We start from the raw sequence: 55599 nt of genomic DNA, 5'->3' as shown, positions 1-55599 counted from the left end.
CCAATGCGATGTTCCGCATTGAGTTGGAGAACGGACACAAGGTGCTCGCCCACATCAGCGGCAAGATGCGGCAGCACTACATCCGCATCCTCCCGGAGGACCGCGTCGTGGTGGAGCTCTCGCCCTACGACCTGTCCCGCGGCCGCATCGTGTACCGCTACAAGTAACCGCACAGACATCCCACACTCAAGAAGCACAGAAGGATCGAACGAGCCGTGAAGGTGAACCCGAGCGTCAAGCCAATCTGCGACAAGTGCAGGGTGATCCGCCGGCATGGGCGGGTCATGGTGATCTGCTCCGATCCGCGCCACAAGCAGCGGCAGGGATGAGCGCTTGCGCGAAGACCAGACAGCACAGCTGAGGCCTTCCGCGCATTACACAACTGAATGAAGACCTCCCAGCACCACCGAGGGCATACGGCCCTCGTCACGTCCGGCACGGAGGCCGGACCCCGGGGCTACATCGATACGGGAACGGACTGGGATCAGACCTCCGCAGAGAACACGAGGAATGGCACACATGGCCCGACTTATGGGCGTTGACCTCCCGCGCGACAAGCGCATGGAGATCGCACTGACCTACATCTACGGCATCGGCCGCACCCGCTCCCAGGAGATCCTGGACGCGACCGGCATCAGCCGCGACCAGCGCACCAAGGACCTGACCGACGATCAGGTCAGCCAGTTGCGCGACTACATCGAGGGCAGCCTCAAGGTGGAGGGTGATCTGCGCCGCGAGGTGCAGGCCGACATCCGCCGCAAGATCGAGATCGGCTGCTACCAGGGTCTGCGGCACCGCCGTGGCCTGCCGGTGCGCGGCCAGCGGACCAAGACCAACGCGCGTACCCGCAAGGGCCCCAAGCGCACCATCGCCGGCAAGAAGAAGGCCAGGTAACCCCGGATGGCACAGGCAAAGAAGGGCGGCACCGCCGCCAAGAAGGGTCAGAAGACCCGTCGTCGGGAAAAGAAGAACGTCCCGCACGGCGCCGCTCACATCAAGAGCACCTTCAACAACACGATCGTCTCGATCACCGATCCCCAGGGCAACGTCATCGCCTGGGCGTCGTCGGGACACGTCGGGTTCAAGGGCTCGCGTAAGTCCACCCCGTTCGCCGCGCAGCTCGCCGCCGAGAACGCCGCGCGCAAGGCGCAGGAGCACGGCGTGAAGAAGGTCGACGTCTTCGTCAAGGGTCCGGGTTCGGGTCGTGAGACCGCGATCCGTTCGTTGCAGGCCGCCGGTCTCGAGGTCGGCGCCATTTCCGATGTCACCCCGCAGCCGCACAACGGTTGCCGTCCGCCCAAGCGGCGCCGGGTCTAGGGAATAGGGAGAAAAAACTCATGGCTCGTTACACCGGACCCGTCACCCGCAAGTCGCGCCGCCTCGGCGTCGACCTCGTCGGTGGAGATCAGTCGTTCGAGAAGCGCCCCTACCCGCCCGGCCAGCACGGCCGCGCGCGGATCAAGGAGAGCGAGTACCGCCTGCAGCTGCAGGAGAAGCAGAAGGCCCGCTTCAGCTACGGCGTGATGGAGAAGCAGTTCCGTCGCTACTACGAGGAAGCCAACCGTCAGCCCGGCAAGACCGGCGACAACCTGCTGCGCATCCTCGAGAGCCGGCTCGACAACGTCGTGTACCGCGCCGGACTCGCCCGCACCCGTCGCATGGCGCGTCAGTTGGTCAGCCACGGCCACTTCACCGTCAACGGCGTGAAGGTCGACATCCCCAGCTACCGCGTCTCGCAGTACGACATCATCGACATCAAGGAAAAGTCGATCAACACGCTGCCGTTCGAGCTCGCTCGGGCCAACGCGGGCGACCGGCCGATCCCGGGCTGGCTGCAGGTCGTCGGCGAGCGTCAGCGCATCCTCGTGCACCAGCTGCCCGAACGCGCCCAGATCGACATCCCGCTCACCGAGCAGCTGATCGTCGAGCTCTACTCGAAGTAAACGTTCACGGCCCAAACGGGTCGTGGATCACCTAACGGCATCAAATAGCGGTTGCCGAGAAGGAGAAGAAGAAAAACATGCTGATTTCTCAGCGCCCCACACTCAGCGAAGAGGTCATCGCCGAGAACCGATCCCAGTTCGTCATCGAACCGCTGGAGCCCGGATTCGGTTACACCCTCGGCAACTCGCTGCGTCGCACGCTGCTGTCGTCGATCCCCGGCGCGGCAGTCACCAGCATCCGCATCGACGGCGTGCTGCACGAGTTCACCACCGTCCCGGGAGTGAAGGAAGACGTCACCGACATCATCCTGAACCTCAAGGGTCTCGTCGTGTCCTCCGAGGAGGACGAGCCGGTCACCATGTACCTGCGCAAGCAGGGACCCGGTGAGGTCACCGCGGGCGACATCGTCCCGCCGGCAGGTGTCACCGTGCACAACCCCGACATGCACATCGCCACGCTGAACGACAAGGGCAAGCTCGAGGTCGAGCTGGTCGTCGAGCGCGGCCGCGGCTATGTCCCTGCCGTGCAGAACAAGGCCTCCGGTGCCGAGATCGGCCGCATCCCGGTCGACTCCATCTACTCGCCGGTGCTCAAGGTCACCTACAAGGTGGAGGCCACCCGCGTCGAGCAGCGCACCGACTTCGACAAGCTGATCCTCGACGTCGAGACCAAGAGCTCCATCGGCGCCCGTGACGCGCTCGCTTCCGCGGGCAAGACGCTCGTCGAGTTGTTCGGTCTGGCACGGGAACTCAACGTCGAGGCCGAGGGCATCGAGATCGGCCCGTCGCCTGCCGAGGCCGACCACATCGCCAGCTTCGCGCTGCCGATCGACGACCTGGACCTGACCGTCCGGTCGTACAACTGCCTCAAGCGCGAGGGTGTGCACACGGTGGGCGAGCTCGTGGCCCGCACGGAGTCCGACCTGCTGGACATCCGCAACTTCGGCCAGAAGTCCATCGACGAGGTGAAGATCAAGCTGCACCAGCTGGGTCTGTCGCTCAAGGACAGCCCGGCCAGCTTCGATCCGTCGGAGGTCGCCGGTTACGACGTCGCCACCGGCACCTGGAACAGCGATGCAGGCTACGACCTGGACGCCGACCAGGACTTCGCCGAGACCGAACAGCTCTAAGCAGGGCATATTCCCACCCCAGCTTCACCCGCCCGATCCGTCCCGGTCCTACCTGATACGGGGACCGGCCCCATTTAGGAGATAGTCGCAATGCCCAAGCCCACTAAGGGTCCTCGCCTCGGCGGGTCGTCGTCGCACCAGAAGGCGCTGCTGGCAAACCTGGCCACGTCGCTCTTCGAGCATGGCCGCATCAAGACGACCGAGCCGAAGGCCCGGGCGTTGCGTCCGTACGCGGAGAAGCTCATCACCCACGCCAAGAAGGGCACGCTGCACAACCGGCGTGAGGTGATGAAGAAGATCCGCGACAAGGACGTCGTGCACATCCTGTTCGCCGAGATCGGTCCGTTCTTCTCCGATCGTGCCGGTGGCTACACCCGGATCATCAAGGTCGAGAACCGCAAGGGCGACAACGCGCCCATGGCGGTCATCGAACTGGTGCGGGAGAAGACGGTGACGTCGGAGGCCGACCGGGCCCGCCGGAGCCGCTCCGGCGGCGACAGTGGACCCGGCGTCGCGTCGTCTTCGCAGCCGGTCGCCGCAGCGGCCGTACCGCAGGCGGCGGTCGAGCCGGAAGAGGCCCAGGGCCCGACGGCCGAGGAGGTCGAAGCCGTCGAGGAGACGCCGATTGCGGACGAGGCCGAGGTCGAGACCCCGGCTGAGGATGACACGAAGTCCTAGCGATAACGCTGTGACCATGCCCGCCATCGATTCCGGTGGCGGGCATGATTCATTATCCCGTCGCTCCGCTCGCCCGGTGATTCGTCTCCGCCTGGACATTGCCTACGACGGAACCGACTTCGCCGGGTGGGCGACCCAGGTCGGGCAGCGCACGGTGGCCGGGGTCATCGACGAGGCACTGTCGACGGTGTTCCGGGTGCCGGTGCAGGCGCGTGCGGCGGGCCGGACCGACGCCGGCGTCCATGCCACCGCGCAGGTCGCCCACGTCGACGTCCCGGTCGACGCATTGCCCCACGCCTACCCCCGCATGGTTCGTGCGCAGGACACCGAGTTCGGCCCCCTGGTGCGCCGGCTCGCCAAGCTGCTACCCGAGGACGTCCGGGTGTTCGGGATCAGCCGTGCCGCACCGGGATTCGACGCACGGTTCTCCGCGTTGCGGCGCCATTACGTCTACCGCTTGTCGACGGCCCCGTACGGCGTCGAGCCACATGAAGCACGGTTCGTGACCGCCTGGCCGCGGCAGCTGGATGTCGACGCGATGGCCGCGGCGGCACGGGAACTGCTGGGGCTGCACGACTTCGCCGCGTTCTGCCGACATCGAGACGGCGCGACGACCATCAGGGACCTGCAGCGGGTCGACTGCACACGCGACGGGCACCGGATCGAGGTGCGCGTCAGCGCGGATGCGTTCTGCTGGAACATGGTGCGGTCGCTGGTCGGGGCACTGCTCGCGGTCGGCGAGCATCGTCGCGAACCGTCATGGTGCGCGGCGCTGCTCACCGCGACGCGGCGCTCCAGCGACTTCGCCGCCGCACCGGCGCGGGGGCTGACACTGGTCGGGGTGGACTATCCGCCCGACGGCGAACTCGCCGCGCGCAACCTCGTCACCCGGGATGTGCGGACCGTCGAGGAGCTCGGCTAGAGCCTGCTCACGATGAAGTCGGCGGCCTGGTTCACCATGCCCGCGCCGATGTAGGCGGGGGCCAGATGCGCGGGCCAGTAGTCCTGCCAGTTCTCCGGCGCCGTGGGATTGCAGATCGGGTCGTCACCGTGGCACAGCTCGATGATGCGGTCGCGCAGCGCCGGGTTGGTGAAGTTGGCGATCGGGCCGACCCAGCTGCTGCCGTTGCCGAACAGCGCGACCGCCGCGATGTGCCGGTCGGCCCCGTCCGGCATCGGATTCTTGAAGCCGAACGCGGCGATAGGCACCGCGATCACCACATCGGTGACCGCGGCGCCCAGCGAGTAGCCGCCGAGCACCAGGCGGGTGTCGGGGCAGTTGGCCGTCATGTACGCGATGCGCTGGCTCATGTCATTGGCGCCGATGTCGACCTCGGTGTCGGCGGGATACTCCACCGCGTACATGTCGATGTCCTTGCCGGTCTTGTTCCGCAGGGCTCCGACGAGTGCGTTGCCGATCTGACCGGCGCCCGGGGACTCGATCCGTCCACGGGCGAAGATCAACTCCACCTGGGGACAGGGGGCGGCAGAGGCGACGGGCAGAATCGGTGCGGCGGCGTCCGGAATCGCCGCCGGAGCGACCAGCGCGAGTGCGGCGAGAACGACCGCGACCGTCAATTTGCGAATCACCCCGCCGATCATAGCCACAGCAGGCAACAGCCGTCCCACCGTTGAGCATGCAGGACGTGACGCGCGCGGATCGGTCAGATGCGACCGGCCGCGAACCCGGCGGCCTGCGCGACGAACGGCGAGGATTCGTAGTTCGTGTGTGCGAAGGGGTTTCGGCCGTCCGAGCAAATCGGGTCGCCGTCGGCGCACAGATCTATCGCCTTGCCCGCGAACGAGCCTGCGGCCGAGACCGGATTCCCGAACTTCGTTGCCGGATTGCCGAAGACCGCGACCGCAGCGACGTTCCCGCTGAGGCCGCCGGGCAGCGGTGGTGCCGAACCGATGTTGCCCACTTTGTTCCCCAGCGGTGGCACGCCCGCGAGCATGTCGACCACCGCCGCGCCCTGCGAGTAGCCGCCGAGCACGATCCGGGTACCGGGGCACTGCTGTGCCATCACCGCGATGCGATTGGTGGCATCGGCCGCACCGACGGCCGTGTTGAGGAAGTCGTAGCTGGCGGGATAGTTGACGCCGTACGTCCCGACGGTCCGGCCGCCGAGCTGCGGTATCAGTGCATTCGCGAGTGCCTGGCCGACTCGGCCGACACCCGGGGGCTCACTGGTTCCGCGGGCGAACACCACCTCCACGTCGGGGCACGGTTGCGCGGCGGCGGTCGCGGGCATCACCAGGGTGGCGGCCATCGGGACGGCTGCGACAGCGGAGGCTGCCGCCAGAATCCGGCGGCTGAGGCGATCGGAAGTCACAAGACACCTTAACGGACGGCCCATCACAGCCGTCCCGCGACGAAGGCGGCGGCCTGGTTCGTCAGGCCCGCGGATACGTAGTTGCTGTGTGCGGCGATGTCGTCGCCCGGCGAGCACACCGGGTCATTGAAGGTGCACAGATCGATGGAGCGCGAACCCCACACCGGGCTAACCGTCAGCGGCAGGCCCACCTTGGCCGAGGGATTGCCGAACACGGCGATCGCGGCGACGAAATCGGGGGTGTTGGGCGGCAGTGGGTTGGTGAATCCGACGCCGGGGACCGGCACCGCCGCGATCACGTCGATCACCGCCGCGCCCTGCGAGTACCCGCCCAGCACCAGCCTGGTGGCCGGGCAGTTGGCCATCATGTACTGGATGTGGGCGCTGGCGTCGTTGGCGCCGCCGGCCGCGGCCAGGAAGTCGAAGGTCGCCGGGTAGTTGACGGCGTAGGCGCCCACCGAGCGGTTCCCGACACGGCCCCGCAGCGAGTCGACGAAGGCCGATCCCACGCGGCCGAGGCCGGCCGATTCGTCGGTGCCGCGGGCAAACACCACCTCGATGTCGGGACAGCCCTGCGCGCGTGCGGTGGGTGCTGACACTGCCGGAGCGACGAGCAGCGCACCGACGGTGAGCACGGCCGCCGCCAGCGACACCATTCGGGCGAACCTGCGGTTCGGGCGGGCATCAAGATCGGTCTTCACCCGACGATGCTAGCTCGGCGACGGGCGCGTCCGGCCACGATGCCGCGTCGGCCGGCTGGAACTGCTCGCTGCGGTCGCCCTGGCGGGCCAGCGCGAGCCCGACGAGGACGACCGCGCCGCCGACGGCCTGCATCGCGGTGACGGCCTCGCCGAGCAGCACCCACGCCGCCAGCACCGCGAACATCACCTCGGACAGCCCGACCAGGGATGCGAACCTCGGCCGCAGCCGGGCGATCCCGACGATCCCCAGCGTGTAGGCGATCGCCGTCGGGATCAGCGCCAGCGCGACGACGGGCACCAGCCACGAGGTGGTCCAGCCCGCGATGACGGCGTCGGACGCGGTGAACGTCAGCGGCATCACGCCGGCCACGCCGAGCAGGCTCACCGTCGCCGCGCCAACGATCAGGCCGCCTGCGGCGAGCGTGATCGGGTGCAGCCCTGCCTGTCCGTCCGGACCCTGCCCGCCGACCTTGTCCGACATCAGGAAGTAGCAGGCCGCGCAGACCGCGGCCGCCAGACCCCATCCGACGCCGGCGAGGTTGATGTCGGCACCGGAGATCCCGCCCGGCCCGAGAATCCCGAGCACCAGCATGATTCCGGCCACCGCGAGCGCCACGCCGCCGAGCGTCAGGGCGGTGGGCCGCCGGCGCGTGGTCGCCCACAGCCAGCCCACGACGAGGATCGGCGCGGTGTACTCGAGCAGCAATGCGACGCCGACCGACAACTGGGAGACGGCGTTGTAGTAGAAGAGCTGAGCACCGGCGATCGGCGCGAGTCCGTACAGCACCACGGTGCGCGCATGCGTGCGCGCCTCCCGGATCCAGCCGGGGCGCACCACCGAGGCGAAAACGGCCATCGCGAGGGCGCCGCCCGCCAACCGCGCGGTGACAGCCGCGGTCGGGCTCCAACCGGCCTCCATCAGCGATTTCGCGAACGGTCCCGACGATCCGAAGGCGAACGCCGATCCGATCGCGAAGAGTAGGCCCATGCGAAAGTGGCCTGCGCCCGTGCGCTCGTTCGACGCGTGCGCGAGATTCGCGGCCATGGGCCACCTCCAACGATGTCAGCAGTGATGTAATGAGTAAAATCAACTTTGATCATGACGCTATCCGGAAAGGGGGTCATGAGTCAAATGCTTTTCAATCATGACACCGACCTCACGTTGCGGGCGGCGTGTTTGCTGATCAACAGCGACCGCGTCGACGGCGAGCAACTCCCCGACCTCGCCGCGCTCGACGCATACCTGGACGGCTTCGGCTGGACCGGCCGCCGCGACCACGACGCGGCCGAACTCGAGTCGGTCCATCAGCTGCGGGCCCGCCTCGGCAGGATCTGGGAGGCCGCCGACGACGAGGAGCGCGCCGTCGGACAGGTCAATGCGCTGCTGTCGGACACCCGAGCGGCGCCGTGGCTGACGCGGCACCCCGAGATGCCGGAGTGGCATCTGCACCTCGCCTCGGTCCACGACCCGCTGTGGCAGCGGATGGGTGCGGAGATGGCGATGGCACTGGCGGACCTGATCCGTTGGGGCGAATTGCGGCGGCTCAAGATCTGCGCCGCGCCCGACTGCCACGCCGTGTTGGTCGACCTGTCCCGCAACCGCTCGGGGAAGTTCTGCGACACCGGCAACTGCGGCAATCGCCAGCACGTCGCCGCGTACCGCGAACGCCGCTCCAACAAGTGAACTGAGCACTCCCGCACCGCCGTTACGCTGACGGAGGGGGAGAGATGCCTGGACAACCGACAACGCGTCTGCATGTCAGCGGGTACCGGTTTCTGGTGCGCCGGATGGAGCACGCGTTGCTGCGCGGCGACACCCGGATGCTCGACGATCCGCCTCGCGCGCAATCGCTTTCACTGGCGGCGGGCGCAGTACTCGCGGCCATCGCCCTCGCGATCTGTGCGGTCCTTGCCGTGGTGCGGCCGTCCGGCGAGTTGGGTGACGCGTCCATCGTCATGGTCCGCGAAACCGGTGCGTTGTACGTGAAGATCGGCGACACCCTGCATCCGGTGTTCAACCTCGCGTCGGCGCGGCTGATCGTGGGCACACCGGCGGACCCGCGCGTCGTCGGTCGGCGGGCCGTCCACCGCGCGCCCCGCGGGCCCCAGGTGGGCATCCCCGGTGCGCCGGAGGCGATCCCGACGCCACTGGGGCCGGCGGAGTCCGCGTGGACGGTGTGTGACGACGCCCGCGGGACCACCACCGTCATCGCCGGGCCGCCGGCCGACGGCGCGGTGAGACCGGGACCCGGCGTGCTGGTGACGCCGCGCGGTGCGGGCGCCGCCGCCACCTACCTGCTGTACGGCGATCGGCGTGCCCGGGTGGACCTGCGCCATCACGCCGTGGTCCGCGCGCTGCGACTCGACGGTGTCGTGCCGCGTCCGGTTTCGGCTGCGGTGCTGTCGGCGATACCCGAAGCGCCGCAGATCGTGCCACCGCACATCCCCGCAGTTGGCACACCGGGACCCCGGTCGCTAGGCGGTCACCCGGTGGGCTCCGTGGTGAAGGTGCCCCGGACGACTGCCGACTCAGGAAGTGCTGCCGACCATTTCGTGGTCCTCGCCGACGGGGTCCAGCGCATCGGCGAGGTCGCCGCAGACCTGATCCGCTACACCGACTCGCGCGTCGGTGAGCAGATCCCCACGGTGGCCCCCGCCGCCATCGGCACCCTGCCCGTTCTCGACATCCTGCCCGTCGCGACGTTCCCCGAACACGGCGGTGTGACCGACGAGCCCGTCGTCTGCGCTCGATGGCAGGCGGGACGCGCCTCCGGCAGCACTGTCCTCGTCGGTCACGCCACACCGGCGACCGGGCACCCGGTTGCGCTGGCGCAGGCCGACGCCGACGGTCCCGCGGTCGATGCCGTCTCGGTGCCCGCCGGCCGAAGCGTGTTCGTCCGCTCGGTCGGGCTCACCGGCGGCGGTCCGGGCTCGAATTCGCTTTTCCTGGTGACCGATTCGGGAACGCGCTTCGGAATCCGGGACGGCGACACCGCGGTGGCCCTCGGCCTGAACGGACCCGCCGTGCCTGCGCCGTGGCCCGTGCTGGCGGTCCTGCCGCGCGGCCCCGAACTCAGCCACCGCGACGCGTCAGTCGCCAGGGACGGCCTCGTCGCGTCGCCGTAAGCGGCCGATCGACAACGACACCACGACGATGCCCGCCGTCACCGCGAAGCACAGGACGGCGCCCTGAACCGCCGTCCGTCCGGGTGTCCGATCCGCCGCAGGCGCGGAGGTGGCCATCCGGACCGGCGCGCCCGACGCCATGCCATGACCCGCGGCGCCGGCATCGGTGACGGCCGCGAGTGCGTCGACGACACCGTGGCCGACCGCGGGATCCCATCCGGCTGCGGGATGAAGGGCGGTGTCCTCGATGCGCCGCATCACCTGCCGCGCGGTCAGTTCCGGAGATCGGGCGCGGACCAGGGCCGCGACGGCACTCACCACCGGCGCGGCGTAGCTGGTTCCCGAGATCGGCGCCGACCCCGGCGAAAACGACTGAGAGGCAGTGGTGTTCACCAGACCGTCGGCGGCCGGAGCGAGGGACACGATCGCCTCTCCCGGCGCCGCGACGTCCACCCACGGGCCGGCCAGGGTGAAATCCGACGCACCTCCGTCGGCGCTGACGGAGCCGACGGTGAGCACGTAGTCGTCGTACCATGCCGGGCTCACCACCACGGCGACGTCGTCCCAGTCCGCGGAGTCGCGGGGATTCTGGCCGGCACACTGGCCGGGACCGCCGACGTTGCCCGCCGCCGTCACCACGACGACGTTCTTGACGTCGACGGCGTAGGCCAGCGCCGCTCCCAGCGCACGGTCATCGAGATCGGCCTCGGCCGGCAGGCAGGCCACCGACGAGATGTTGATGACGGTCGCGCCCAGATCGGCAGCGGTCCGCACCGCCGACGCCATCGTCTCGACGTCGCCGAAACCCGACCCCGCGGGATCGTCGACCGCACGGAACTTGTTGCTGGACTGCCGGATCGCGAGAAGGGTGGCGTCGGGCGCGATACCGGTGAACGCGGCGGGGTCGGCCGAATCCGGGGCTGCGCCGATGATCCCGGCGACGATCGTGCCGTGGCCGTCACAGTCGGCCGCGCCGTCCTGCGTCGAGACGTAGTCACCGCCGGGGACCAGGTGCGGCAGGCGCCGATGGCGGGCCACGCCGGTGTCGATCACGGCGACCGTCTGACCCGCTCCGCGCGTCAACGCCCACACCGTGGGCAGGTCGATACCCGTCAGCTGGCCGGGAGCCGCGGAGGTTGGGGACACCGGCGGCGCCGCGACGCAGTCGTCGCGCTGGGCGGTGGGGCGCTGCGGGGTGGGCGGACCCGCCGGGGGCAGCCGGGAGTCGTCCAGCGGCGGCGGCGTCACGGCGACCGCGGTGGGGGTGGCAACCGGAGCGGCGATCAGGACCGCCACCGCCAGCAGGCGCACGGCCGCCCTCATGGCAGAGCCAGGCCCCGCACCATGCCGTAGACGCCCGTCACCCACGCCGCCAACGGCACCACCGCTGCCAGCGCGACGTACTCGGTCACCTGGACACATTGGCGGACAACGGGGTTCGGCGTGGTGGTAGCGACCCTTCGGTGCAGGGCTGCGATGGCGACCGTGACGAGGGCCGCGCACAGCCAATAGGCGTGTTCCGGCGCATTGCGCACCACTACGGTGGCGGCCACCAGCGCCGCGGTGACTCCTGCGCCGCCCAGCGCGATCCGGCGCCGCGTGTCGACATGTGTTCGTCGGCGAAGCAGCAGCAACACGGCGACGTCAGCGCAGAACAGGGCCGCGACCGCCGGCGCGTCCCGCGGATGCACGGCGACGGCGGCCACCCCGAGCACCGCCCCGCAGGACCAGCCTGCGACCAGTCCCGTCAGCACACGATGGGCGACAGCGGCGCGCCGGCTTCCGACGTCCTGCCGCGACGGCCCCAGCCCGGCCACGGCCACCGTCAACTTCGGTGCCGCGGACAGGCCGCCCAGCGACAACACCGTCAGCACGGCCCCGGCCGCGTCGAACGGCACCGCCGCGATGACGCCGATCGCACCGACCGCGGCGACCGTGCCCGTGAGCGCCGTCATCGTCGTCAGGATGGTGGTACCGCGAGACGCCGTGCGCAACAGCAGAATCGAGACCGCACACCCCGCCGACGCGGCGAGCAACACGGTCGGCGCCCACGGAGCGCCGGGCACGGCGAGGACCCCGGTCACCGACGCGAAGACCACCGCGGCCACGCTCGAGGTGACCGACAGCAGGCGGGCCGACCCGCCGACCACGATGGTCGCCGCGGCGCCCGCCGACAGGGCGGCCGCGGTCCACAGGTGCGCGGACATCCCGCTGGTACTGCCGGACCACACCAGGGCCGCGGCGCTGAGAACCGTGACGGCAAAGGCCGCGACCGCAACGCCGCCGCGCAGCGCCGCACCCTGGGCCTGCTCGACCGCGCCGGCGACGACGCCGCTCGGATCTCCGGATCTCCTGGAGGGGGGCGGCAACGGCGCCGCCGCCAGCAGAATCGTGTCGCCATCGCGAACCGCGTTCTCCCGCAACGTCAGCGAGGTATCGAGACGATCACCGCCGACACGGACCAGATACCAGCGTCGCGGATCGGTGACGGGTGGACAATCACCCAGCGCCGCGTCCACGACCGGCGGGATCAGCACGCCAACCGGACAGTCCGCGGGCAACACCACGTCCACAGCGGTCGGCTCCACCGGCCCCGCCACCTGGATGGCCAACCTGCACAACGTATCCGGCACGCAAGACAACGTAACCCCACGCGCGGCCGGACCCACGCAGAACTTCGTCGGGCTGTGGATGGAACGAGATCGGCGGTTGCCGCGTCTACTCACCAATGGATCTGCTCGGTACGCCGCTGTCTGGGCCCCCGGTCATGCCGGGCGGCCAGGTCGTCGTCGACGACCCGCCCGCGCTGCCGACGCAGGCGGCGATCAGCCCGATGGCGCGACTGATGCCCGTCGCGATGATCGCGGCGATGGCAGGGATGAGCGTGCTGTACCTGACCTCGGGCAGCGCGTCGACGCGCAATCCGATGTTCCTGTTCTTTCCCGCCATGATGCTGGTCTCGGTCGTCGGCACCCTCGCCTACGGCGCCAGGGGAACGGGGCGGGCAGCGGAGATCAACGACCAACGCGCCGGATACCTGCGCTACCTCGATACGCTCGACGGCGCGCTCGCGGACTCCGCCGCGGAACAACACGTGGCGCTGCACTGGACCCACCCGGATCCGGCGACGTTGTGGACACTGGCCGGTGGCGATCGGATGTGGGAACGCACCCCGGAGCATCCCCAGTTCTGTTCGGTGCGCGTCGGCGTCGGCGAGCAGCCGTCGGCCACCGTGGTGGTGGCACCCCACCTGACATCCGACGAAGGCGCCGACCCCGTCACCACCGGGGCGGCCCGCAGGCTGGTGGATCGCCGCTCGACCGTCGACGGGGTGCCCGTCGTGGTGGCGCTGCACACGACGGCGCGCCTGACCGTCACCGGCGATCGCGGCCCGGCCCGCGCGGTGGTGCGCGCGCTGGTGTGCCAACTCGCGACACTGCATCGGCCCGGCCTGGTGGCGGTCACCGCCGCACCGACTGCCCGCCAGGCCTGGGACTGGCTGAAATGGCTGCCGCACCACGGCGACGACGCCGGGCTTCGGGTGGTGATCGTCGACGGGGGCGCCGGGCCCGCGCCCGACGACGGAACCACCGTCGTCGAGATCTGCGCCGGCGAGCGGGGATCCCCGGTGACCCTCCACGCCGNCGGCATGGGCCCACACGGATTGTGTGTGGGCGCGACCGGTTCGGGCAAGTCGGAGTTCCTGCGCACGTTGACGCTCGGGATGATCGCCGCGCATTCACCCGAGACGCTCAATCTGGTGCTGGTCGACTTCAAGGGGGGCGCCACCTTCCTCGGCATGGACACCGCCCGGCACGTTTCTGCGGTCATCACCAACCTCGCCGACGAGGCGCCGTTGGTGGCCCGGATGCGCGAAGCCCTCGCCGGAGAGGTGCACCGCAGACAGGAAATCCTCAGGGCGGCGGGCAATCTCGTCAACATCGCCGAGTACGGACGCGCCCGCACGCACAACCCCACCCTTCCGCCGCTGCCCGCGCTGTTCATCGTCGTCGACGAGTTCTCCGAGTTGCTCAGCCAGCATCCCGACTTCGCGGAGTTGTTCGTGGCGATCGGACGGTTGGGGCGCTCCCTGGGTATGCACCTGCTGTTGGCCAGCCAGCGCCTGGACGAGGGCAGGCTGCGCGGACTGGAAACCCACCTTTCCTACCGGGTGTGCCTGAAGACGTTCTCGGCCAGCGAGTCGCGGGCGGTACTCGGCGTGGCCGACGCCTACCACCTGCCGACGCAGCCGGGAGCGGCCTACCTGAAGACCGCCTCGGGCAGGGTGACCCGGTTCCAGACCGCGTTCGTCTCGGCCGGGTACACCCCAAGACCGCGTCCTGCATCACCGGTCGGCGGGCCGGTGGTCGAGCTCTTCACGCCGGCGACCACGGCGCGCGTCGCCCGCCCGTCGCCACCGGACGCTCCGGCGAGCAGACCGCGGTCCCTGATGGACACGGTCCTGCACGCGCTGTCCGGACGCGGCCCGGCGGCGCACCGGGTCTGGTGGCCACCGCTGGGTCGACCGCCCCGTCTCGAGGAGCTGTTGCAGAACGAGCCCGCGGCCGCCCACCTACGCGTTCCGATCGGCCTGGTGGACTGCCCGTTCGAACAGCGGCACGACCGCCACATCATCGAGTTGTCCGGAGCCGCAGGCAATATCGCGGTCGTGGGCGCGACGGGGGCAGGCAAGTCGACCACGCTGCGCACCGTGATCTCCGCGCTCGCCGCCACCCACGGCGCGGAGGTGGTCCAGTTCTACTGCCTGGATCTCGGTGGCGGAGCCCTGGCGACGCTCGCCGGCCTGCCCCACGTCGGGTCGGTGGCCGGCCGCGCCGACGCCGACCTGTGCCGCCGCACGGTCGCCGTGCTGGACTCGGTGTTGCGGCACCGTGAAGCGGCGTTCCGGCGCCTCGGCGTCGCCTCGTTCGCCGAGTACCGCGCGCTGCGCGCCACCGTCCCAGAAATGGGCGACGATCCCTATGGCGACGTGTTCCTGGTGATCGACGGGTGGGCGACGGTTCGCCAGGAGTTCGACAGCCTGGAGGGGCCGATCACCGCGCTGGCCGCACAGGGGTTGTCGTACGGCATCCACGTGATGATCGCCGCGGCCCGATGGGCTGATCTGCGACCGGCGCTGAAAGACCAGATCGGCACCCGCATCGAACTGAGACTGGGCGACCCCGCCGATTCGGAGATGGATCGCAGGCGGGCCCGCGAACTGATCCACCTCCCGCCGGGGCGGGGCATCACCTGTGAGGGCCGCGAGATGGTCATCGCCTCACCTCCTGCCGAACCCGTGAAGCGGCGAGGCGGCCCAGCGGCCCCGCCGGTCGCGCTGCTCCCCGCACATGTGGAGCACCGCGCCCTGGTTGCGGCGGCACCGCCGATCCGCCGGGGCGAGGTGGTCCTGGGACTCGGTGAACGTGAATTGGCACCGGTGGCAGTCGATTTCGCCGAACACCCGCACCTGCTGGTACTCGGGGACAACGAGTGCGGCAAGTCGGCGCTGTTGCGCCTGCTGTGCACCGAGATCGTACGGACCCGCCGCCCCGGCGACGCGCAGCTGGAGATCGTCGACTTCCGCCGCGCGATGCTGGGTCTCATCGAATCCGAGCATCTCGCCGGCTACTCGGTGTCCAGCGTCGCGCTGACCTCGCGAATGGCATCGCTGACGGACCGGCTGCACGCCAGGCTGCCCGACGAACACGTCACCCAGCGGCAACTGCGGGACCGCAGCTGGTGGGAAGGGCCGGAGATTTACGTCGTCGTCGACGACTACGACCTGGTCGCGGGGGCCACCGGAAACCCGCTGACACCGCTCGCCGACTTCCTGCCGCACGCCAAGGATCTCGGGCTGCACGTTGTGGTGGCACGTCGCTCCGGTGGCGCCGCCCGGGCGATGTTCGATCCCGTTCTCGCCCGGCTCCGAGACATGGGCTGCGCGGGTCTGATGATGAGCGCCGCCCCCGACGAGGGCGTGTTGCTCGGCACCACCCGGCCGGGCCCGCTGCCCGCGGGACGTGGCACGCTGATCGTGCGTGGCAGACCCGACGAACTGCTGCAGGTCGGGTGGGTCGATCCACCGTGAACCCCGCCGTGGTCGAGGTCGGCCCGCAGACCGTCCGAGGGCCCAACAGCGGCCCGCGGGATTGGATCTCGGCCGCCATCGAATGCATCGACGATCGGCTCGCGCTGCTCGACGAACGGCCGGTCGAGGTGCGGCGGCTGTGGAGCGACCTCCTCGACGTGGTCGCCGCAGCGCGCGGCGAGACGCTGGTCCTCGTCGTTCCCACGTGGTGGTCGACGGCGCGCGTCGAGCTGGTCACCGACTCGGCCCGCGGTGTGGCCGCTGAAGTCGTTGTGCTGCAACGAGCCTCGATGCTGGGCGCCGTGAACAGCGCAGCCACGGTGGTGGAGTTCTCCGAGGAGTTCGCGGTCGTCGCATCACCCGCCTCCGAGATCGAGGTACTGCCCCGCGGTGACCGCGACCTCGCGGCCCACCTGGGCGCCGCGGCCGAGGTGCTCGTCGATGTGCCCGCAGGTGTTGCCAGGCCGGCACCGGCGCTGTTCGCTCGGCTTCGCGCCGCAGGCATCCCCGTGACGCACGCCGACCGCCGCCGAGTGGTGCACGCCGTGACCGGTGTGTTGCCGCAATCCGCACCGGCCGGGGCCGCGGATGAGCGCTCGCGGCGTCGGGCGACCGCAGTGCTCACCGGCGTCCTGCTGTCGGTGGCGGCACTCGGCGGGGGATGGGCAGCGCAGGGGCTGTCAGGCCAGAACCGGGCCGATTCGCCCACGGCAGTACTGGTCGAGGGCCGCGTCGAAATCCTGGTACCCGCGCAGTGGACGGTGGAGCGCGTCACTTCGGGGCCCGGATCGGCCCGGCTGCGGGTGTCGGCGCCCTCGGGCGACCGGACCGCTCTTCACATCACGCAGTCTGTCGGCGCGGCGCCGGCGACGATGGCCGATGTCGCCGAATCGCTGCGGCGCGCATTCGAATCCGAACCCGCCGGGGTGTTCGCCGACTTCGATCCCGGCGGCAGCGTCGGCGGCAGGCCCGCGGTGACCTACCGCGAGGTTCGGAGGGACAGTGAGACCGACTGGGCCGTGGTGATCGACGGTGAGGTCCGCATCGCCATCGGCTGTCAGAGCGCAGCTGCCCACCGCGCCACGATCGACGATGTGTGTGCGCGCGCCGTCCGGTCGGCGCACGTGGTGGGCTGAAATCGCATGGAACCGAACTGCTTACCGCCGCGTCCTACCTACATACCGCTTGTGCAGACACGAAAGGATCGCGATGACGACCCCGTCCGGGCCCTCGGGCCCAGCGCTCACCACCGACCTCGACCTGATGATCTCGGTCGCGGGCAAGACCGACGCCCGCAACGACGAGATCCGGGCGCTGCTGCAGTCGTTCATCGGCAGGATGAGCAGTGTCCCGCTCTCGGTGTGGGGCGGCGTGGCCGCTGCGCGCTTTCGCGACGTCGTGGAGCGGTGGAACGCCGAGTCGCTGAAGTTGAACGCCGCGCTGCAACGCATCTCGGAGACCATCCGGGACAACGAGCGCATCCTGCGGGAGGCCACCGACAGCCACTCGCAGCGCATCGGTTCCGTCGCCACCAACCTCTGAGGAGCATCTGATGGACCCCACGCTTTCCTACGACTTCGCCGAGATCGAATACACCGTCCGCCAGGACATCCACTCCACGTCAACGCGGCTGAACGCGGTGCTGGACGACCTCCGGGCACAGATCACCCCGTTGCAGTCGACCTGGACGCGCGAGGCGGCCGAGGCCTACCGCGTCGAGCAGACCCGCTGGGAGCAGGCCGTCGGGGCGCTCAACCACATCCTGTTCAGCCTGGGCAACGCGGTACGCGACGGCGCCGACGACGTCGCCGCCACCGACCGCAGCGCAGCCAGCGCCTGGGGCCTGTAGAGACACGGCCCCACCACAGTCTGTGCGGCCCCCGGACGGAGGGGAGCCGAACGGGGGCCGCACAGTCACTGTCTTCGCCCGGTTTGGGCTATGGTGGCGCCAGGTGTGATGGCCGGCACAGTCCACGGTCAGGAGCGTGAACGCAACGGTGGCAAGTCCGAAGGAACGACAGGGCGCCAGCCCGTCGCCCTCGCGGTTGCGTGCGGTCCACGAACTGTTCGTCGCCGGTGAGGTCGACGCCACCTACCTGAACTCGAACGCGGTGCGCCCGGTCGTCGCGCAGAGTTGGCAGCGCAGCCTGGCCGGCGGTGTCGATCCCGACCTGGACGGTGCCCGCGCCGCGGCCGCCCTCACCGCGGTCGAGCGGCTGCGGGAGACGCATCCGCTGGCGCCCGCGCTGCCCGTCATCCGTCGCCTCCTCGTCGACGACGCGGCCCACTCCGGCGTCGTCGTCGCGGTCAGCGCCGCCGACGGCACGCTGCTGTGGGTCGAGGGTGACCCGACGGCATGCCGCAAGGCCGAGGCGATGAACTTCGTTCCCGGAGCCGACTGGAGCGAACGCGGCGCCGGGACCAACGCGCCTGGCACCGCGCTGGCGCTGGACCGCGAGCTGCAGATCCACGGGTCGGAACACTTCTCGCGCGTGGTCCAGCCGTGGAGTTGCACCGCGGCACCCGTGCACGACCCGACCACCGGCGCGTTGCTCGGCGCGATCGACCTGACGGGCGGCACGCAGGTGGCGACCTCGCAGACACTGGCGCTGGTGCGCGCGACCGCGGTGGCCGTCGAGAACCACCTCGCGTTGCTGCGGGTGGCGGGCGTCGCCGCCGAACCCGCAACCCGCAAGCCGCATCTGGTCGTGCTCGGCGGCGACCGCCCCCGCTGGGTGACCACCGACAGCTACGGCCATCTGCGGGCGGCCCACCTGACCGGTCGCCACGCCGACATCCTGGTGTTGCTGAGCAGGCATCCGGAGGGACTGTCGGCAGACCACCTGGCCGTGCTGCTGGACGACAAGGACCTCGACGTGGTCACGGTGCGCGCCGAGATGTCCCGGCTGCGCAAGGTCGTCGGCGCCGAGAACCTGGGGTCGCGTCCCTACCGGTTGCTGGTGCCGATCACCAGCGACATCGGCGAGGTCTTCGACGCACTCGACGCCGGCGACGTCGAGTCCGCGCTCGCCCGCTATCCGGGCCCGCTGCTGACGCAGTCGGTGTCACCGGCGATCGCGCGGTTGCGCACCCAGCTGTCGGCGACGCTGCGCGGCGCGGTCCTCGCCGAGAGCAGGCAGGGGCGGCCGGGACTGCTGCGGCGCTGGCTCGAGTTGCCCGAGGGCCGCGACGACCGGGACGGCTGGCGGGAGCTGCGGGACAGCGCCGGACTCAACGCGGTGGCGCGGGCGCAGGCGGGCGGGCACCTCGCGGGCCTGGACTTCGAACTCGGCTGAGAACCTGAGCAGCATGCCGCGCCACGGCCCTGACCCGGGCAGACGGTGGTGTCGAACGCGAGTTGTCAAGGTAATGCGGGGATCCACGATGGACCCATGGACTTTCGCGATTACTCGGCTTTCGTCCCCGCCGCCTACACCGCCGACATGACGGCGCCGAGCAGCACGTGGTGGCAGTGGCGGGGGCGGCGGGTCCACATCGCCAGGGCCGCCGTACCCGAAGCCGCGGTGCGTGTCATGGTGATCCACGGCGGCGGCGGCTACAGCGGCGCACTCTGGCCCGCGGCCGCCGTCGCGGCCGGTGAGGGCGTCGACGTGCTCGCCCCCGACCTGCCGCTCTATGGCGACACCGAGGAGCCCCACCCATCGACCGTCCGCTACGACGACTGGGTCGAGTTGCTGTGCGACCTCGCCCGCGCGGAGCGCGCCGCCGACCCGCGCCCGCTGATCCTGTTCGGCGCCAGCATGGGCGGCATGCTGGCCTATGAGGTCGCCGCGCGGACCGAACTCGTCGCCGCCGTGGTGGCGACCTGCCTGCTCGACATGTCCGACCCTGCGGCCCGCGCCGCTGCCACCCGGTTCGCGTGGATGGGCCGCCCCGCTCCGGCACTGCTGCGCGCGATCGACCCCGTCGTCGGGCGCCTCCGGCTACCCATCCGCTGGCTGGCCGACATGACCCAGATGAGCACCGACCCGCGGTTGTCGCGATTGTGCGCATCCGACCCGCGCGGCGGCGGCGTCAGCGTCCCGCTGGGGTTCGTGGCCGGCTGGATGAACTACAGCCACACCGCGCCCGAGTCCTTCGCTGCCGCGCCTGTCACGCTTGTCGCGCCCGACACATGGACCCCGCCGGAGTTGAGTATTCGCTTCCTGCAACGTATTTCGGGACCGACGAAACTCGTCATGCTGGAGAACTGCGGTCACTATCCGATCGAGGAGCCGGGCCTGACCCAGCTGCGGACGACGATGCGGGAGACGGTCAGGACGGTGGCGGTGCAAGCGCATCGACCGTGACCATCAGCGAGTCGACGTCGAACTCGTGGCGGGCCATCACGCGCGACCACCGCCTCGAGCAGCGTGCGCATCGTCGCGTGGGAGCGCTGCTGGCGGGGGGTGCGGCGTGGTTCGGCGATACCGGGATTCTCTCCGGCGACAACCCGACGATGCAACTGTGGTGCAACGGTTGCAAGCGTAGGTTGAGTGACACACGACACACGTGTGTGTCGACCGATCCGTCGACGAAGACCAGGAGATCCACCATGACTGTGTACGCCCGCCCCGGGGCCGAAGGCTCGCTGATGTCGTTCAAGCCCCGCTACGACAACTTCATCGGCGGCCAGTGGGTGCCGCCGACCGCTGGCCGCTACTTCGAGAACCCGACGCCGATCACCGGCCAGACGTTCTGTGAGGTCGCCCGGTCCGACGAGTCCGACATCGACAAGGCCCTCGACGCCGCGCACGCCGCCGCTCCCGCCTGGGGCAAGACGCCGGCCGCCGAGCGCGCGGTGGTCCTCAACAAGATCGCCGACCGCATCGAGGAGAACCTCGAGTCGATCGCGCTGGCCGAGGCGTGGGACAACGGCAAGCCGATCCGCGAGACGCTCAACGCCGACATCCCGTTGGCCGTGGACCACTTCCGGTATTTCGCCGGATGCATTCGCGCGCAGGAGGGTTCGCTGAGCGAGGTCGACGACGACACCGTCGCCTACCACTTCCACGAGCCGCTCGGCGTGGTCGGGCAGATCATCCCGTGGAACTTCCCGATCCTGATGGCCGTCTGGAAACTGGCACCGGCGCTGGCCGCGGGCAACGCGATCGTGCTCAAACCCGCCGAGCAGACACCGGCCTCGATCCTGTACCTGTTCGAGATCATCGGTGACCTGCTGCCCGCGGGCGTGGTCAACGTGGTCAACGGTTTCGGTGTCGAGGCGGGCAAGCCACTGGCATCGAGCAACCGGATCGCCAAGATCGCGTTCACCGGTGAGACGACCACCGGCCGGCTGATCATGCAGTACGCGTCGCAGAACCTGATCCCGGTCACGCTGGAGCTCGGCGGCAAGAGCCCCAACATCTTCTTCAACGATGTGCTGGCGGCCAACGACAACTACCAGGACAAGGCGCTCGAGGGCTTCACGATGTTCGCCCTCAACCAGGGCGAGGTGTGCACCTGCCCGTCGCGCTCGCTGATCCAGGCCGACATCTACGACGAGTTTTTGGCGATGGCCGCGATCCGCACCAAGGCGGTGCGTCAGGGCGATCCGCTCGACACCGAGACGATGATCGGCGCGCAGGCGTCCAACGATCAGCTCGAGAAGATCCTGTCCTACATCGAGATCGGCAAGAGCGAGGGCGCCAAGGTGGTCACCGGCGGTGAGCGCGCGGAGCTCGGCGGCGATCTCAACGGCGGCTATTACGTCGCGCCAACGATATTCACCGGCAACAACAAGATGCGGGTGTTCCAGGAGGAGATCTTCGGGCCGGTCGTCGCCGTGACGTCGTTCACCGACTACGACGACGCGATCAGCATCGCCAACGACACCCTCTACGGACTGGGTGCCGGCGTGTGGAGCCGTGACGGCAACACCGCCTACCGCGCCGGACGTGACATCAAGGCCGGCCGGGTGTGGACGAACTGCTACCACCAGTACCCGGCGCACGCCGCGTTCGGCGGGTACAAGCAGTCGGGCATCGGCAGGGAGAACCACAAGATGATGCTCGATCACTACCAGCAGACCAAGAACCTGTTGGTGAGCTACAGCGACAAGGCCCAGGGGTTCTTCTAGACCGCAGGGCCCAGGTGGCCCCCGGCCCGCAGGGCCGGGGAACGCGAACTCGCACGGATCCCCCTCGATCCGTGCGAGTTCGTGTCTGTTCGCGGCTCGGTTGACGCGTTTTGACCTGCGCGGATATCCACAGGTAAGCTCGCTCGTTGGCGTGCGCTGGCCTTCCGGCCGTCGGTCGCCTCGGGTCCCTGCCGGTCGCCGAGGCAGTCCTCAGCCCACGCCTGACCGGCACTCCGGGTCACCGGGGATCCAACCCTAGAGAAGAAGGTATGCGCTGTGCCTACGTACACGCCGAAGGCGGGTGACACCACACGCTCGTGGTACGTCATCGACGCCACGGATGTGGTGCTCGGCCGGCTCGCCGTTGAAGCAGCGAAGCTGCTGCGCGGCAAGCACAAGCCGACGTTCACGCCGAATGTCGACGGTGGCGATTTCGTCATCGTCATCAACGCCGAGAAGGTCGCCATCAGCGGCGACAAGCTCCAGAAGAAGATGGCCTACCGCCACTCGGGTTACCCCGGCGGGCTGCGCAAGCGCGCGCTCGGTGACGAGATGGAGAAGCACGCCGACCGCGTCGTCGAGCGGGCGATCCTCGGCATGCTCCCGCACACCAAGCTCGGGCGCCAGATCCAGAAGAAGCTGAAGGTCTACGTCGGTGCACAGCACCCGCATACCGCTCAGCAGCCGATTCCGTTCGAGATCAAGCAGGTGGCCCAGTGACCGAGTCTCCCGAGATGTCTCCAGAAACCCCTGACATCGCCGAAGCCACCGAGGCCGCCCCCGCCGAGGTCGCCCACACCGAGGTCGCCGAGGCCGAGGCCCCCGCGCGCGAGCCCGTCATCATGGATCGTCCGATCCAGACCGTCGGCCGCCGCAAGGAGGCCGTGGTCCGGGTGCGCCTGGTGCCCGGCACCGGCCAGTTCAACCTCGACGGCCGCACGTTGGAGAACTACTTCCCCAACAAGGTGCACCAGCAGCTCATCAAGGCGCCGCTGGTGACCGTCGACCGGGTCGACAGCTTCGACGTCTTCGCCCACCTGGACGGCGGCGGTCCGTCCGGCCAGGCCGGCGCGCTGCGACTGGCGATCGCCCGTGCCCTCATCATCGTGCAGCCGGAGGACCGGCCCGCGCTGAAGAAGGCCGGGTTCCTCACCCGCGACCCGCGTGCCATCGAGCGCAAGAAGTACGGCCTGAAGAAGGCGCGCAAGGCGCCTCAGTACAGCAAGCGCTGATCGAACCACGGCATGGCGCCCGGTCTGCTCGCATCGCGAGTGGCCGGGCGTCTGTCGTTCCCGGGGTATGCGGCCCTGGCGGGGGCGGGACTTGAGTTCCGTCTCCCCGGTACGCAACCTCGGGTCAGGAGCTCGGGCGCCCCTGTGGCGTCGGCAGGCCGTTTCTGCCGGCCTGGTCAACCTCGCGGCCCGGTTAACGGGCTGTTCACCCGCGGCGAGTTACGTTCCGCCGCCCCGGTGGGTACCCGGTCCCTGACCGAAGGGAGACATGCATGATCGAGCTCAAGAATGCCGCAGCGGGTGCCGTCCTCGGTGGGTCGCTGCTGTTCACAGCCGGTTTGACGATGGCGAACGCGCAGCCGGAAGAACCCCCTGCCCCAGAGTCGGACGGCCTGGTGACGGTGCTCGTCGGTGGCTCGACCACACAGGACAGCGTCCCGGTCGAGGAGGCTGCCGCCGCAGCCGCCGGGGCCTGTGGCAGCGATCCGGCGGCCGCGGTCGGGCTTGCCCAGCTCGCCGATGTCGAAGGCGCCGCGCAGACGGTGTGCCCGGACGTGCTGATCGTCCAGAACACGACTGAGCCGGTGCAGGCTCCCGCCGATGGGGCAGTCGAGTCGGAGGCTCCGGCAGTGCCCGGCGGGGAAGAAGCCGCCCCAGAGGAAGAGGGTTCGCAGGCCCCCGCCGTTCCTGGTGAGGGCGAGGCGGACATCCCCTTCAACGCCGAAGGCTGATAAGGAACCCCCTGCACCGCCTGCAACCTCGCCGGATGCGGGCGGTGAGCCGGTTGCTGGTCTCACCCGGGTATCGATTCGGTGCCGGCACGGACGCTACGAGCGGCGGTTGGCCCTCAAACCACTATTTGTGAGAGGTTGTCACCCATGGCTCGACTGTTCGGCACCGACGGGGTGCGCGGCGTCGCCAACCAGGAGCTGACCGCTGAGCTGGCGATGGCGCTGGGTGCGGCGGCGGCCCGACGGCTGCTCAGGATCGGCGAGACCCGCAGGCGGGTCGCCGTGGTCGGACGCGACCCGCGGGCCAGCAGCGAGATGCTCGAGGCCGCCGTGATCGCCGGGGTGACCAGCGAAGGCGTGGACGCGCTGCGGGCCGGCGTCCTGCCCACGCCTGCCGTGGCGTACCTGACCAGCGCTTACGACGCCGATTTCGGCGTGATGATCTCCGCCTCGCACAACCCGATGCCCGACAACGGCATCAAGATCTTCGGACCCGGCGGGCACAAGCTCGACGATGCCACCGAGGACCGCATCGAGGAACTCGTTCACCAGGGGCCGGGAACGCGGCCGACCGGCGCGGGCATCGGCCGCGTCGTCGACGCCGAGGACGCCTTGGAGCGGTACCTGCGGCACGCCGGCAAGGCCGCCTCCACCCGCCTCGACGGCCTAACGGTCGTCGTCGACTGTGCTCACGGCGCGGCGTCGGTCGCGGCGCCGCGTGCCTACCGCGCGGCGGGCGCCAACGTCATCGCGATCAACGCCGAGCCCAACGGGCTGAACATCAACGACGGCTGCGGCTCCACGCACATGCAGGATCTGCGCTCGGCGGTGGTGTCCTACGGTGCCGACCTGGGCCTGGCCCACGACGGCGACGCCGACCGGTGCCTGGCCGTCGACGGCCACGGCCGTGTCATCGACGGTGACGCGATCATGGTGGTGCTGGCGCTGGCGATGCACGAGGCCGGTGAGCTCGTCTCGGACACCCTGGTGGCCACCGTCATGAGCAATCTGGGGCTGCACCTGGCGATGCGGTCCGCCGGCATCGGCGTCCGCACCACCGGCGTCGGTGACCGCTATGTCCTCGAAGAACTCCGCGCCGGTGAGTACTCGCTCGGCGGCGAGCAGTCCGGGCACATCGTGATGCCCGCGTTCGGCACCACCGGCGACGGCATCGTCACCGGGCTTCGGTTGATGTCCCGGATGGCCCAGACGCGCCACAGCCTCGCCGACCTCGCCGCGCCGATGCAGACGCTGCCGCAGGTGCTGATCAACGTCGAGGTGACGGACAAGGCGACCGTCGCCGACGCCCCGTCGGTGCGCGACGCCGTGGCTCAGGTCGAAGAAGAACTCGGCGATACGGGACGAATCCTGTTGCGGCCCTCGGGGACCGAACAAGTCGTCCGCGTGATGGTGGAGGCCGCCGACGAGGACACCGCCCGCCAGATGGCGGTGCGGGTCGCGGAGTCGGTCAGCGCCGAGAGCTGAGCACACCGCAGAGCCAGGTCTGAACCGGCGGGAACCGATACCGCCCCATCGGCGTCCAACCTCATATGGGACAAGCTGGCGCGGCCCGCGTCGATGTAGGGGCGGTGCGCGTGATCGCACGCGAATACGAGACGGCGGCGCTGGTCGTCGACGCCGCAGTGCGAACGCATCTGAGCGACTTCGCGTTCGGAGGTGTGTGTGCCGGGCAGGCATATGTCGGCCACGGGGAATCGATTCGCGCCGCGCTCGAGGACGTGGTCACCTCGCTGCGGCAGTGGTCGCGGGCGTCCGGCGAGATCGCCGCCGCGCTGCGGGCGTCGGCCGATCGTTACCAGGACGCCGACGCCCGCGCTGCCGCGCGGGTGGGTTAGGGCCCGGTCGATGGCCGAGAAGTTCGATGTCTCTTCGCGATTGGCCGAGGGGCGGCCCGCGGTCGACAACGTTGCGCAGTATGTATGGGCGTGCCGGCTGCTCGGCTATCAGCACCCCGACCTGACGCGCAACGCCGTCCAGGTGCGCGACTGGTACGACAGCGAGAACGGGATGGACCTGCGGGCGCTGGCCGATGACTGCGTCGCGCTCGAGGCGGCGGCCCGGTCCACGCAGGAGGCGCTGGCAGTTCAGGACCGGCAGTCCGCAGTGCTCTCCGGGGCGTGGCTGGGTGAAGGCGCGCAGGCATCGCAGGACTTCCTGCGCCGTCACGGCGACGCATCGGCAGCCGTCTCGGCAGCCGTGCGCACCGCCGCGGAGGCGTTGCGCGCGTTGCAGGAAAACCTGTGGCGCGCCGTCGACGGGAAGGTCGCTTCCGTTGTCGCGATCGAGGGCCGCACCGACGCGCACCGTGCGGACTGGCTGGCGGCGGCCCAGACGGTGACGACGGGTGCGGGGGACCGGGCGGCCGCCGCGGAGCTGGTCGACCACTCGGTGAAACCGTTCGTGGACAGCAGCATTCGCACCGAATGGCTCTCGTCGATGCACACCGCCATGGCGTCGGTGGCCGACGCCTATCAGCGGGCGGCCGCCGAGATCGCGGCCGAGCGCCACCCGGTGTTCGACGTACCCGGGGACCTCGGGCCGACGTGGAGTCCGCCGCCGGTGCCCGCCTGTGAGGAGCGGATTCCGCCCGCGGTGCCCGCCGCTGCCGCGGGGCCCGCGGCACTCGGCGTCCCCGCGGCTCCGGCCGCGACCACCCCTTCGGCGTGGAGCGAGCCGTCTGCACCACCCGCCGCACCTCCTCCGGCCCCGCCGGCCGAGACGGTACCGCAGCCCCCGGCCATCCCGCAGGCACCGGCGGTCCCGCAGGCACCGGTGCCCCCGGCGGGTGGGCTGGGCTCCGGGATTCCCGACATCGGCAGTGGCTTCTCCGGCCTCGGGCAACAGTTCGCCGACACGCTGCGAGGGCTCCTCGGCGGTACGGCCGGCGCGACGCCGCCGGAACTCGACGTTCCGGAACTGGGCGACGATCTCGCCGATCCCGAGAGTGACGATCCCGAGAGCGATGAGGAAGAGCCGACCGACGATGCCGAACAGGTGGAGGAGCCCGTCGAGGACCCCGCCGAGGAACCGATCGTCGCCGGGGAGCCCGCACCGGACGCGCCGGCATGCGAGCCGCAGGCCGATGAGCCGCCGGTCGAGGCGGTCACCGCACCGGCTCCGACACCGGCGCCCCCACCGGCCGAACCGATCCCGCCGGCGGCGCCGCCGCCCGCAGATCCGGTGGCCGCCGGGCAGACGCCGTGTGCGATCGCGGCCGACGAACTGCCGCAGATCGGAGACCCGCCGGAGTAGCGTGCCCGACGTGAAGTTGCGCCTCCAGGATGTCGTCTTGCTGTTCGTCCTCGGCGGCTCCGCCGCCCTGATCGGCGATCACAGCCACGTGGTGACCGCGACCACCGAGTACTACACCGACGCGGTGCCTTTCCTGTGGAGCAGCCCGCTATGGTTCCCACTGCTCGTCGGTGGGGCGACGGTGTCGCTGGCAGAGCTGCGGCTGCACCTGCCCGCACCGCGCGCCACGGTCACCGTCAGGCAGGGCGTCGCCGGGGTGGCCGTGGTCGTCGGCATGTACGTGACGACCGCGTTGACGCACGGCGCGCCGGTCGTTCCCGCGACCGCCCTGATCTGTGTTGCGGCGGTCGTCATCTGGTGTGTGCTGGGCGACGGTCCGGGTGCGGTCTGCGGTGCCGGCGCGGCGATCATCGGGCCGGTCGTGGAGATCGGCCTGGTGCAGGTCGGTGTCTTCGCCTACACCGACGGGTCGGACGGGCTGTTCGGCGTCGGCCCGTTCCTGGTTCCGCTGTATTTCGCGTTCGGAGTGGTGGTCGCGTTGCTCGGTGAGCTGCTGGCTGCGAGGCGCGCAGCGGTCAGATCCGCGCCGAGTCCGGCGTCAGCAGACCCGCCAACCGCACGCCGATGATCTCCTCGGCTTCGGCGACGATGCGGGAGACGACCTCCCCGGCGGTCGGGATGTCGTCGATGAGTCCCATCGCGGTGCCGACCCACCAGATGCCCGCATCCAGATCGCCTGTCTCGTAGACCTTCACGCCGCGCTTGCCCGCCACCAGGTGTGCGATGTCGTCGAACTGGCCGCCCTGGTCGAGGATCTGGACGACCTCACGCGACACAGCGTTGCTGGCCACCCGGCCGGTGTTGCGCAGCGTCCGGAAGATCAACTCGGTGCCCAGTTCGTTGCCCGCGACGATGGCTTCCTTGACGTTCTGGTGGATCGGCGACTCGACGGTGCACATGAACCGCGAGCCCATGTTGATGCCGTCGGCGCCCAGCGCCAGGGCGGCGACCAGGCCGCGGGCGTCGGCGAAGCCGCCGGAGGCGATCATCGGGATCTCGATCTTGTCTGCGGCCGCCGGGATCAGCACCAGGCCCGGGATGTCGTCCTCACCGGGATGACCGGCGCATTCGAATCCGTCGATGCTGATGCCGTCCACGCCGAGGCTCTGCGCCTTGACGGCGTGCCGCACTGACGTGCACTTGTGCAGCACCTTGATGCCGTTGTCGTGAAACATCGACAGATGCGGTGCCGGGTTGGAGCCCGCGGTCTCGACGATTTTGATACCGGCGTCGACGATCACCTTCCGGTACTCGTCATACGGCGGCGGGTTGATGGTCGGCAGGATCGTCAGGTTCACCCCGAACGGTTTGTCGGTCAGGTCCCGTGCCCGCGCGATCTCGTTGGCCAGATCCGGGGGGGTGGGCTGGGTCAACGCAGTGATCAGCCCGAGGCCGCCGGCCTCGGAGACAGCCGCGGCGAGTTCGGCGCGGCCCACCCACTGCATGCCGCCCTGCACGATGGGGTGCTCGATACCGAAGGTCTCGGTGAACTTCGTCGTGAGTGTCATCCGTCTTCTCTCGTTCAGTGCAGGGCCAGGTGCCTGCTGATGACCAGACGCTGAATCTGGTTGGTGCCCTCGAAGATCTGCATGATCTTCGCCTCGCGCATGTAGCGCTCGACGCGGTAGTCCCGGGTGTAGCCGGCGCCGCCGAACACCTGGACGGCGTCGGTCGTCACCTTCATCGCCGCATCGGTGGCGATCAGCTTGGCCACCGACGCCTGGCGTGAGTAGGGCAGCCCCGCGTCACGGCGGCGGGCGGCGTCGAGATACGTGGCCCGGGCGGAGTCGACCGCGGCCGCCATGTCCGCCAGAACGAACGCCAGCCCTTGGTGGTCGATGATCTTGCGGCCGAAGGTGCTTCGCTCCTGGCTGTAGGACACCGCCTCGTCGAGTGCGGCCTGGGCGAGGCCGGCCGCCACCGCGGCGATTCCGAGGCGACCGGAATCCAGTGCGCTGAAGGCGATCTGGAGTCCCTGGCCTTCGGTACCGATGCGCCGCTCAGCGGAGACGAACGCGTCGTCGTAGTGTGCGGCGGTCGTCGGGACCGCGTGCAGGCCCATCTTCTCCTCGGGCTTTCCGAAGGTCAGGCCCGGCGTGTCCTTCGCGACGAGGAAGCAGGAGATGCCCTGTGAGCCTTCGCCGGTGCGGGCGAACAGGTTGTAGAAGTCCGCTATTCCGCCGTGGGTGATCCACGCCTTGGCTCCGCTGACCCGGTAGCCGTCGTCCACCCCGGTGGCCTTGCACGCCAGCGCGGCGGCGTCGGATCCCGCCTGGGGTTCGGACAGGCTGTAGGCGCCGACCGTCGACCCGCCGAGCATGTCGGGAAGCCACCGGCTCTTCTGGTCGTCGGTGCCGAAGGTCATCAGCGGATAACAGGACAGACTGTGCACGCTGACAGCGACGGCGACGGCGGCCCAGCGGGCCGCGAGCTCCTCGAGGACCTGCAGATACACCTCGTAGGGCTGACCTCCGCCGCCCCACTCTTCGGGGTACGGCAGGCTGAGCAGCCCTGCGTCGCCGAGGGTGGCGAAGACGCCGTCGGGGTACGTCTCGTCCTTCTCGTGCCGGTCGACGATCGGATCGAGAACCTTGTCGGCGATCTGCCGGGCGAGGTCCACGAGATCGCGTGCGTCGTCGGTGGGGAGGAGCCGTTCCACAGCCATACCAGAAACAGTACTACAGGACTCTTAGCAGTACTATCGCGGTGTGACCCGACCCGCGTTCGCGACCCGGCGGCGTACCGAACTGTTCGACGCGCTGGTGGCGCTGTTCCTGTCCGAGGGGTTCGCGCATCTCACGCTCGACGAGATCGCAGCCAGGCTGCGGTGTTCGAAGTCCACGCTCTACACCCTCGCCGGCAGCAAGGAGCAGCTGGTGCAGGCGGCCACGGTGCACTTCTTCCGCTCCGCGACGGAGTTCGTCGAGGCAGAGGTGGGACGCGTGGCGGCGCCCCGCGAGCGGATCGCGGCGTACCTGTCGGCGGTGGGCACCGCGCTCGATCCGGTCTCGGATCAGTTCATGTCCGATCTCGACGCCTTCACACCTGCGCGCGACGTGTACGAGCAGAACACGCGGATCGCGGCCCGCCGGGTGCAGGAGCTGATCGCCGAAGGCGTTGCCGCGGGCGACTTTCGGGACGTCCACGCGGCATTCGCCGCCGATCTGGTGGCCACCGTGATGGTGCGCATCCAGCAGCGCGTGGTCCGCGAGAACACCGGCCTGGACGACGCGGACGCCTATCGCGAGCTCGCCGCGATCCTCACCGGCGGCATCGAGGCCTGACGCTCAGTTCGCCAGGTCGAACGCCTTCACGACCTTCGTCGGCGTGATGCGCACGATCAATTCGCCGGGAACGCCGTTGCGGCGGCCGAACTCCTCGGCCCGGTCCGCGCCCATGTAGCGCCCGCCGATTCTGGTCGCGGTGTCCACCAACTCCTCCGGGTCCTCGCTGAACGCCGCGGTTCCCTGGATCTGCACGAACGAGAAGGGCGGTCGCTCGTCGTCGACACACACCACCACTCGGGGGTCACGAGCCAGTGCCCGTCCCTTCGCGGTCTCCTTGCCGGTGTTGAAGACCAGCTGCCGGCCGTCGACGACGAACCACACCGGTGCGACCAGGGGCCTGCCGTCGGAGGCGACGTATCCCAGCTTTGCGGTGCGGGTGCCCTCAGAGAGGAAGGCGATCACGTCGTCGGAGAGCTCCGTCATAGCAGCGACTGTAATTCCTCCACGAACGCCACGGTTTCGCGTCGGTCACCGGTGAGCGGATGCACCAGCAGCGTCGTCACGCCGGCCTCGGCGAACGCCGCCACCCGTTCCTTGACGAATCCGCGCGGTCCGACCAGCGACACCCGGCGCACCAGCTCGTCGGGCACCGCGGCGATGGCTTCTTCCTTCTTGCCTGCGAGGTAGAGGTCCTGGATGTGGTCGGCGACCTCGCCGTAGCCGTACCGCGTGGCCAGGTTGTGGTAGAAGTTGCGGCCCCGGGCCCCCATGCCGCCGATGTAGAGCGCCAATTGTGGTTTCGCCCAAGCCAATCGGTCCTCGACGTCATCACCGATCGCGAGCGTTGCGCTGACCATGATGTCGAGCGGGCCCAGGGCCGGGTCACGTTTGGCGGCACCTGCCCGCAGCGCGTCACCCCAGACCTCGTCGGCCTTCTCCGGGTAGAAGAACACGGGCTGCCAGCCTTCGGCGATCTCCGCGGTCAACTCGACGTTCTTGGGTCCGAGGGCTGCGATGGTGATCGGGATCCGTTCGCGGACAGGGTGGTTGATCAGCTTCAGCGGCTTGCCGAGGCCGGTGCCGCGTTCTGCGGGCAACGGGAGCTGGTAGTACTTCCCGTCATAGCTGAGGCATTCGCGTCGCCACACCTGGCGGCAGATCTCGACGACCTCGCGGGTGCGGCCCAGCGGCGCGTCGAACGGCACTCCGTGGAAACCCTCGACGACCTGCGGGCCCGACGTGCCGAGGCCGAGCCGGAACCGGCCGCCGGAGACGTAGTCGAGCCCCGCGGCCGTCATCGCCATCAGTGCCGGCGTGCGGGTGTAGATCGGGACCACACCGGTGCCCAGTTCGATCCGTGTCGTCCTGGCCGCCAGGAACCCCAGTTGGCTGATCGCGTCGTAGGAGTACGCCTCGGCGACGAGCGCGAGGTCCACGCCGATCTTCTCGAGTTCGACCACCTCGTCGACCGCATCGAGGAAACCGCCTGCGTAACCGAGAAAGATGCCCGTCCGCATCGTCTTCTGCATTCGTCAGGTATACACCCAACCGGTTGGTTGGCGAAGTCGGCCGGTTTCTCAGGGCTTCAGCAGCGCGACGATCTTGTTCTCGAGGTCGACAGGGTCGTCGGCGAACGGGTCCATCACCGGCGCCTTCGGCAACTCCACCTCGGGATCGGCGAAGTCCTTGTAGTCCTGATTGTTACGGTCGCCGGTCAGCATGTGCAGCAGGTAGCCCGTCATCAGCGCGCGAACGATCTTCTGCGTGCCCTTGTCGGCGCCCGGGAGTCCGACCACCGGCGCCAGTCGCCGGCCCTCGACGAGGCCGCCGGCCTTGGTCTTGGACGTGGGGCGCAGCGTGGCCGCCTTCCACGCGCGCGCCAGTTCGACGGCGTTGGAGCGAAGCGTCATCGGATCCCCGGGATCGGTCAGGATCAGTCCGGGCACCGAAAGGCCCGCTGCGGGTTCCTCCGCGGACGGCTTGGTGACGAGGGGGTACGCAGCGAAGACCGCCCTGGGCTTGGCGGACATGCCTGCCGCGGCGAACACCGCCGCCGACGCCCCGAAGCCGTGGCCCGCGACCCCCAGTTTCCCCGGGTGCACGCTGATGTCGCCGGTGCCCAGTCGCACGCCCGCGATGATGTCCAGCGTGGTTCCCAGGTCGTAGGCCAGGGTGAGCACCGAGGGGGCCAGCCCGGTCTCGGTGTTGGGTGCAGCGGCGACGATGCCCCACGACGCCAGATGTTCGAGCGTCCCGCGGTAGCGATCGGCGGATGTGATCCAGTCGTGGCCGAACGCCACGCCGGGCAGATTCTTGCCGGCGGCGGGCGTGTAGACGACGCCCGGGAGCCCGGCAAAGGCCAGGTCACCGCGCATGACACGATGTGGGCCACGGCGGGTCAACGCGGCAAAGAGCTTCTTCGTGCTGGCCACCCGATGACCGTAACCCACCAGGGTGTGAGGCACGTCCTGCACTACCCTGGATGGCTATGTGCGGAATCGTCGGCTACGTCGGGCAGCGTCCTGCCTGCGACATCGTCGTCGACGCGCTGCGCCGCATGGAGTACCGAGGGTATGACTCGGCGGGCGTGGCGCTGCTCGACGGTCACGGCGGGCTCACCGTCCGCCGCAAGGCCGGGCGCCTGGCCAACCTGGAGGCGGCCCTCGGCGAGGCCGGCGCGGACACGCTCGTGGGCGCGACCGGGCTCGGGCACACCCGGTGGGCCACCCACGGCAGGCCCACCGACCGCAACGCCCACCCGCACTGCGACGCCACCGGCAAGGTCGCCGTGGTGCACAACGGCATCATCGAGAACTTCGCCGCACTGCGCGGAGAGCTCGAGTCGGCCGGGGTGGAGTTCACCAGCGACACCGATACCGAGGTCGCCGTCCACCTCGTCGCCCACGAATACGCCGATGGTGTGAGCGCAGGCGATTTCCCCGCCTCGGTGCTGGCGGTGCTGCGCCGCCTGGAGGGTCACTTCACGCTGGTGTTCGCGCACGCCGATGACCCCGGCACGATCGTCGCCGCGCGCCGGTCCACCCCGCTGGTGCTCGGCGTCGGCGACGGTGAGATGTTCGTCGGCTCCGACGTCGCGGCGTTCATCGAGCACACCCGCGAGGCTGTCGAGCTCGGCCAGGACCAGGCGGTCGTCGTCACCGCCGACGGCTACCGGATCACGAATTTTGCTGGCGATCCCGCTGACCCTTCGAAGGACTACCGGACATTCCACATCGATTGGGACACCTCCGCCGCCGAAAAGGGCGGCTACGAGTACTTCATGCTCAAGGAGATCGCCGAGCAGCCCGCCGCGGTGTCCGACACCCTGCTGGGCCACTTCATCGACCACCGCATCGTTCTCGACGAGCAGCGCCTGTCCGATCAGGAACTGCGCGAGATCGACAAGGTCTTCATCGTCGCCTGCGGTACCGCGTTCCACTCCGGGCTGCTGGCCAAGTACGCGATCGAGCACTGGACCCGGCTGCCCGTCGAGGTCGAACTCGCCAGCGAATTCCGTTACCGCGACCCGGTTCTGGACAGCCACACGTTGGTCGTGGCGATCTCGCAGTCGGGGGAGACCGCCGACACCCTCGAGGCGGTGCGCCACGCCAAGGAGCAGAAGGCCAAGGTGCTGGCCATCTGCAACACCAACGGCAGTCAGATCCCGCGGGAATGCGACGCGGTGCTCTACACCCGCGCCGGACCGGAGATCGGTGTGGCGTCGACCAAGACGTTCCTGGCGCAGATCGCCGCCAGTTACCTCGTGGGGCTGGCGCTGGCGCAGGCCCGCGGCACCAAGTACCCCGACGAGGTGGCACGCGAGTACCACGACCTGGAGGCGATGCCGGACCTGATCGAGCGGGTGCTGGGCACCGTCGCGCCCGTCATCGAACTGGCCCAGAAGTTCGCCGCATCCCAGACCGTGCTGTTCCTGGGTCGCCATGTGGGATACCCGGTGGCGCTCGAAGGGGCGCTCAAGCTCAAGGAACTGGCGTACATGCACGCCGAGGGCTTCGCCGCGGGCGAGCTCAAGCACGGCCCGATCGCGCTCATCGAGGACGACCTGCCCGTCATCGTCGTGATGCCGTCGCCGAAGAACGCCGCGACGCTGCACTCCAAGCTGCTGTCGAACATCCGGGAGATCCAGGCACGCGGCGCCGTGACGATCGTCATCGCCGAGGAGGGCGACGACACCGTGCGTCCGTATGCCGACCACCTGATCGAGATCCCGGCGGTGCCAACGCTTTTCCAGCCCCTGCTGTCGACGATTCCGATGCAGGTGTTCGCCGCCGGAGTCGCTCAGGCGCGCGGCTACGACGTCGACAAGCCGCGTAACCTGGCGAAGTCCGTAACCGTCGAATAGTGCCGCGCCGCAGGAAAACCGGCGGGAACATCGGCCACTTCGTCGACGGCCGTCGTCAGCACTTCGTCGACACCTACGACGACGCGATGGCGCACCTGCCGCCCTTCGACGCCGTGGTCGACGTGCCCACCGCGTTCGGGCGGGTGCGCGTGTACCGGTTCGACGGCCCGGCGCGGAACACCCCGGTGGTGCTGCTGCCCGGGCGCGACGCCTCGACGCCGATGCGGCGGGCCAACCTCGCCGGGTGGCGAACCCGGCCCGGGTGGCGTCGCTGACGCTGCTCGATCCCATGTTCACGTTCGCCCGCATCCCGTTGCGCACGCTCGCCGTCTCGGCGGTGATGGCCATTCCCGTTGCGCCGCAACGGGTCCGACGTTGGTTTCTGGGCTGGGTTTCGGGGGTGCCGACGTCGACGACGCCCTGCCGGAGGCACGGCTGATCGACGCGGGCATGGCCGCCCGCAGCGCCCGCACGCTGGTACCGCACGCACAGGTCCAGGTGTACCGGGACGCGTCCCACGCGATCAACGGCGAGTACGCCGACGAGATCGCCGACCATGCCCACCGGTTCTGGGACGCGGTGGACAGCTGAGCCTGCTGGGGTGATTGGGAATCCTCGCCGGAAAATGTGACGTACTCTGACCACAGTGCCTCTACCTGCGCTTTTCGGCCAGATTTCGGCCAGCGGCGGACGGACTCGCCACTGAGCTGCTAACGCTGGAGGTTGTGAGTTCGATAAGAAAAGCATGAACCGTAGTGCAGCAACGGTCGCCGCTGCCACGGATCCTCAGATGGCGTTCGGTGCGGCCCGAAGGCGTGAGCTCCAGTAGCGCGGCCCCGCCTTTTGTTTTTCTTCATTGGAAGCTCGGGCTGGTCGATGTCTGTGCCCGCCCCGGGACGTCCGACTGCATAGGTTCGGGGATTGGTAAATGAGTCGAAGTGGACACGATCGACGGGGCAGGTTCACCGTCAGCCCGCAGCGTGACGATGCGACGTTGGTGCTGCACGTCGCCGGTGACCTGGACGTCCTCACCGCGCCCACGCTCGGCACGCACCTCGACGTGGCCCTGTCGAGCGCGATCCCGACTTCGGTGGTGATCGTCGATCTGACCGACGTGGAGTTCTTGTCCTCCGTGGGGATCAGCGTGCTCGTCGAGACCCATCGGCTCACCGCATGCACGGACCTGTCCCTGCGCGTCGTGGCCGAAGGGCCTGTCACCAGCCGGCCGCTACGCCTGATGCGCCTGGACGAGGTCATCGACCTGTACCCGACCGTCGAGGCAGCGAGACAGGGCCGGGACGACTGACCGGTATCCGGATGGCCTCAGCCGACCGCGGACTGCTGGTAGAGCGCCAACTTCCCGCCGTCGCCCGTGCGGTGGTAGACCGACGACATCGCGCCGACGAACGGTTCGTCGGCGCCGTCACGCCATCCCTTGCCGGTGTAGACGAGCGCCGCGGTGACGGGGGCGATGTCGATCAACCGGACGTCCTCGATCTCGTAACGCGCCCACGGAGGTGACTGGCCGAGAGCAGAGGTCACGGCGCCGCGATCCATCACCATGCCGTTGGCCAGCACCATCAGCGCGTCGGGTGTCATGATCGCGCCGTAGAACTCGTCACCGGTGCCGTCGCACAGCGACTTCCAGCCGGCGTGTTCGAGTTCGAGCAGTTCCTTCCTCACCTGTGAATCCGCCATGGTGGGGAAGGTACCCATTCCCCCTGCGGGACGGCACCCGGTTTTACAGCCTCTCGCCGCTGGCGACGCAGAGCGCGCCACAGTCGCGACGGAAGGCCGGTCGGCGTGCCATCCTGGCTCTGATGCGCCACTACTACTCGGCCCAGGCGATCCGCGATGCGGAGGCGCCGCTGCTGGCGTCGCTTCCCGACGGTGCGCTGATGCGTCGTGCCGCCTTCGGGCTGGCCGTCGCGATCGCCCGGGAACTGGGCACCGTCTCGGGCAAGACGGTGTGCGCGGTCGTCGGGTCCGGGGACAACGGAGGTGACGCGCTGTGGGCGGCGACGTTCCTGCGCCGTCGCGGTGCCGCAGCGGCGGCGATCCTGCTCAACCCGCAGCGCACCCACCGCACGGCCCTCGCCGCGTTTCTGGGCGCCGGTGGCAGGACCGTCGAGACCATGCCGGATGCAACCGATCTCGTGATCGACGGCGTCGTCGGGATCTCCGGGTCCGGACCGCTGCGGCCCGACGCGGCCGCGGTGTTCGACGCCGTGGGGCAGGCGGGCGTCGCGGTCGTGTCGGTGGATCTGCCCAGCGGCGTCGACGTGCACACCGGCGCCACCGACGGGCCCCACGTGCGACCCGCGGTGACGGTGACCTTCGGCGGCCTCAAGCCCGTGCACGCGTTCGGGTCGTGTGGGCGCGTCGAGCTGGTCGACATCGGACTCGACCTGCCGCCCGGTGGCATCCGGGGTTTCGAGGCCGCCGACGCGGCCGCCCGCTGGCCCGTCCCCGGTCCCACGGACGACAAGTACACCCAGGGGGTCACCGGGGTGATGGCAGGCTCGGCCACCTATCCCGGCGCGGCCGTGCTGTGCACCGGCGCCGCGGTGGCCGCCACCTCCGGCATGGTGCGCTACGCGGGAACCGCCGCGCAGCAAGTGCTTTCGCACTGGCCCGAGGTGATCGCCACCCCCGGCCACGCGACCGCGGGCCGGGTGCAGGCCTGGGTCGTCGGCCCCGGCCTCGGTACCGACGAAACAGCCGCCGCCGCACTGTGTTTCGCGCTGGAGACCGACGTGCCCGTCCTCGTCGACGCCGACGGACTGACGATCCTGGCCGCGCACCCCGAACTCGTCGCGAACCGCAGGGCCCCCACCGTGCTGACGCCACACGCGGGCGAGTTCGCCCGCCTGGCCGGGTCCGCTCCCGGCACCGACCGCGTCGCCGACACCCGAAGGCTCGCCGACCGGCTCGGCGTCACCGTCCTTCTCAAGGGCAACGTGACCGTCATCGCCGAACCCGAAGGGGCGGTGTACCTGAACGTCGCCGGCCAGTCCTGGGCGGCGACCGCCGGATCCGGTGACGTGCTGTCCGGGATCATCGGTGCGCTGCTGGCGGCCGGGCTCACCCCCGGTGAGGCCGCCGCCGCAGCGGCGTTCGCCCACGCCCGTGCCGCCGACCTGTCCGCCGGCGACCCCGGCCCTGCGTCCGTGCCGACGTCGGCGTCGGGCATCCTGGCGCATCTGCGGACAGCGCTGGCCTCCATCCTCTAGAAATAACCATGCCCAACGTCTCGCACCACTCGTCACTGAGCCCCGCCTACACCGGCCGGCTGTCCACGACGCCGCTGCCGGCCCTGCGCCTGCCCGACGAGTCGATGGACTCCGAGCAGACCTACCGGTTCATCCACGACGAGCTGATGCTCGACGGCAGCTCCCGGCTCAACCTGGCGACGTTCGTGACCACCTGGATGGATCCCGAGGCCGATCAGCTGATGTCGGAGACGTTCGACAAGAACATGATCGACAAGGACGAGTACCCCGTCACCGCCGCGATCGAGCAGCGGTGCGTGTGCATGGTCGCCGATCTGTTCCACGCCGAGAACCTGCGCGACGACGACCCGTCCACCGCGGTCGGGGTGTCCACCGTCGGGTCCAGCGAGGCCGTGATGCTCGCCGGGCTGGCGATGAAGTGGCGGTGGCGCGACAAGGTGGGGAAGGGCGCAAAGGGCGCAAAGGGGTGGAAGGGCCGTACCCCGAACCTGGTGATGGGCTCCAACGTGCAGGTCGTGTGGGAGAAGTTCTGCCGGTACTTCGACGTGGAGGCCCGCTATCTGCCCATGGACGAGGACCGCTTCGTCATCACCCCGAAACAGGTGCTCGGCGCCGTCGACGAGGACACCATCGGCGTGGTGGCGATCCTCGGCACGACCTTCACAGGTGAACTGGAGCCCGTCGCCGAGATCTGCGCGGCGCTCGACAGGCTGGCCGGCGGCAAGGGGCCTGACGTCCCCGTGCACGTCGACGCGGCCAGCGGTGGTTTCGTGGTGCCGTTCCTGCACCCCGACGTGGAGTGGGACTTCCGGCTGCCGCGGGTGGTGTCGATCAACGTCAGCGGGCACAAGTACGGCCTGACCTATCCCGGCATCGGATTCGTGGTGTGGCGCAACGCCGATCACCTGCCCGAGGACCTGGTGTTCCGGGTGAACTATCTCGGCGGCAACATGCCGACGTTCACGCTGAACTTCTCGCGGTCGGGGAACCAGGTCGTCGGCCAGTACTACAACTTCCTGCGGTTGGGCCGCGAGGGCTACCTCCAGGTGATGAGGTGCCTGTCGGACACCGCGCAGTGGTTCGCCCGGGAACTCGCGGGCATGGCCGGCCCAGACAAGAAGCCGGTGTTCGAGGTGATCTCCGACGGCTCGGCGATCCCGGTGGTGGCGTTCAAGCTCGTCGAGGGCACCAAGTACACGGTGTTCGACGTCTCCGCGCTGCTGCGCGGCTACGGCTGGCAGGTGCCCGCGTACACGATGCCCGACAACGCCAGCGACATCGCGGTGCTGCGCGTGGTGGTGCGGGAGGGCTTCTCGGCGAACCTGGCCCGTGCGCTGCGCGACGACCTGTTCGAGGTGCTGGCCAAGCTGGACAAGGTGGGCATCGGCGGCTTCTCCGACGAGGAGCATTTCGCTCACTGAGTGTCCGCCTGGGACAATCGGTTGCAGTGATCAACAGAGCGAACACGACCCAGAACATGCCGACGGCCCTGCCCACGGCATCCGTCGACCTGGACGCGATCGCCCACAACGTGGCTACGCTGCGCGAACACGCGGGCTCGGCCGCGGTGATGGCCGTCGTGAAGGCCGACGGTTACGGTCACGGCGCCACCCCGGTGGCCCGCGCAGCCCTGGCCGCTGGCGCCGCCGGACTCGGCGTCGCGACGGTCGACGAGGCCTTGGCGCTGCGCCGCGACGGCATCACCGCCCCGGTGCTGGCCTGGCTACACGTCCCGAACACCGATTTCGCGCCTGCACTGCTCGCCGACGTCGAGGTGGCGGTGTCCTCGCAACGTCAGGTCGATGACGTCGTCGACGCCGTCCGGCGCACGGGCACCACGGCGACGGTCACCATCAAGACCGACACCGGCCTGAGCCGCAACGGGGTCGGGCCCCACGACTACCCGGCGGTGCTCGACGCGCTGTGCCGGGCCCAGGCGGAGGGCGCGGTGCGGGTGCGGGGGATCATGTCGCACCTGGTGCACGGCGACGACCCCGAGAACCCGCTCAACGGCGTGCAGGCCCAGCGGCTGTCCGACATGGCGGCGACGGCCCGGGACCGCGGGCTGCGCTTCGACGTCGTCCACCTGAGCAACTCGCCTGCCGCCCTGACCCGCCCCGATCTGGCGTTCGACATGGTGCGACCCGGCATCGCGGTGTACGGCCTGAGCCCCGTCCCGGAACGCGGCGACATGGGGCTGCGCCCGGCGATGACGGTGCGGTGCCCGGTCGTGATGGTCCGCCCGTTGAAGGCCGGCGACGGCGTGTCGTACGGGCACACCTGGATCGCCGAGCGGGACACCACGGTGGCACTGATCCCGGCCGGCTATGCCGACGGCGTCTTCCGGACGTTGAGCAATCGCTTCGAGGTCGCGATCAACGGCAGACGCTATCGCAACGTCGGCCGCATCTGCATGGATCAGTTCGTGGTCGACCTCGGTCCGGGCGCGACCGACGTCACCGAGGGTGACGACGCGATCCTGTTCGGCCCCGGCACCGACGGCGAGCCGACCGCGCAGGATTGGGCGGAGCTGCTGGGCACCATCAACTACGAGGTCGTCACCAGCCCCCGGGGGCGGATCGGCAGGAGCTACCGCGGGGGTGGGTCCCGGTGAACGGGCGCGCGGGATGGCTGGCGGGCGCGGCGGGGGTGTCCGCCGTCGGTACGGCCGCGGGAGTGTCGGCGGCGCGGTCGCTGCGCCGCCGCGTCACCACCGAAGACCCGCACATCGACGAGGATTTCGAGCTGCTCGACGCCGACCGCAGCTGTGTGGTCACCACGCCCGACGGCGTCCCTCTGGCGGTGCGCGAGGTGGGACCCGAGGACGCGCCGCTGACGGTGGTGTTCGCCCACGGCTTCTGTCTGCGCATGGGATCGTTCCACTTCCAGCGCGCCCGGCTCTCCGAGCAGTGGGGAGACCAGGTGCGGATGGTCTTCTACGACCAGCGGGGCCACGGCCAGTCGGGGGAGGCGTCGCCGGACACGTACACCGTCGAACAACTGGGTCAGGATCTGGAGAGCGTGCTCGCCGTCATGGCGCAGCGCGGCCCCGTCGTGCTGGTCGGGCACTCGATGGGGGGCATGGCGCTGCTGTCCCACGCCCGTCAGTACCCGCAGCGCTACCCGACCCGCATCGTCGGCGCCGCACTCATCGCCTCTGCCGCAGAAGGGGTTTCGCGTTCACCGCTGGGGGAGATCCTGAAGAACCCGGCGCTGGAGGCGGTGCGGTTCACCGCGCGGTACGCGCCGAAGCTGGTGCACCGGGGCCGCGGCGCGGCACGCAAGGTGATCGGCCCGATCCTGCGCGCGGCGTCCTTCGGCGACGAGAAGGTCAGCCCGAGCGTGGTGGCGTTCTCCGAGCGGATGATGCACGACACCCCGATCGCCACGCTGGTGGAGTTCCTGCACGCCCTCGAGGTGCACGACGAGACCGAGGGGCTGGTGACGCTGAACAAGGTCCCGACGCTGGTCGCCTGCGGTGACCGCGACCTGCTGACGCCGAAGGAATACTCGCAGGAGATGGCGGACGCACTGGCCAAGTCGGAGCTGGTGATCGTCTGCGGCGCAGGACATCTGGTCCAGATGGAGCATCCGGAGATCATCGACGACGCACTGGTGCGGTTGGTGGAACGCGCGACACCGTCGAAGCTCGTCGCGCTGACACGCCGGGTGCGGGAACGGGTGCGCACGAATGGATGAGTGTTCGGGCACCTCGGAGTTGCTCACCGCCGAGGACACCATCGCGCTGGGGGCCCGGCTGGGCCGTGAGCTGCGCGCCGGCGACGTGGTCGTGCTGTCGGGGCCGCTCGGAGCCGGGAAAACCGTGCTCGCCAAGGGGATTGCGCAGGCCATGGACGTCGAAGGGCCGGTGCTGTCGCCGACGTTCGTGCTGGCCCGTGTGCATCCGGCACGCACCGAAGGAGCCCCCGCGATGGTGCATGTCGACCTGTACCGGTTGCTCGACGAGTCCTCGGTCGACCTGCTCGCCGAACTGGATTCGCTGGACCTTGACACCGACCTCGATGACGCCGTGGTGGTCGTCGAATGGGGTGAGGGGGTCGCCGAACGGCTGTCGGACAGCCACCTCGACATCCGGTTGGAGCGGGCCCCCGACACCGACGCCCGCATCGCCATCTGGCAGTGGAGCCGGCCGTGAGCAGGCTGGTGCTGGCGATCGACACCGCCACACCCGCGGTCACGGCGGGGGTGGTGCGGCTCGACGGCGAGGTCACCGAGGTGCTCGCCGAACAGGTCACCGTCGACGCCCGCGCGCACGCCGAACAGCTCACCCCCAACATCGTCGGCGCGCTCGGCGACGCGGAGGTCGCGGTCGACCGGCTCGACGCCGTCGTGGTGGGTTGCGGCCCAGGCCCGTTCACCGGGCTCCGGGTGGGCATGGCGACGGCGGCCGCGTACGGCCATGCGCTCGGCGTGCCGGTGCACGGGGTGTGCAGTCTCGACGCGATCGCGGTCGGCACCACCGGGGAGGTCCTCGTGGTCACCGACGCCCGTCGGCGCGAGGTGTACTGGGCGCGCTATCGCGACGGCGTCCGCATCGACGGACCCGCCGTGAACGCCGCGACCGACGTACCCGGCGGCGCCGATGCGGTGGCGGGCTCGCCCGAGCACGCCGCCCTGTTCGACCTGCCGCGGCTGGCGCCGGTCTATCCCAGTGCGGCGGGACTCGTTGGCGCGGTGGCGGATTGGGATGCCGATCCCGATCCGCTGGTGCCGCTGTACCTGCGCAGGCCCGACGCCAAGCCGCAGGCGGCGCCGCGGTGACCGCGCGCTACGGCCCGCTGAAGGCCGGTGATGCGGCGCGGTGCGCGGAGCTGGAAGCCCAGTTGTTCGACGGCGACGATCCGTGGCCGGAGAAGGCATTCCTGGCCGAGCTCGCCGCCAAGCACAACCACTACGAGGCCGCGCGCGTCGACGACAAGCTGGTGGGTTACGCGGGCATCGCCCGGCTCGGCCGGATCCGGCCCTACGAGTACGAGATCCACACCATCGGCGTCGACCCCGCCTACCAGGGCCAGGGCATCGGCAGGCAGTTGCTTCACCGGTTGTTCGAGTTCGCCGGCGGCGGAACGATCTTCCTCGAGGTGAGGACCGACAACGAGGCGGCGATCGCACTGTACGAGAGCGAAGGGTTCACCAGGGTGGGGGTGCGTAAGCGTTATTACCGCGTCAGTGGCGCCGATGCCTACACGATGAAACGGGAGCGGCGATGATCATCTTGGCCATCGAGAGTTCGTGTGACGAAACCGGGGTCGGCATCGCCGACCTCGGGGACGACGGATCGGTCACGCTGCTCGCCGACGAGGTGGCCTCCAGTGTGGACGAGCACGCCCGTTTCGGCGGTGTGGTTCCCGAGATCGCGTCCCGCGCGCACCTCGAGGCGCTGGGCCCGACGATGCGCCGCGCGCTGCAGACCGCGGGCGTCACCAGGCCCGACGTCGTCGCGGCCACCATCGGCCCCGGACTGGCCGGGGCACTGTTGGTGGGAGTGGCTGCGGCCAAGGCGTATTCGGCGGCGTGGCAGGTGCCGTTCTACGCCGTCAACCATCTCGGCGGTCACCTGGCCGCTGACGTGTTCGACCACGGCCCACTGCCGGAGAGCGTCGGCCTGCTGGTGTCCGGCGGGCACACCAACCTGCTGCACGTGCGCTCGCTGGGGGAGCCGATCGTCGAGCTGGGCTCCACCGTCGACGATGCGGCGGGGGAGGCGTACGACAAGGTCGCCCGGCTGCTGGGGCTGGGCTATCCGGGCGGCAGGGTGCTCGACGAGCTGGCGCGCACCGGTGATCCCGACGCCATCGTCTTCCCGCGCGGCATGACCGGACCATGGGACGCGGCCTACTCGTTCAGTTTCTCGGGGCTCAAGACCGCGGTGGCCCGCTACGTGGAGCGGCACCCCGAGGCGTCGCAGGCCGACGTGGCGGCGGGATTCCAGGAGGCCGTCGCCGACGTGCTGACCGCCAAGGCGGTGCGCGCGGCCGAGCAACTCGGGGTCTCGACGCTTCTGATCGCCGGCGGCGTCGCCGCGAACTCGCGGCTGCGGGAACTGGCGGCGCAGCGTTGTGCCGCAGCGGGTTTGACGTTGCGGATCCCTCGGCCGCGGCTGTGTACCGACAACGGCGCGATGATCGCTTCGTTCGCGGCGCACCTGATCGCCGCCGGCGCGGAGGCGTCGCCGCTCGATGTGGCCAGCGACCCGGGTCTGCCGGTGGTGCAGGGGCAGGTCGCGTGACTGGCAACGGTATCGCCGACAAGCTGGAGATCACCGAACTGCTGTACCGCTACGCGGAATTCGTCGATGCAGGCGACTTCGACGGGGTCGGGGACCTGCTCGGCCGCGGCAGCTTCATGGGTGTTTCGGGTGCAGCGCGGATCTCCAAGCTGTTCGCGACCACCACCCGCCGATTCCCCGAGCACGGCAACACCCCACGCACCCGTCATCTCGTGCTCAATCCGATCGTGGAGATCAGCGGGGACACCGCAGCCGCGCGTTCGACGTTCTGCGTGGTGCAGCACACCGAGGCGATCTCGCTGCAGCCCATCGTTGTTGGGCGCTATCAGGACTCGTTCGCCCGTGACGACCACGGCTGGTACTTCACCGAGCGCCGGGTGGACATCGAGATGCTCGGTGACGTCTCGGATCACCTGGTGATCGATCCGAGTCAACTCAGCTAGAACGGCGGGGGATCGTCGCCGTAGTCGGGGACGTAATCGGCAGAGGGAAATTCGTAGGGGGCGTTCATGCGGCCCTGGTCTCGGGTCCGTACCGCCGCGGTTGACCCTGCGTCGAGGGCACGCTCTGCGGCGTTGAGGCGCCGCTCCGCGGTGATGCGGGCGGCGCGGGTCTGCGCGCGGGTGCGTCGGCGGGTGGGCATCATCAGCTGCCGGCCGGGGCCGGTCGGTGCTGCGTCCCGTCCGGCGGGTGGTGGTGGGGTGGCGGTGTTCCATTGTGGGAACAGCAAGCCGCTCAACGGTTTCGTCGTGTACGACAGACCACTGGGAGTGGTGATGACGACGGAGCCGTCGGGGTGCTGCCGGTCGGTGAAGCCGTCCCAGAACGTCTTCACCAAATGATGCAGGCGGCAGTAGCACTTGAGGTTGCCGGGGTGGGTGGCGCCGGCGGGCCACGGCTGGGTGTGGTCGATGTCGGCGTGCACCGCGGGGCGATCACACCCGGGGAATCGGCAGGTCAGGTCCCGGGTGCGGACGAACTCCTGCAATGCGGTGGAGGGCCGGTAGCGGTCCTCGCTTTGGGTGGGGGCACCGACGAACCGGACCTTCGCACCTCTGGCGATCAGTTCGGCCAGCAGTGGTGCGGGGACGATCGCCCCCTTGGCGCCGGGAATCAGCGCGACGCTGCGCCGCCGCGGCGTCTCGGTGCGCTCGGCCTGTTCGGCCTGTTCGACGGGAGCGGGCGGCGCGTCGGCGCCCTCGCCGTGGAGCTCGCGATCCAGGCTTTCGTCCAGACACTCCTTGTCGGCGATGACGTGGACGACCACGCTGCCGCCCCGACCGTCGTCGGCTTTCCCGGCACACGAAGCGTTGTCACATTGACACGCCAGGTGCGTGGCCTGAAGCGCTATCGCGCCGATCGCATCGGAGCGTCGTTGGCCAAGGGTGCGGGGATCGTCGTCGCACACCGTGGCGAGCATGACGGTGATGCGCCGCTCGAGCAGCGCCCCGTCGGTGTTGGTCAGCCTGCCGTACACCGTCGTGGTGCCCGTGGTGTCGTCACGTTTCCCGACGACGAAATCGCGTGCCCGCACCGAGGTTCGGACACGGCGGACGGCATCCGGGTCGTAGCGTTGGACCCAGAAGTCGATCGCCTTTTCCAGCTTGTTTTGCGAGAGCGGACCCCACTCGTGGGCGCGGTCGGCGATCTCGGTGTCCAGCTGGGCCAGGGCATGCCCGTCGAGGACCAGGGCGGTGCGCCACCCGATGGTGTTCACCATCCCGATCGGGATCTCGCCGGCCAGGAACCGTCGCCCCACCTTCGGCAGCCGGTCACGCAGTGTCACGGCGAGATCGATCTGCCCGAGCGCGCGGCCGTGGCCGACCGTCAGCGCGCAGGACACCTCGGCCGCGGCGGCATCCCGGTCGTCACACGCCCACCCCGGGTGCAGCGCGTCGGTGCAGCGGCGGCGCTCCAGCTCGGCGATCGCTGCCAGCTTGCGCGCTTCGGCGGCCGCCGAAGCCCGCGCCCAGCCGGTGATCGCGCCGACCAGGGCGGCATCGCCGACCTCGGCCAGCGAGCCCGATTCCGGAAGCGACCCATCGAACATGTGTTCGATACTACGCGCGTCCACCGACACGTCCGATCGCCTCAGCGCAACCCAGCCTTGAGTGCTAGCACTCGCGTGTATAGAGTGCTAGGTGGCAGTCGGTCCAAACCCTGTGTCGGCACCCGCGACGACGGCGCGTGGGGCGGTCACCGGCCGCCGAGTACATACACCAACATCAGTGAAGGGGCTCCATCGTGGCGAGCGTGAACATCAAGCCACTCGAGGACAAGATCCTCGTACAGGCCAACGAGGCCGAGACCACGACAGCATCCGGTCTGGTCATCCCCGACACCGCCAAGGAGAAGCCGCAAGAAGGCACCGTCGTCGCAGTAGGCCCCGGCCGCTGGGATGAGGATGGCGAGAAGCGGATTCCCCTGGACGTGTCTGAGGGCGACGTGGTGATCTACAGCAAGTACGGCGGCACCGAGATCAAGTACAACAACGAGGAGTACCTGATCCTGTCGGCCCGTGACGTGCTGGCTGTCGTCTCCAAGTAAGCAATATCGTGTTCCGCCCCGGACGTTCCCGCATACGGGTGATGTCCGGGGCGGCGCGCGTCATACCCGTCTTTAGGGAAAGAAATCTATGAGCAAGCAGATTGAATTCAACGAAACCGCGCGTCGCGCCATGGAGGCCGGCGTCGACAAGCTCGCGGACGCGGTCAAGGTGACGCTGGGCCCGCGCGGCCGCCACGTGGTGCTCGCCAAGGCGTGGGGTGGTCCGACCGTCACCAACGACGGCGTGACCATCGCCCGCGAGATCGACCTCGAGGACCCGTTCGAGAACCTCGGCGCTCAGCTGGTGAAGTCGGTGGCCACCAAGACCAACGACGTCGCCGGTGACGGCACCACCACGGCCACCGTGCTGGCGCAGGCCATCATCAAGGCCGGCCTGCGCAACGTGGCGGCCGGCGCCAACCCGATCGCCCTCGGGGCGGGCATCTCGAAGGCCGCCGACGCGGTCTCCGAGGCGTTGCTGGCCGGGGCCACGCCCGTGACCGACAAGAAGTCGATCGCCCAGGTGGCCACCGTGTCGTCCCGCGACGAAGAGGTCGGCGAGCTGGTCGGCGAGGCGATGACCAAGGTCGGCCACGACGGGGTCGTCTCCGTCGAGGAGTCCTCGACGCTGCTGACCGAGCTGGAGATCACCGACGGCGTCGGGTTCGACAAGGGCTACATCTCGGCGTACTTCGTCACCGACTTCGACGCTCAGCAGGCCGTGCTCGAGGATGCTCTGGTGTTGCTGCACCGCGAGAAGATCAGCTCGCTGCCCGATTTGCTGCCGCTGCTGGAGAAGGTCGCCGAGAGCGGCAAGCCGCTGCTCATCGTCGCCGAGGACGTCGAGGGTGAGGCGCTGTCGACGCTCGTCGTCAACGCGATCCGCAAGACGCTGAAGGCCGTTGCGGTCAAGGCGCCGTTCTTCGGTGACCGCCGCAAGGCGTTCCTCGACGATCTCGCGGTCGTCACCGGCGGTCAGGTCGTCAACCCCGACGTGGGCCTGATGCTGCGTGAGGTCGGCCTGGACGTGCTGGGCACCGCCCGCCGCGTCGTGGTCGACAAGGACAGCACAACGATCGTCGACGGTGGCGGATCGAAGGAGGCCATCGACGGGCGTGCCGCTCAGCTGCGCGCCGAGATCGAGGCGAGCGATTCGGACTGGGACCGCGAGAAGCTCGAGGAGCGGCTGGCCAAGCTGGCCGGCGGCGTCGCCGTCATCAAGGTCGGCGCAGCCACCGAGACGGACCTGAAGAAGCGCAAGGAGGCCGTCGAGGACGCCGTCTCCGCGGCGAAGGCTGCCGTCGAGGAGGGCATCGTCGTCGGCGGCGGTGCCGCGCTGGTGCAGGCCCGTGCCGGCCTGGCGAAGCTGCGCGAGTCGCTGTCCGGTGACGAGGCACTCGGTGTCGACGTGTTCTCCTCGGCGTTGTCGGCGCCGCTGTACTGGATCGCCACCAATGCCGGGCTCGACGGTTCGGTCGTGGTGAGCAAGGTCGCCGAACTGCCCGCCGGGCACGGCTTCAACGCCGCCACGCTGGAATACGGTGATCTCCTCGCCGACGGCGTGATCGACCCCGTGAAGGTCACCCGCTCGGCCATCGTGAACGCGGCGTCGGTGGCGCGGATGATCCTGACCACCGAGACCGCGGTGGTCGAGAAGCCGGCCGAGGCCGAGGACGACGGCCACGGCCACGGTCACTCGCACGGCCACGGTCACTCGCACTAGTTCAACGCGGTAACGAAGCACCCCCGGTCCACACGGCGGGGGTGCTTCGTTTACTGCGTGGAGGCCTGACCGAGGGCATACGCTGCCAATGGAATCGGGCAACTGGATGACGAGGAAGTATGCCCCTAACGCGACTGCGTCACTCAGCGGCCGGCCTTGTTGCCTGTGTGGCCGCGATGGCGTTCGTGTCACCGGCCGCTGCCGACCCGATGAACCCGATACCGGGGAACGGTTTCTTTCTGGTCGGGCCCGACATCGTGCCGGGTCTTTACAACACGGGCGGGACGGCGTCGGTCTTCGGGGTCTGGATCAACGATGTGCCGACACAGGACTCGATGTGCGTGTGGTTCACCTACAGCACGCCAGATGCGAACAAGGACCATGTGGTCGCCACGAATATGTCGATCGGTCCGATGTACGCCAACATCAACTCCTCGGTGATGGCCTTCGAGTCGCGGAACTGTCAGCCCTGGACCCGGGTCACCTGAGCGCTCGGCGACGAACTCTGCTGCAATCCGCTACCACGGTCAGTGTTCTCCGGAGTTCCGCTCACGTGCGTTGCCGTCGGCGGGCTTGCGCGCGACGAGGCGTTCGACAAGTCCCACCTTGAACCGCTGGATCTGTTCGACGTCCATGCCTGCGGCGCGTACCTGGACAGACGGCCTGCGCAGGAAGTGCTCACCGCCCAGCGGCACGGTGAAGGTTTCCAGGAACCGCTGCACACCGCGGGCGATCCGCGAGGTGCTCGCGACGTGGTCGACGAGGATGAGCTTCCCTCCGGGGCGCAGCACCCGCGTCATCTCCTTGATGGCCTTGACGTGGTCCGGGATCGCGCAGAGCCCGAAGGTGCAGACGACGGTGTCGAAGGAGGCGTCGGCGAACGGCAGCGCATGGGCGTCGGCCTGCTGCAGGGTCGCCGTACGGCCGAGTTCGGCGGCGCGCCGGCGGGCGCCGTCGAGCATGGCATCGCTCCAATCGATGCCGGTCAGCGTGATCCCCGCCGGATAGGCCTCCAGGTTGAGCCCGGTCCCGACGGCGACCTCCAGCACCTCACCGGTCGCCTGCCCGCACGCCCATTGGCGGGAATCGCCGAACACATGCCGGTCGAAAAACCCCATCTGCCGGTCGTAGGAGCCGGAGTGCTTGTCCCAATAACGTTGCCATCGGGCGGTCCGGTTGTCGGTCGAGGTCACGGTGAGTCAACTCCTCGGGTTGGTTTCGGGCCTGGCGCGCAGAGCGCACTGCACCAGAGTGGCATGCTCGCCATGATGCAGCCCCGGCACCGCGACGCGAGCTAGATTTCACCCATGAACCAGCTCTTGGGCAGATCGGGTCGCCGCCTCGCGGCGCTGGCGGTCGCCGGCGTCGCGGCACTCAGCGTCCTCACGGCCTGTGCGGGGACATTTGAGCGTCCCGCGCAAGCCCCCGGCGGCACGGAGGAGGTCGCCGGAGCGCCCCTGCCGCAGGACATGCCGCAGCAGCCGCCTGCCGACAAGCGCGACGTGGTCAAGACGGCGTCGATGAGCATCGTGGTGTCCAACCCCGCCGAGGCCGCGGACAAGGCCGCCGTCATCGTCGAGAACGCCGACGGCCGGGTCGACAGTCGATCCGAGGACGCGGGATCGGACACCGGGAGAGCGCGCACATCGGTGGTCCTGAGGGTCCCCGCCGCCAAGCTGGACGAGGCGATGCGGGAGCTCAAGGCACTGGGCGCCGTCGAACACGCCGAGATCGCCACCGAGGACGTCACCGCGCAGCGTGTCGACCTCGACGCCCGGATCAAGGCACTGCAGACCTCGGTGGACCGGCTGCTGGCCATCATGCGCGACGCCAGGGATCCCGACGCGCTGATCAAGGCCGAGGATGCGCTGTCGGAGCGTCAGGCGGAGCTCGACAGCCTGCGGGCGCAACGCGAGGCGCTCGGCGACCGCATCGACTACAGCACTGTCGATGTCACCTTCACCGCCGAGGCGATCGGCGGACCGGCGCCCACCGAGTACCGGGGTTTCCTGGGGCAGGTCGAACGAGGTTGGGACGCACTGGTATCCGTGGCGGGCACCCTGGTGCTGATCTTCGGCCTGATGCTTCCCTGGTTGGGCGTGCTGGCCGTCGCCGCCGGCATCGGCTACGGCATCATCCGGCTCCTGCTTACCCGCCGGCCGGAGCCACGCGTTGACGCGGCGGCAATTGTCACGAGGCCGGCCGAGGCTGAGGACGACGGCAAACCCGTCTCCTGATGGCCGGGGTGTTCTCGTATTGAGGACCTGAATTTCTGGCATTTGGCCCGCCGGGGGTCGCCACCATCGCTCCGCTGCTCATTCAGCCGATCGCACCGGACGACATAGCTCAGATATTCGCCGAGGTTGCCGCCGGGGAACCGCAGGGCCGCTACGTCGACGTCGCCGGCCCCGAGACGCAAGACCTGGTCGACATGGCCCGGCGCACCAACGACGTCCTGGGTCGCAAGGTGCAACTGGTTCCCACCTGGTCGGGTCCTCTTGATGTGTCGATGGCCGGCAATGTCCTGCTGCCCGGCGAGAACGCCCGCATCGCCCCGACCACCTTTGACCAATGGCTGGCTGCCGGCGCGACATAGGAGACAAGATCGCCAGACGTTGCCCTGTTCATCAGACCCTGACCTCGGAGGTGCACATCGCTACCGACCAGCGCTCCATTTGAGGCAACCGCCCCATGCCGACCCGGGTGCCCGCCCCGCACTGTTGGGCCATGACCACGATTCAGAACCCCCGCATCGCCGCCGCCGAGGTGGCACGGACACCGACCCTGCCCACCGGACCCGACGAGACCGTCACCGGGTTCGGCGTGATGGGATTGCCTTTTGCCAGTGGGCATTATCTCGCCCTGCGCGATTTCCCGGCCGCGTCGTTCCTGCCGGGCTCGGTGCCCGGCTACCGGTCGGTGTGGCACCGCGACCCCGACGGCGCGTGGACGTTCTACGCCACCACGCCCGCGGAACACAGCTGCGCCCGCTACTTCAGTTCGGTCACCGCCAACGACGCCGTCGTCTGTCCGGTCGACGTCACCTGGACCGGCGACTACACGCTCGTCGTCGACATCCCCGACGTGCTGCGCTGGACGATCGGGCTGCACGACACGGCGGCGACCCGGCTGCTGACGAGGATCGGCTCACGGCTGCCCGACGGGGTGTGGACGAGCCCGGGCGCACTCGGGGCGATCGGCCGGTGCGCCGGCGCGATGCTGGGTGCCGGGCAGGTGCGGCTTGCGGGCACGATGCCCAACGGGCAGAACTTCCGGATCGCGCCCCGGCGGATGTGGGCGGTGCGTTCCTCGCGGGCGGTGCTGCACGGTCGCGACCTCGGCGCGATCGCGCCCCTTCCGGACCAGGCGCGCCTCGGCGACTTCCGGGCCCCCCAACGCGGCCTCGCGGTGGTCGGACAGGGCCGATTCGACGCATTCGACCCCACCAGGCACCGAAGTGCGGCCGACTTGGCATGTCCACCGCCGCTCTGAGGAGCACAATCAAGGCGATGGACCCGGGGACCGGCCCGACGAGGGCCGAACTGCTGGCGGCGCTTTCGGTGGCCGTCGACCTCGGCTTGGGTCAGCCCGCCGAACACATGCTGCGTTCGGCGCTGATCGGAACCAGGATCGCCGACCGGCTCGGTTTGGACCGCGCGCAACGCGATTGCGTCTACTACACGGCCCTGATCATGTGGATCGGCTGCCACGCCGACTCCCACGAGTACGCCCGATGGTTCGGCGACGACATCGCCGTCCGGCACGACTCCTACTCCGTCGACTGGTCCGGGCTGCCGTACTACCGCTTCATCCTGTCCAATGTTGCTCGGGGCGAACCACTTTCGCGCCGGATGATGGTGCTGGCCGCACTGTTGGTCAATGCCCGCGGCCAGCTGTCCCGGTTGATCCACAGCCACTGCACGTCCGCGGCGCTGCTCGCCGAGCGGATGGGCCTGAGCCCCGACGTCCAGCACGCCCTCGGCTTCACCTTCGAGCGATTCGACGGCGGGGGACTGCCCACCGGAGCGCGTGGCGACAGCCTGCCGATCGCGATCCGGGTGGCCCAACTGTCCGACATGGTCGAGGTGCACCACCGCAATCTCGGCGTCCACGGCGCCGTCGCGATGGTGCGGGCCCGCAGCGGTGGCCAGTTCGACCCGGACGTCGCGGAGGTGTTCGTCGCCGACGCCGACAAGATCCTCGCCGGTCCGGCCGCCGGCGACAGTTGGCATGCCGCGTTGCGGGAGGCGCCCGATCGCGCCGACCGCGTCGACGGTCGCGAACTGGATGCGCTCCTGCAGGCGCTCGGCGACTTCGTCGATCTGAAATGCCCGTTCACACTGGGACATTCGCGTGCCGTCGCCGACCTTGCGGCCGGCGCGGCAACAATCGCGGGACTCGACGAATCCGGGGTCTCCCTCGTCCGCCGCGCCGGCTACGTCCACGACCTCGGGCGGATCGGGGTCTCCAACCAGGTGTGGTCCAAGCCCGCGGCGTTGACCGCGGGGGAGTTCGAACGGGTTCGGCTGCATCCCTATCTGACGGTGCGCATTCTCAGCCAGGTCAGCGGATTGCAGGACGTCGCGACGGTGGCCGGCAACCACCACGAGTGTGTGAACGGCACCGGGTACCCGCGCAGCCTCGCAGGCCCGGCGCTGGGGCTGCCCGACCGCATCCTCGCCGCGGCGGTGAGCTACCAGGCGGCGCTGGAACCGCGTCCCTACCGGCCGGCGCTGACGACCGGCGACGCCGAACGCAGGCTCAAGACGAGGGTGCGTGCCGGCGAACTCGACTCGGCGGCCGTCGACGCGGTGTTGTGCGCCGCCGGGCACGGGGAGCACCGCCACCATCCCCGGCCCGACCGGCTGACTCCCCGCGAGGTCGAGGTGCTGTGCCTGGTCGCCACGGGGGCGTCCAACAAGGAGATCGCCGCGGCGCTGGTGATCAGCGAGAAGACGGCCCGCAACCACGTGGAGCGCACCTACGCCAAGATCGGCGCGTCCAACCGGATCGGCGCCAGCATGTACGCGCTGCGCAACGGACTGGTGCCGCAGCGCTGAATTGAGGCAGACGACCCATTCGCGGCGCCGCCGATCGGGTGACCATCGCGATATGACCACTTCATCTGTCCGCAACACATCAACCGGCCGCATACTGGCGGTCGGTTACGGCGGTCTCTGCTACCTCGTGTTCCTCGCGTCGTTCGCATATGCCATCGCGTTCGTGATGGGACTCGGCGTGCCCCGCACGGTGGACCGCGGCATCGCCGCGCCACCGCTTGAGGCTTTCGGTGTCAACGTCGCGCTGTTGTCGGCGTTCGCCATTCAGCACAGCGTCATGGCCCGCCCCGCCTTCAAGCGGTGTTGGACACGCATCATTCCGGCGTCGATCGAGCGCAGCACCTATGTATTGGCTGCCAGCCTGCTGTTGGGTCTGCTGTGTTGGCAGTGGCGCACGATCGAGGGGACGGTCTGGCACATCGGTGAGCCGGCGATCCGGCTGCTGGTGTGGGCGCTGGCCGTCGGAGGCTGGGTCATGGTGCTGGCGACGACGTTCATGATCAACCACTTCGAGCTGTTCGGTCTGCGACAGGTCCTCGACGCCTGGCGGGGCACCGGCAACGGCCGTACGGGCTTCAAGACGACGCTGTTGTACCGCCTGGTCCGTCACCCGTTGATGCTCGGATTCCTGATCGCCTTCTGGGCAGCCCCGACCATGACCGCCGGGCATCTGCTGTTCGCCGTCGCGACCACGGGCTACATCCTGGTGGCCCTGCGGCTCGAGGAACGCGACCTGACCGCAAGCCTGGGGGAGCAGTACTGCCAGTACCGCCGCGACGTCCCGATGCTGATCCCGCATCCGGTGCGGCACGGCTGAGGTTTCAGGCGGTGCGGCGGGTTCAGGCGGTGCGGCGAATCCCCCGCTTGAGGAGCAGCTCGCGCTCGGATTCACTCAGGCCGCCCCAGATTCCGTAGGGCTCGCCGACGGCCAGCGCATGGGAGCGGCACTGGGTGATCACCGGGCAACGGCGGCACATCTCCTTGGCGCGCATCTCACGCTGAGCGCGGGCGCGACCGCGCTCGCCGTCGGGGTGGAAAAACATCGAGGAATCGACACCTCGGCAAAGGCCCGCCATCTGCCAATCCCAGATATCGGCGTTCGGCCCGGGCAACTGTTGCGGCTGTGGCATTGGAAAACCCCTCTCTGCACATCCATTTCGCTAACGCGCCGGATGCGTGAGTCGTGGAACTGATCCGAGCACAGTCGCCGATGACCACTCGTGCACACAACGTAGAAGGGCTACCGAATTGCCGTCAATAGGCTGGCGTTGTGCTCAACCGCATATCCGCAGGCAGAAAATTTACATCCCGTTCATCGATGCGACCCGCGGGCAACGAGATCGGTGCTAGCAGGTGCGGACGGCCCGAGATGCCAACCGGTGTTTTGGCTGTTCAGTTCACGCTGTGTCGTTCGAGCATTCACCGGCGCTCACGAGGCGGTTGACATGGAATTAACATCCCCACCACAAATTGTTAACTGACGCGGGATTAAACGATTTTGGAATTGATAACGTGCCGATCCGGTATGGATGACGCGGCGTTCGGCGGCAACCCGGGGCAATGGCCCCTGCCGCCTGCCATGACACCAGAGCAGCTGTGGTTGCGCGCGGTCGCCGCGGGCGGGCAGGGCCGCTACAACAGCGCGCTGGCCGACCTGGACCGGCTCCACCGGCTTGAGGCACACGGCCCGCTCGCCTCGCTGGCGCTGAGCACCAGGGCGTCGTTTCTGCGGCAACTCGGGTGGCACGACCGCGCCCGGTCGCTCGACGGGCGCGCGCTGCTGGTCGCCGACGGCGCCGCGACGCCGGCTGCCGACGCG

Annotated in this window: 62 protein-coding genes and 1 pseudogene (1 of these 63 only partly in view); 48 read left to right on the top strand and 15 right to left on the bottom strand. The window is 69.4% G+C overall.

Annotated elements, in window-relative coordinates; all coding sequences use genetic code 11:
- The 8 genes from infA to truA all read left to right on the top strand — a co-directional run.
- Positions 1-167, top strand: the 3' portion of a protein-coding gene (gene infA / locus H7I57_RS03955; protein WP_003418601.1) for a translation initiation factor IF-1. 55 nt of this gene lie to the left of the window's left edge; the window shows 167 of its 222 coding nt (coding positions 56-222); its start codon lies beyond the left edge, outside the window; it ends in the stop codon at positions 165-167.
- A 48-nt stretch (positions 168-215) separates the two neighbouring features.
- A complete protein-coding gene (rpmJ, locus tag H7I57_RS03950; protein WP_003879483.1) occupies positions 216-329 on the top strand; it encodes a 50S ribosomal protein L36 in 114 nt (37 codons plus the stop codon).
- Between the two features lie 190 nt (positions 330-519).
- Positions 520-894 (top strand): 30S ribosomal protein S13, encoded by a 375-nt coding sequence (gene rpsM, locus H7I57_RS03945; RefSeq protein ID WP_264021996.1) that lies wholly within the window; start codon positions 520-522, stop codon positions 892-894.
- Between the two features lie 6 nt (positions 895-900).
- The gene (rpsK, locus tag H7I57_RS03940) at positions 901-1317 is read left to right on the top strand and encodes a 30S ribosomal protein S11 (protein ID WP_019512358.1); all 417 of its coding nucleotides are present in this window, start codon (positions 901-903) and stop codon (positions 1315-1317) included.
- A 20-nt stretch (positions 1318-1337) separates the two neighbouring features.
- Positions 1338-1943 carry a 30S ribosomal protein S4 gene (gene rpsD, locus H7I57_RS03935; RefSeq protein ID WP_264021995.1) on the top strand — a complete coding sequence of 202 codons (606 nt, stop codon included), beginning with the start codon at positions 1338-1340 and terminating at the stop codon, positions 1941-1943.
- Between the two features lie 77 nt (positions 1944-2020).
- Entirely contained in the window at positions 2021-3073 is a 1053-nt protein-coding gene (locus tag H7I57_RS03930) for a DNA-directed RNA polymerase subunit alpha (RefSeq protein WP_264021994.1), read from the top strand.
- Positions 3074-3163: 90 nt separating this feature from the next.
- Positions 3164-3751 carry a 50S ribosomal protein L17 gene (gene rplQ / locus H7I57_RS03925; protein WP_264021993.1) on the top strand — a complete coding sequence of 196 codons (588 nt, stop codon included), beginning with the start codon at positions 3164-3166 and terminating at the stop codon, positions 3749-3751.
- Positions 3752-3761: 10 nt separating this feature from the next.
- Positions 3762-4673 (top strand): tRNA pseudouridine(38-40) synthase TruA, encoded by a 912-nt coding sequence (gene truA / locus H7I57_RS03920; RefSeq protein ID WP_372510116.1) that lies wholly within the window; start codon positions 3762-3764, stop codon positions 4671-4673.
- Here the strand turns inward: truA and H7I57_RS03915 are convergent.
- The 4 genes from H7I57_RS03915 to H7I57_RS03900 all read right to left on the bottom strand — a co-directional run bounded on the left by H7I57_RS03915 (position 4670) and on the right by H7I57_RS03900 (position 7830).
- Positions 4670-5353: a cutinase family protein gene (locus tag H7I57_RS03915; protein WP_264022111.1), complete on the bottom strand. Its 684-nt coding sequence runs from the start codon at positions 5351-5353 to the stop codon at positions 4670-4672. The two genes, truA and H7I57_RS03915, sit on opposite strands and share 4 nt — an antisense overlap.
- A 62-nt stretch (positions 5354-5415) precedes the next feature.
- Positions 5416-6021, bottom strand: a complete 606-nt coding sequence (locus H7I57_RS03910; protein ID WP_264022110.1) for a cutinase family protein — start codon at positions 6019-6021, stop codon at positions 5416-5418.
- Positions 6022-6107: 86 nt separating this feature from the next.
- Positions 6108-6740, bottom strand: a complete 633-nt coding sequence (locus tag H7I57_RS03905; RefSeq protein WP_264022109.1) for a cutinase family protein — start codon at positions 6738-6740, stop codon at positions 6108-6110.
- A 28-nt stretch (positions 6741-6768) separates the two neighbouring features.
- Complete coding sequence (locus H7I57_RS03900; protein ID WP_264021991.1) at positions 6769-7830, bottom strand: EamA family transporter; 1062 nt, start codon at positions 7828-7830, stop codon at positions 6769-6771.
- An 87-nt stretch (positions 7831-7917) separates the two neighbouring features.
- Between H7I57_RS03900 and H7I57_RS03895 the strand changes: the two genes are divergently transcribed.
- Both H7I57_RS03895 and eccB read left to right on the top strand, forming a co-directional pair.
- Entirely contained in the window at positions 7918-8469 is a 552-nt protein-coding gene (locus H7I57_RS03895; RefSeq protein WP_264022108.1) for a CGNR zinc finger domain-containing protein, read from the top strand.
- Positions 8470-8513: 44 nt separating this feature from the next.
- Positions 8514-9911, top strand: a complete 1398-nt coding sequence (eccB, locus tag H7I57_RS03890) for a type VII secretion protein EccB (protein WP_264021990.1) — start codon at positions 8514-8516, stop codon at positions 9909-9911.
- Here eccB and mycP read toward each other — a convergent pair.
- Both mycP and eccD read right to left on the bottom strand, forming a co-directional pair.
- Entirely contained in the window at positions 9876-11234 is a 1359-nt protein-coding gene (gene mycP, locus H7I57_RS03885; protein ID WP_264021989.1) for a type VII secretion-associated serine protease mycosin, read from the bottom strand. The genes eccB and mycP overlap by 36 nt on opposite strands.
- Positions 11231-12544 carry a type VII secretion integral membrane protein EccD gene (gene eccD / locus H7I57_RS03880; RefSeq protein ID WP_264021988.1) on the bottom strand — a complete coding sequence of 438 codons (1314 nt, stop codon included), beginning with the start codon at positions 12542-12544 and terminating at the stop codon, positions 11231-11233. Before eccD ends, mycP begins: the two co-directional genes overlap by 4 nt.
- A gap of 134 nt (positions 12545-12678) precedes the next feature.
- Between eccD and eccCb the strand changes: the two genes are divergently transcribed.
- From eccCb to H7I57_RS03810, 14 genes are all read left to right on the top strand, one after another.
- On the top strand, positions 12679-16002 hold the full coding sequence (gene eccCb / locus H7I57_RS03875) for a type VII secretion protein EccCb (protein WP_443678326.1): 3324 nt from the start codon (positions 12679-12681) through the stop codon (positions 16000-16002).
- Positions 15984-17138 (top strand): type VII secretion-associated protein, encoded by a 1155-nt coding sequence (locus H7I57_RS03870; RefSeq protein WP_264021986.1) that lies wholly within the window; start codon positions 15984-15986, stop codon positions 17136-17138. Before eccCb ends, H7I57_RS03870 begins: the two co-directional genes overlap by 19 nt.
- 73 nt (positions 17139-17211) lie before the next feature.
- Positions 17212-17544, top strand: a complete 333-nt coding sequence (locus H7I57_RS03865) for a WXG100 family type VII secretion target (protein ID WP_264021985.1) — start codon at positions 17212-17214, stop codon at positions 17542-17544.
- Between the two features lie 10 nt (positions 17545-17554).
- Positions 17555-17851: a WXG100 family type VII secretion target gene (locus tag H7I57_RS03860; RefSeq protein ID WP_264021984.1), complete on the top strand. Its 297-nt coding sequence runs from the start codon at positions 17555-17557 to the stop codon at positions 17849-17851.
- Positions 17852-17987: 136 nt separating this feature from the next.
- Positions 17988-19298, top strand: a complete 1311-nt coding sequence (locus H7I57_RS03855; RefSeq protein WP_264021983.1) for a helix-turn-helix domain-containing protein — start codon at positions 17988-17990, stop codon at positions 19296-19298.
- 96 nt (positions 19299-19394) lie between these two features.
- Complete coding sequence (locus H7I57_RS03850; protein ID WP_264021982.1) at positions 19395-20312, top strand: alpha/beta hydrolase; 918 nt, start codon at positions 19395-19397, stop codon at positions 20310-20312.
- 245 nt (positions 20313-20557) lie between these two features.
- Complete coding sequence (gene adh, locus H7I57_RS03845; RefSeq protein WP_264021980.1) at positions 20558-22081, top strand: aldehyde dehydrogenase; 1524 nt, start codon at positions 20558-20560, stop codon at positions 22079-22081.
- A gap of 276 nt (positions 22082-22357) precedes the next feature.
- Entirely contained in the window at positions 22358-22801 is a 444-nt protein-coding gene (rplM, locus tag H7I57_RS03840; RefSeq protein WP_264021979.1) for a 50S ribosomal protein L13, read from the top strand.
- 14 nt (positions 22802-22815) lie between these two features.
- Entirely contained in the window at positions 22816-23313 is a 498-nt protein-coding gene (gene rpsI / locus H7I57_RS03835) for a 30S ribosomal protein S9 (protein WP_275080864.1), read from the top strand.
- Positions 23314-23585: 272 nt separating this feature from the next.
- On the top strand, positions 23586-24044 hold the full coding sequence (locus H7I57_RS03830; RefSeq protein WP_264021978.1) for a hypothetical protein: 459 nt from the start codon (positions 23586-23588) through the stop codon (positions 24042-24044).
- A 147-nt stretch (positions 24045-24191) separates the two neighbouring features.
- Positions 24192-25529, top strand: a complete 1338-nt coding sequence (glmM, locus tag H7I57_RS03825; RefSeq protein ID WP_264021977.1) for a phosphoglucosamine mutase — start codon at positions 24192-24194, stop codon at positions 25527-25529.
- Positions 25530-25594: 65 nt separating this feature from the next.
- Entirely contained in the window at positions 25595-25900 is a 306-nt protein-coding gene (locus H7I57_RS03820; RefSeq protein ID WP_264021976.1) for a type VII secretion target, read from the top strand.
- A 10-nt stretch (positions 25901-25910) separates the two neighbouring features.
- Positions 25911-27317, top strand: a complete 1407-nt coding sequence (locus tag H7I57_RS03815) for a hypothetical protein (protein ID WP_264021975.1) — start codon at positions 25911-25913, stop codon at positions 27315-27317.
- A 10-nt stretch (positions 27318-27327) separates the two neighbouring features.
- A complete protein-coding gene (locus H7I57_RS03810; RefSeq protein WP_264021974.1) occupies positions 27328-27945 on the top strand; it encodes a diacylglycerol-binding protein in 618 nt (205 codons plus the stop codon).
- Here the strand turns inward: H7I57_RS03810 and H7I57_RS03805 are convergent.
- Together H7I57_RS03805 and H7I57_RS03800 are read right to left on the bottom strand one after the other, a co-directional pair.
- Positions 27893-28885, bottom strand: coding sequence for an NAD(P)H-dependent flavin oxidoreductase (locus H7I57_RS03805; RefSeq protein ID WP_264021973.1), 993 nt, complete (start codon positions 28883-28885; stop codon positions 27893-27895). The genes H7I57_RS03810 and H7I57_RS03805 overlap by 53 nt on opposite strands.
- A gap of 14 nt (positions 28886-28899) precedes the next feature.
- Positions 28900-30042, bottom strand: a complete 1143-nt coding sequence (locus H7I57_RS03800; protein ID WP_264021972.1) for an acyl-CoA dehydrogenase family protein — start codon at positions 30040-30042, stop codon at positions 28900-28902.
- A gap of 43 nt (positions 30043-30085) precedes the next feature.
- Between H7I57_RS03800 and H7I57_RS03795 the strand changes: the two genes are divergently transcribed.
- Positions 30086-30661, top strand: a complete 576-nt coding sequence (locus tag H7I57_RS03795; protein WP_264021971.1) for a TetR/AcrR family transcriptional regulator — start codon at positions 30086-30088, stop codon at positions 30659-30661.
- 3 nt (positions 30662-30664) lie between these two features.
- Here H7I57_RS03795 and H7I57_RS03790 read toward each other — a convergent pair whose 3' ends face one another.
- Genes H7I57_RS03790 through H7I57_RS03780 form a run of 3 tightly spaced genes read right to left on the bottom strand, consistent with a single transcriptional unit; the run spans position 30665 to position 33036 of the window.
- Positions 30665-31087 carry a PPOX class F420-dependent oxidoreductase gene (locus H7I57_RS03790; protein ID WP_264021970.1) on the bottom strand — a complete coding sequence of 141 codons (423 nt, stop codon included), beginning with the start codon at positions 31085-31087 and terminating at the stop codon, positions 30665-30667.
- Entirely contained in the window at positions 31084-32121 is a 1038-nt protein-coding gene (locus H7I57_RS03785) for an LLM class F420-dependent oxidoreductase (protein WP_264022105.1), read from the bottom strand. The genes H7I57_RS03790 and H7I57_RS03785 overlap by 4 nt, the downstream gene beginning before the upstream one ends.
- 60 nt (positions 32122-32181) lie before the next feature.
- Entirely contained in the window at positions 32182-33036 is an 855-nt protein-coding gene (locus H7I57_RS03780) for a dienelactone hydrolase family protein (protein WP_264021969.1), read from the bottom strand.
- A gap of 56 nt (positions 33037-33092) precedes the next feature.
- Here H7I57_RS03780 and glmS point away from each other — a divergent pair, with 56 nt between their 5' ends.
- The 5 genes from glmS (at position 33093) to H7I57_RS03755 (ending at position 36273) form a co-directional block, all read left to right on the top strand.
- On the top strand, positions 33093-34967 hold the full coding sequence (glmS, locus tag H7I57_RS03775; RefSeq protein WP_264021968.1) for a glutamine--fructose-6-phosphate transaminase (isomerizing): 1875 nt from the start codon (positions 33093-33095) through the stop codon (positions 34965-34967).
- Positions 34967-35242: a hypothetical protein gene (locus tag H7I57_RS03770; protein WP_264021967.1), complete on the top strand. Its 276-nt coding sequence runs from the start codon at positions 34967-34969 to the stop codon at positions 35240-35242. The genes glmS and H7I57_RS03770 overlap by 1 nt, the downstream gene beginning before the upstream one ends.
- On the top strand, positions 35212-35406 hold the full coding sequence (locus tag H7I57_RS03765) for a hypothetical protein (protein WP_264021966.1): 195 nt from the start codon (positions 35212-35214) through the stop codon (positions 35404-35406). Before H7I57_RS03770 ends, H7I57_RS03765 begins: the two co-directional genes overlap by 31 nt.
- Positions 35343-35558 carry a hypothetical protein gene (locus tag H7I57_RS03760; RefSeq protein WP_264021965.1) on the top strand — a complete coding sequence of 72 codons (216 nt, stop codon included), beginning with the start codon at positions 35343-35345 and terminating at the stop codon, positions 35556-35558. Before H7I57_RS03765 ends, H7I57_RS03760 begins: the two co-directional genes overlap by 64 nt.
- A gap of 337 nt (positions 35559-35895) precedes the next feature.
- Positions 35896-36273 carry an STAS domain-containing protein gene (locus H7I57_RS03755; RefSeq protein WP_264021964.1) on the top strand — a complete coding sequence of 126 codons (378 nt, stop codon included), beginning with the start codon at positions 35896-35898 and terminating at the stop codon, positions 36271-36273.
- A 17-nt stretch (positions 36274-36290) separates the two neighbouring features.
- Here H7I57_RS03755 and H7I57_RS03750 read toward each other — a convergent pair whose 3' ends face one another.
- Positions 36291-36665, bottom strand: a complete 375-nt coding sequence (locus tag H7I57_RS03750; protein WP_264021963.1) for a nuclear transport factor 2 family protein — start codon at positions 36663-36665, stop codon at positions 36291-36293.
- 122 nt (positions 36666-36787) lie between these two features.
- Here H7I57_RS03750 and H7I57_RS03745 point away from each other — a divergent pair, with 122 nt between their 5' ends.
- Genes H7I57_RS03745 through H7I57_RS03705 form a run of 9 tightly spaced genes read left to right on the top strand, consistent with a single transcriptional unit; the run spans position 36788 to position 44893 of the window.
- Positions 36788-38200, top strand: coding sequence for an NAD(P)H-hydrate dehydratase (locus H7I57_RS03745; RefSeq protein WP_264021962.1), 1413 nt, complete (start codon positions 36788-36790; stop codon positions 38198-38200).
- Between the two features lie 8 nt (positions 38201-38208).
- Complete coding sequence (gene gad / locus H7I57_RS03740) at positions 38209-39621, top strand: glutamate decarboxylase (RefSeq protein WP_264021961.1); 1413 nt, start codon at positions 38209-38211, stop codon at positions 39619-39621.
- Between the two features lie 56 nt (positions 39622-39677).
- The gene (gene alr / locus H7I57_RS03735) at positions 39678-40814 is read left to right on the top strand and encodes an alanine racemase (RefSeq protein ID WP_264022104.1); all 1137 of its coding nucleotides are present in this window, start codon (positions 39678-39680) and stop codon (positions 40812-40814) included.
- The gene (locus tag H7I57_RS03730) at positions 40811-41899 is read left to right on the top strand and encodes an alpha/beta fold hydrolase (RefSeq protein ID WP_264021959.1); all 1089 of its coding nucleotides are present in this window, start codon (positions 40811-40813) and stop codon (positions 41897-41899) included. The genes alr and H7I57_RS03730 overlap by 4 nt, the downstream gene beginning before the upstream one ends.
- The gene (gene tsaE, locus H7I57_RS03725) at positions 41892-42356 is read left to right on the top strand and encodes a tRNA (adenosine(37)-N6)-threonylcarbamoyltransferase complex ATPase subunit type 1 TsaE (protein ID WP_264021958.1); all 465 of its coding nucleotides are present in this window, start codon (positions 41892-41894) and stop codon (positions 42354-42356) included. Before H7I57_RS03730 ends, tsaE begins: the two co-directional genes overlap by 8 nt.
- Complete coding sequence (gene tsaB, locus H7I57_RS03720; protein WP_264021957.1) at positions 42353-42982, top strand: tRNA (adenosine(37)-N6)-threonylcarbamoyltransferase complex dimerization subunit type 1 TsaB; 630 nt, start codon at positions 42353-42355, stop codon at positions 42980-42982. The genes tsaE and tsaB overlap by 4 nt, the downstream gene beginning before the upstream one ends.
- Positions 42979-43431, top strand: coding sequence for a ribosomal protein S18-alanine N-acetyltransferase (gene rimI, locus H7I57_RS03715; RefSeq protein ID WP_264021956.1), 453 nt, complete (start codon positions 42979-42981; stop codon positions 43429-43431). Before tsaB ends, rimI begins: the two co-directional genes overlap by 4 nt.
- Positions 43428-44450 (top strand): tRNA (adenosine(37)-N6)-threonylcarbamoyltransferase complex transferase subunit TsaD, encoded by a 1023-nt coding sequence (gene tsaD, locus H7I57_RS03710; RefSeq protein WP_264021955.1) that lies wholly within the window; start codon positions 43428-43430, stop codon positions 44448-44450. The genes rimI and tsaD overlap by 4 nt, the downstream gene beginning before the upstream one ends.
- On the top strand, positions 44447-44893 hold the full coding sequence (locus H7I57_RS03705; RefSeq protein ID WP_264021954.1) for a nuclear transport factor 2 family protein: 447 nt from the start codon (positions 44447-44449) through the stop codon (positions 44891-44893). Before tsaD ends, H7I57_RS03705 begins: the two co-directional genes overlap by 4 nt.
- Here H7I57_RS03705 and H7I57_RS03700 read toward each other — a convergent pair.
- Entirely contained in the window at positions 44890-46500 is a 1611-nt protein-coding gene (locus H7I57_RS03700; RefSeq protein ID WP_264021953.1) for an HNH endonuclease signature motif containing protein, read from the bottom strand. The two genes, H7I57_RS03705 and H7I57_RS03700, sit on opposite strands and share 4 nt — an antisense overlap.
- Positions 46501-46694: 194 nt before the next feature.
- On the opposite strand from H7I57_RS03700, the gene groES reads away from it, so the two are divergent.
- The 3 genes from groES to H7I57_RS03685 all read left to right on the top strand — a co-directional run bounded on the left by groES (position 46695) and on the right by H7I57_RS03685 (position 49208).
- Entirely contained in the window at positions 46695-46997 is a 303-nt protein-coding gene (gene groES, locus H7I57_RS03695) for a co-chaperone GroES (RefSeq protein ID WP_048630140.1), read from the top strand.
- A gap of 88 nt (positions 46998-47085) precedes the next feature.
- Positions 47086-48720, top strand: a complete 1635-nt coding sequence (groL, locus tag H7I57_RS03690) for a chaperonin GroEL (protein ID WP_264021950.1) — start codon at positions 47086-47088, stop codon at positions 48718-48720.
- A gap of 119 nt (positions 48721-48839) precedes the next feature.
- Positions 48840-49208 (top strand): Rv1352/Rv1906c domain-containing protein, encoded by a 369-nt coding sequence (locus tag H7I57_RS03685; RefSeq protein WP_264021949.1) that lies wholly within the window; start codon positions 48840-48842, stop codon positions 49206-49208.
- A 39-nt stretch (positions 49209-49247) separates the two neighbouring features.
- On the opposite strand, the gene H7I57_RS03680 is transcribed toward H7I57_RS03685, so the two are convergent.
- Complete coding sequence (locus H7I57_RS03680; RefSeq protein WP_264021948.1) at positions 49248-49913, bottom strand: class I SAM-dependent methyltransferase; 666 nt, start codon at positions 49911-49913, stop codon at positions 49248-49250.
- Between the two features lie 114 nt (positions 49914-50027).
- On the opposite strand from H7I57_RS03680, the gene H7I57_RS03675 reads away from it, so the two are divergent.
- The 5 genes from H7I57_RS03675 to mddA all read left to right on the top strand — a co-directional run bounded on the left by H7I57_RS03675 (position 50028) and on the right by mddA (position 54597).
- A complete protein-coding gene (locus H7I57_RS03675; protein ID WP_372510115.1) occupies positions 50028-50957 on the top strand; it encodes a DUF4349 domain-containing protein in 930 nt (309 codons plus the stop codon).
- Between the two features lie 194 nt (positions 50958-51151).
- The gene (locus H7I57_RS03670; RefSeq protein WP_264021947.1) at positions 51152-51316 is read left to right on the top strand and encodes a hypothetical protein; all 165 of its coding nucleotides are present in this window, start codon (positions 51152-51154) and stop codon (positions 51314-51316) included.
- A 131-nt stretch (positions 51317-51447) separates the two neighbouring features.
- Positions 51448-52212, top strand: a complete 765-nt coding sequence (locus tag H7I57_RS03665; protein ID WP_264021946.1) for a hypothetical protein — start codon at positions 51448-51450, stop codon at positions 52210-52212.
- A gap of 17 nt (positions 52213-52229) precedes the next feature.
- Positions 52230-53780: an HD domain-containing phosphohydrolase gene (locus tag H7I57_RS03660; RefSeq protein ID WP_264021945.1), complete on the top strand. Its 1551-nt coding sequence runs from the start codon at positions 52230-52232 to the stop codon at positions 53778-53780.
- Between the two features lie 52 nt (positions 53781-53832).
- On the top strand, positions 53833-54597 hold the full coding sequence (gene mddA / locus H7I57_RS03655) for a methanethiol S-methyltransferase (protein WP_264021944.1): 765 nt from the start codon (positions 53833-53835) through the stop codon (positions 54595-54597).
- Between the two features lie 22 nt (positions 54598-54619).
- On the opposite strand, the gene H7I57_RS03650 is transcribed toward mddA, so the two are convergent.
- Positions 54620-54910 carry a WhiB family transcriptional regulator gene (locus tag H7I57_RS03650; protein ID WP_264021943.1) on the bottom strand — a complete coding sequence of 97 codons (291 nt, stop codon included), beginning with the start codon at positions 54908-54910 and terminating at the stop codon, positions 54620-54622.
- A 395-nt stretch (positions 54911-55305) separates the two neighbouring features.
- Between H7I57_RS03650 and H7I57_RS03645 the strand changes: the two are divergent.
- Positions 55306-55599, top strand: a pseudogene (locus H7I57_RS03645) (hypothetical protein); the annotation flags it as partial.

It is taken from the genome of Mycolicibacterium pyrenivorans (genome assembly GCF_025821625.1).
GTDB classification, from domain to species: domain Bacteria; phylum Actinomycetota; class Actinomycetes; order Mycobacteriales; family Mycobacteriaceae; genus Mycobacterium; species Mycobacterium pyrenivorans.
The sequence above is the reverse complement of the archived record's forward strand: the minus strand, read 5'-3'. Positions and strand labels throughout refer to the sequence as shown.

Coding starts and splice junctions, on each gene's coding strand:
- rpsM (WP_264021996.1), top strand. CDS start 520: ATGGCCCGACTTATGGGCGTTGACCTCCCGCGCGACAAGCGCATGGAG.
- rpsK (WP_019512358.1), top strand. CDS start 901: ATGGCACAGGCAAAGAAGGGCGGCACCGCCGCCAAGAAGGGTCAGAAG.
- rpsD (WP_264021995.1), top strand. CDS start 1,338: ATGGCTCGTTACACCGGACCCGTCACCCGCAAGTCGCGCCGCCTCGGC.
- H7I57_RS03930 (WP_264021994.1), top strand. CDS start 2,021: ATGCTGATTTCTCAGCGCCCCACACTCAGCGAAGAGGTCATCGCCGAG.
- rplQ (WP_264021993.1), top strand. CDS start 3,164: ATGCCCAAGCCCACTAAGGGTCCTCGCCTCGGCGGGTCGTCGTCGCAC.
- H7I57_RS03915 (WP_264022111.1), bottom strand. CDS start 5,353: ATGATCGGCGGGGTGATTCGCAAATTGACGGTCGCGGTCGTTCTCGCC.
- H7I57_RS03910 (WP_264022110.1), bottom strand. CDS start 6,021: ATGGCCGCCACCCTGGTGATGCCCGCGACCGCCGCCGCGCAACCGTGC.
- H7I57_RS03905 (WP_264022109.1), bottom strand. CDS start 6,740: ATGGTGTCGCTGGCGGCGGCCGTGCTCACCGTCGGTGCGCTGCTCGTC.
- H7I57_RS03900 (WP_264021991.1), bottom strand. CDS start 7,830: ATGGCCGCGAATCTCGCGCACGCGTCGAACGAGCGCACGGGCGCAGGC.
- H7I57_RS03895 (WP_264022108.1), top strand. CDS start 7,918: ATGCTTTTCAATCATGACACCGACCTCACGTTGCGGGCGGCGTGTTTG.
- eccB (WP_264021990.1), top strand. CDS start 8,514: ATGCCTGGACAACCGACAACGCGTCTGCATGTCAGCGGGTACCGGTTT.
- mycP (WP_264021989.1), bottom strand. CDS start 11,234: ATGAGGGCGGCCGTGCGCCTGCTGGCGGTGGCGGTCCTGATCGCCGCT.
- H7I57_RS03865 (WP_264021985.1), top strand. CDS start 17,212: ATGACGACCCCGTCCGGGCCCTCGGGCCCAGCGCTCACCACCGACCTC.
- H7I57_RS03860 (WP_264021984.1), top strand. CDS start 17,555: ATGGACCCCACGCTTTCCTACGACTTCGCCGAGATCGAATACACCGTC.
- H7I57_RS03850 (WP_264021982.1), top strand. CDS start 19,395: ATGGACTTTCGCGATTACTCGGCTTTCGTCCCCGCCGCCTACACCGCC.
- adh (WP_264021980.1), top strand. CDS start 20,558: ATGACTGTGTACGCCCGCCCCGGGGCCGAAGGCTCGCTGATGTCGTTC.
- rpsI (WP_275080864.1), top strand. CDS start 22,816: ATGTCTCCAGAAACCCCTGACATCGCCGAAGCCACCGAGGCCGCCCCC.
- H7I57_RS03830 (WP_264021978.1), top strand. CDS start 23,586: ATGATCGAGCTCAAGAATGCCGCAGCGGGTGCCGTCCTCGGTGGGTCG.
- glmM (WP_264021977.1), top strand. CDS start 24,192: ATGGCTCGACTGTTCGGCACCGACGGGGTGCGCGGCGTCGCCAACCAG.
- H7I57_RS03820 (WP_264021976.1), top strand. CDS start 25,595: ATGGGACAAGCTGGCGCGGCCCGCGTCGATGTAGGGGCGGTGCGCGTG.
- H7I57_RS03815 (WP_264021975.1), top strand. CDS start 25,911: ATGGCCGAGAAGTTCGATGTCTCTTCGCGATTGGCCGAGGGGCGGCCC.
- H7I57_RS03805 (WP_264021973.1), bottom strand. CDS start 28,885: ATGACACTCACGACGAAGTTCACCGAGACCTTCGGTATCGAGCACCCC.
- H7I57_RS03800 (WP_264021972.1), bottom strand. CDS start 30,042: ATGGCTGTGGAACGGCTCCTCCCCACCGACGACGCACGCGATCTCGTG.
- H7I57_RS03790 (WP_264021970.1), bottom strand. CDS start 31,087: ATGACGGAGCTCTCCGACGACGTGATCGCCTTCCTCTCTGAGGGCACC.
- H7I57_RS03785 (WP_264022105.1), bottom strand. CDS start 32,121: ATGCGGACGGGCATCTTTCTCGGTTACGCAGGCGGTTTCCTCGATGCG.
- glmS (WP_264021968.1), top strand. CDS start 33,093: ATGTGCGGAATCGTCGGCTACGTCGGGCAGCGTCCTGCCTGCGACATC.
- H7I57_RS03755 (WP_264021964.1), top strand. CDS start 35,896: ATGAGTCGAAGTGGACACGATCGACGGGGCAGGTTCACCGTCAGCCCG.
- H7I57_RS03750 (WP_264021963.1), bottom strand. CDS start 36,665: ATGGCGGATTCACAGGTGAGGAAGGAACTGCTCGAACTCGAACACGCC.
- H7I57_RS03745 (WP_264021962.1), top strand. CDS start 36,788: ATGCGCCACTACTACTCGGCCCAGGCGATCCGCGATGCGGAGGCGCCG.
- gad (WP_264021961.1), top strand. CDS start 38,209: ATGCCCAACGTCTCGCACCACTCGTCACTGAGCCCCGCCTACACCGGC.
- alr (WP_264022104.1), top strand. CDS start 39,678: ATGCCGACGGCCCTGCCCACGGCATCCGTCGACCTGGACGCGATCGCC.
- tsaE (WP_264021958.1), top strand. CDS start 41,892: ATGGATGAGTGTTCGGGCACCTCGGAGTTGCTCACCGCCGAGGACACC.
- tsaD (WP_264021955.1), top strand. CDS start 43,428: ATGATCATCTTGGCCATCGAGAGTTCGTGTGACGAAACCGGGGTCGGC.
- H7I57_RS03700 (WP_264021953.1), bottom strand. CDS start 46,500: ATGTTCGATGGGTCGCTTCCGGAATCGGGCTCGCTGGCCGAGGTCGGC.
- groL (WP_264021950.1), top strand. CDS start 47,086: ATGAGCAAGCAGATTGAATTCAACGAAACCGCGCGTCGCGCCATGGAG.
- H7I57_RS03685 (WP_264021949.1), top strand. CDS start 48,840: ATGCCCCTAACGCGACTGCGTCACTCAGCGGCCGGCCTTGTTGCCTGT.
- H7I57_RS03675 (WP_372510115.1), top strand. CDS start 50,028: ATGAACCAGCTCTTGGGCAGATCGGGTCGCCGCCTCGCGGCGCTGGCG.
- H7I57_RS03670 (WP_264021947.1), top strand. CDS start 51,152: ATGGCCCGGCGCACCAACGACGTCCTGGGTCGCAAGGTGCAACTGGTT.
- H7I57_RS03665 (WP_264021946.1), top strand. CDS start 51,448: ATGACCACGATTCAGAACCCCCGCATCGCCGCCGCCGAGGTGGCACGG.
- H7I57_RS03660 (WP_264021945.1), top strand. CDS start 52,230: ATGGACCCGGGGACCGGCCCGACGAGGGCCGAACTGCTGGCGGCGCTT.
- mddA (WP_264021944.1), top strand. CDS start 53,833: ATGACCACTTCATCTGTCCGCAACACATCAACCGGCCGCATACTGGCG.
- H7I57_RS03650 (WP_264021943.1), bottom strand. CDS start 54,910: ATGCCACAGCCGCAACAGTTGCCCGGGCCGAACGCCGATATCTGGGAT.